At 41.2% G+C, this 57,671-nt stretch carries 60 protein-coding genes (1 of these 60 running past the window's edge); 3 read left to right on the top strand and 57 right to left on the bottom strand.

Annotated elements, in window-relative coordinates; genetic code table 11:
- On the bottom strand, positions 1 to 177 hold the beginning of the coding sequence (gene ltrA, locus AOT11_RS14220) for a group II intron reverse transcriptase/maturase (protein ID WP_237342674.1). 1,068 nt of this gene lie to the left of the window's left edge; only the first 177 of its 1,245 coding nucleotides appear in the window; its start codon is at positions 175 to 177; the stop codon falls past the left edge of the window.
- A gap of 947 nt (positions 178 to 1,124) precedes the next feature.
- Here ltrA (AOT11_RS14220) and AOT11_RS14215 point away from each other — a divergent pair.
- Entirely contained in the window at positions 1,125 to 1,589 is a 465-nt protein-coding gene (locus AOT11_RS14215; protein WP_017420537.1) for a hypothetical protein, read from the top strand.
- Positions 1,590 to 1,661: 72 nt separating this feature from the next.
- Here the strand turns inward: AOT11_RS14215 and AOT11_RS14210 are convergent, their stop codons facing one another.
- Positions 1,662 to 1,943 (bottom strand): hypothetical protein, encoded by a 282-nt coding sequence (locus AOT11_RS14210; protein ID WP_017420536.1) that lies wholly within the window; start codon positions 1,941 to 1,943, stop codon positions 1,662 to 1,664.
- A 635-nt stretch (positions 1,944 to 2,578) separates the two neighbouring features.
- A complete protein-coding gene (locus tag AOT11_RS14195) occupies positions 2,579 to 2,992 on the bottom strand; it encodes a hypothetical protein (RefSeq protein WP_017420535.1) in 414 nt (137 codons plus the stop codon).
- Positions 2,993 to 3,668: 676 nt separating this feature from the next.
- On the opposite strand from AOT11_RS14195, the gene AOT11_RS14185 reads away from it, so the two are divergent.
- A complete protein-coding gene (locus tag AOT11_RS14185) occupies positions 3,669 to 3,941 on the top strand; it encodes a type II toxin-antitoxin system TacA family antitoxin (protein WP_017420534.1) in 273 nt (90 codons plus the stop codon).
- Positions 3,938 to 4,435 carry a GNAT family N-acetyltransferase gene (locus AOT11_RS14180; RefSeq protein ID WP_017420533.1) on the top strand — a complete coding sequence of 166 codons (498 nt, stop codon included), beginning with the start codon at positions 3,938 to 3,940 and terminating at the stop codon, positions 4,433 to 4,435. The genes AOT11_RS14185 and AOT11_RS14180 overlap by 4 nt, the downstream gene beginning before the upstream one ends.
- Before the next feature lie 163 nt (positions 4,436 to 4,598).
- Here the strand turns inward: AOT11_RS14180 and AOT11_RS14170 are convergent, their stop codons facing one another.
- The 54 genes from AOT11_RS14170 to AOT11_RS13590 form a co-directional block, all read right to left on the bottom strand.
- The gene (locus AOT11_RS14170) at positions 4,599 to 5,111 is read right to left on the bottom strand and encodes a GNAT family N-acetyltransferase (RefSeq protein ID WP_017420532.1); all 513 of its coding nucleotides are present in this window, start codon (positions 5,109 to 5,111) and stop codon (positions 4,599 to 4,601) included.
- A 554-nt stretch (positions 5,112 to 5,665) separates the two neighbouring features.
- Positions 5,666 to 6,910, bottom strand: a complete 1,245-nt coding sequence (gene ltrA, locus AOT11_RS14155) for a group II intron reverse transcriptase/maturase (RefSeq protein WP_237342674.1) — start codon at positions 6,908 to 6,910, stop codon at positions 5,666 to 5,668.
- Between the two features lie 761 nt (positions 6,911 to 7,671).
- Positions 7,672 to 8,115 carry a hypothetical protein gene (locus AOT11_RS14145; protein ID WP_026050386.1) on the bottom strand — a complete coding sequence of 148 codons (444 nt, stop codon included), beginning with the start codon at positions 8,113 to 8,115 and terminating at the stop codon, positions 7,672 to 7,674.
- 148 nt (positions 8,116 to 8,263) lie between these two features.
- Complete coding sequence (locus AOT11_RS23405) at positions 8,264 to 9,007, bottom strand: hypothetical protein (RefSeq protein ID WP_026050387.1); 744 nt, start codon at positions 9,005 to 9,007, stop codon at positions 8,264 to 8,266.
- A gap of 611 nt (positions 9,008 to 9,618) precedes the next feature.
- The gene (locus tag AOT11_RS14125; protein ID WP_017428770.1) at positions 9,619 to 9,927 is read right to left on the bottom strand and encodes a hypothetical protein; all 309 of its coding nucleotides are present in this window, start codon (positions 9,925 to 9,927) and stop codon (positions 9,619 to 9,621) included.
- A gap of 171 nt (positions 9,928 to 10,098) precedes the next feature.
- Complete coding sequence (locus AOT11_RS14115; protein WP_017428771.1) at positions 10,099 to 10,413, bottom strand: DUF4144 domain-containing protein; 315 nt, start codon at positions 10,411 to 10,413, stop codon at positions 10,099 to 10,101.
- A 151-nt stretch (positions 10,414 to 10,564) separates the two neighbouring features.
- Entirely contained in the window at positions 10,565 to 11,383 is an 819-nt protein-coding gene (locus AOT11_RS14110) for a hypothetical protein (RefSeq protein ID WP_017420767.1), read from the bottom strand.
- 144 nt (positions 11,384 to 11,527) lie between these two features.
- Complete coding sequence (locus tag AOT11_RS14100) at positions 11,528 to 12,043, bottom strand: GNAT family N-acetyltransferase (protein ID WP_061778617.1); 516 nt, start codon at positions 12,041 to 12,043, stop codon at positions 11,528 to 11,530.
- Positions 12,044 to 12,178: 135 nt separating this feature from the next.
- Positions 12,179 to 12,499 carry a hypothetical protein gene (locus tag AOT11_RS14090; protein WP_017420765.1) on the bottom strand — a complete coding sequence of 107 codons (321 nt, stop codon included), beginning with the start codon at positions 12,497 to 12,499 and terminating at the stop codon, positions 12,179 to 12,181.
- Between the two features lie 1,050 nt (positions 12,500 to 13,549).
- Positions 13,550 to 14,089, bottom strand: a complete 540-nt coding sequence (locus AOT11_RS14075) for a hypothetical protein (RefSeq protein ID WP_017420773.1) — start codon at positions 14,087 to 14,089, stop codon at positions 13,550 to 13,552.
- Between the two features lie 1,090 nt (positions 14,090 to 15,179).
- A complete protein-coding gene (locus tag AOT11_RS14055) occupies positions 15,180 to 15,593 on the bottom strand; it encodes a hypothetical protein (protein ID WP_017420778.1) in 414 nt (137 codons plus the stop codon).
- Positions 15,594 to 17,557: 1,964 nt separating this feature from the next.
- Positions 17,558 to 17,887: a hypothetical protein gene (locus AOT11_RS14025; protein ID WP_026050567.1), complete on the bottom strand. Its 330-nt coding sequence runs from the start codon at positions 17,885 to 17,887 to the stop codon at positions 17,558 to 17,560.
- Between the two features lie 411 nt (positions 17,888 to 18,298).
- Positions 18,299 to 18,493 (bottom strand): hypothetical protein, encoded by a 195-nt coding sequence (locus AOT11_RS14020; protein WP_061778619.1) that lies wholly within the window; start codon positions 18,491 to 18,493, stop codon positions 18,299 to 18,301.
- A 134-nt stretch (positions 18,494 to 18,627) separates the two neighbouring features.
- Positions 18,628 to 18,936, bottom strand: coding sequence for a hypothetical protein (locus AOT11_RS14010; protein WP_017420768.1), 309 nt, complete (start codon positions 18,934 to 18,936; stop codon positions 18,628 to 18,630).
- 1,250 nt (positions 18,937 to 20,186) lie between these two features.
- Positions 20,187 to 21,721 (bottom strand): IS3 family transposase gene (locus AOT11_RS13990; RefSeq protein WP_392396600.1). Its coding sequence is split into 2 segments (ribosomal slippage): positions 20,187 to 21,259 and positions 21,259 to 21,721, totalling 1,536 coding nucleotides; the frame shifts between segments, so codons are not numbered across the junction.
- A gap of 922 nt (positions 21,722 to 22,643) precedes the next feature.
- Entirely contained in the window at positions 22,644 to 23,024 is a 381-nt protein-coding gene (locus tag AOT11_RS13975; RefSeq protein WP_017420612.1) for a GFA family protein, read from the bottom strand.
- Between the two features lie 135 nt (positions 23,025 to 23,159).
- Positions 23,160 to 23,756, bottom strand: coding sequence for a class I SAM-dependent methyltransferase (locus AOT11_RS13965; protein WP_017420611.1), 597 nt, complete (start codon positions 23,754 to 23,756; stop codon positions 23,160 to 23,162).
- Between the two features lie 634 nt (positions 23,757 to 24,390).
- Positions 24,391 to 25,128, bottom strand: a complete 738-nt coding sequence (locus tag AOT11_RS13950; RefSeq protein WP_017420609.1) for an HNH endonuclease signature motif containing protein — start codon at positions 25,126 to 25,128, stop codon at positions 24,391 to 24,393.
- A gap of 136 nt (positions 25,129 to 25,264) precedes the next feature.
- Positions 25,265 to 25,804: a histidine phosphatase family protein gene (locus tag AOT11_RS13940; protein WP_017420608.1), complete on the bottom strand. Its 540-nt coding sequence runs from the start codon at positions 25,802 to 25,804 to the stop codon at positions 25,265 to 25,267.
- A 636-nt stretch (positions 25,805 to 26,440) separates the two neighbouring features.
- Entirely contained in the window at positions 26,441 to 26,701 is a 261-nt protein-coding gene (locus tag AOT11_RS13930) for a hypothetical protein (protein ID WP_017420606.1), read from the bottom strand.
- A gap of 231 nt (positions 26,702 to 26,932) precedes the next feature.
- Complete coding sequence (locus tag AOT11_RS13920) at positions 26,933 to 27,379, bottom strand: GNAT family N-acetyltransferase (RefSeq protein WP_017420605.1); 447 nt, start codon at positions 27,377 to 27,379, stop codon at positions 26,933 to 26,935.
- A gap of 138 nt (positions 27,380 to 27,517) precedes the next feature.
- Positions 27,518 to 28,075 (bottom strand): hypothetical protein, encoded by a 558-nt coding sequence (locus AOT11_RS13915; protein WP_017420604.1) that lies wholly within the window; start codon positions 28,073 to 28,075, stop codon positions 27,518 to 27,520.
- 1,051 nt (positions 28,076 to 29,126) lie between these two features.
- The gene (locus tag AOT11_RS13890) at positions 29,127 to 29,531 is read right to left on the bottom strand and encodes a hypothetical protein (RefSeq protein ID WP_017420751.1); all 405 of its coding nucleotides are present in this window, start codon (positions 29,529 to 29,531) and stop codon (positions 29,127 to 29,129) included.
- Between the two features lie 1,074 nt (positions 29,532 to 30,605).
- Positions 30,606 to 31,403: a DUF2971 domain-containing protein gene (locus AOT11_RS13875; RefSeq protein WP_017420753.1), complete on the bottom strand. Its 798-nt coding sequence runs from the start codon at positions 31,401 to 31,403 to the stop codon at positions 30,606 to 30,608.
- A 159-nt stretch (positions 31,404 to 31,562) separates the two neighbouring features.
- On the bottom strand, positions 31,563 to 31,853 hold the full coding sequence (locus AOT11_RS13870; RefSeq protein WP_000509889.1) for a hypothetical protein: 291 nt from the start codon (positions 31,851 to 31,853) through the stop codon (positions 31,563 to 31,565).
- A 1,114-nt stretch (positions 31,854 to 32,967) separates the two neighbouring features.
- The gene (locus tag AOT11_RS13855; protein ID WP_039470395.1) at positions 32,968 to 33,399 is read right to left on the bottom strand and encodes an NUDIX hydrolase; all 432 of its coding nucleotides are present in this window, start codon (positions 33,397 to 33,399) and stop codon (positions 32,968 to 32,970) included.
- Positions 33,400 to 33,535: 136 nt separating this feature from the next.
- Complete coding sequence (locus AOT11_RS13845) at positions 33,536 to 34,276, bottom strand: PhzF family phenazine biosynthesis protein (RefSeq protein WP_061778612.1); 741 nt, start codon at positions 34,274 to 34,276, stop codon at positions 33,536 to 33,538.
- 641 nt (positions 34,277 to 34,917) lie between these two features.
- The gene (locus AOT11_RS13825) at positions 34,918 to 35,451 is read right to left on the bottom strand and encodes a shikimate kinase (protein WP_026050410.1); all 534 of its coding nucleotides are present in this window, start codon (positions 35,449 to 35,451) and stop codon (positions 34,918 to 34,920) included.
- A 147-nt stretch (positions 35,452 to 35,598) separates the two neighbouring features.
- Positions 35,599 to 35,985 carry a tautomerase family protein gene (locus tag AOT11_RS13815; protein WP_000260420.1) on the bottom strand — a complete coding sequence of 129 codons (387 nt, stop codon included), beginning with the start codon at positions 35,983 to 35,985 and terminating at the stop codon, positions 35,599 to 35,601.
- A 136-nt stretch (positions 35,986 to 36,121) separates the two neighbouring features.
- The gene (locus AOT11_RS13805) at positions 36,122 to 36,577 is read right to left on the bottom strand and encodes a GNAT family N-acetyltransferase (protein WP_026050390.1); all 456 of its coding nucleotides are present in this window, start codon (positions 36,575 to 36,577) and stop codon (positions 36,122 to 36,124) included.
- Between the two features lie 153 nt (positions 36,578 to 36,730).
- Positions 36,731 to 37,099, bottom strand: a complete 369-nt coding sequence (locus AOT11_RS13800; RefSeq protein ID WP_026050325.1) for a VOC family protein — start codon at positions 37,097 to 37,099, stop codon at positions 36,731 to 36,733.
- Positions 37,100 to 37,268: 169 nt separating this feature from the next.
- Positions 37,269 to 37,673, bottom strand: coding sequence for a DUF7674 family protein (locus tag AOT11_RS13790; RefSeq protein WP_017420790.1), 405 nt, complete (start codon positions 37,671 to 37,673; stop codon positions 37,269 to 37,271).
- A gap of 163 nt (positions 37,674 to 37,836) precedes the next feature.
- The gene (locus AOT11_RS13780; protein ID WP_017420788.1) at positions 37,837 to 38,133 is read right to left on the bottom strand and encodes a hypothetical protein; all 297 of its coding nucleotides are present in this window, start codon (positions 38,131 to 38,133) and stop codon (positions 37,837 to 37,839) included.
- 1,097 nt (positions 38,134 to 39,230) lie between these two features.
- Complete coding sequence (locus tag AOT11_RS13765) at positions 39,231 to 39,728, bottom strand: hypothetical protein (RefSeq protein WP_017420662.1); 498 nt, start codon at positions 39,726 to 39,728, stop codon at positions 39,231 to 39,233.
- Between the two features lie 144 nt (positions 39,729 to 39,872).
- A complete protein-coding gene (locus AOT11_RS13755; protein ID WP_017420661.1) occupies positions 39,873 to 40,361 on the bottom strand; it encodes an SLATT domain-containing protein in 489 nt (162 codons plus the stop codon).
- Positions 40,362 to 41,000: 639 nt separating this feature from the next.
- Complete coding sequence (locus AOT11_RS13740) at positions 41,001 to 41,351, bottom strand: hypothetical protein (protein WP_017420659.1); 351 nt, start codon at positions 41,349 to 41,351, stop codon at positions 41,001 to 41,003.
- Between the two features lie 633 nt (positions 41,352 to 41,984).
- The gene (locus AOT11_RS13730) at positions 41,985 to 42,617 is read right to left on the bottom strand and encodes a hypothetical protein (protein WP_017420658.1); all 633 of its coding nucleotides are present in this window, start codon (positions 42,615 to 42,617) and stop codon (positions 41,985 to 41,987) included.
- Between the two features lie 141 nt (positions 42,618 to 42,758).
- Complete coding sequence (locus tag AOT11_RS13725) at positions 42,759 to 43,166, bottom strand: hypothetical protein (RefSeq protein ID WP_017420657.1); 408 nt, start codon at positions 43,164 to 43,166, stop codon at positions 42,759 to 42,761.
- Positions 43,167 to 43,401: 235 nt separating this feature from the next.
- Complete coding sequence (locus tag AOT11_RS13720) at positions 43,402 to 44,154, bottom strand: hypothetical protein (protein ID WP_017420656.1); 753 nt, start codon at positions 44,152 to 44,154, stop codon at positions 43,402 to 43,404.
- A 145-nt stretch (positions 44,155 to 44,299) separates the two neighbouring features.
- On the bottom strand, positions 44,300 to 44,863 hold the full coding sequence (locus AOT11_RS13715) for a hypothetical protein (RefSeq protein ID WP_017420655.1): 564 nt from the start codon (positions 44,861 to 44,863) through the stop codon (positions 44,300 to 44,302).
- Positions 44,864 to 45,018: 155 nt separating this feature from the next.
- Positions 45,019 to 45,504 (bottom strand): hypothetical protein, encoded by a 486-nt coding sequence (locus tag AOT11_RS13710; protein ID WP_017420654.1) that lies wholly within the window; start codon positions 45,502 to 45,504, stop codon positions 45,019 to 45,021.
- A 150-nt stretch (positions 45,505 to 45,654) separates the two neighbouring features.
- Positions 45,655 to 46,797, bottom strand: coding sequence for an MFS transporter (locus AOT11_RS13705; protein WP_017420653.1), 1,143 nt, complete (start codon positions 46,795 to 46,797; stop codon positions 45,655 to 45,657).
- A 238-nt stretch (positions 46,798 to 47,035) separates the two neighbouring features.
- A complete protein-coding gene (locus AOT11_RS13695) occupies positions 47,036 to 47,347 on the bottom strand; it encodes an antibiotic biosynthesis monooxygenase family protein (RefSeq protein ID WP_017420651.1) in 312 nt (103 codons plus the stop codon).
- 144 nt (positions 47,348 to 47,491) lie between these two features.
- Positions 47,492 to 48,226, bottom strand: coding sequence for a TIM44-like domain-containing protein (locus tag AOT11_RS13685; RefSeq protein WP_017420650.1), 735 nt, complete (start codon positions 48,224 to 48,226; stop codon positions 47,492 to 47,494).
- Between the two features lie 151 nt (positions 48,227 to 48,377).
- On the bottom strand, positions 48,378 to 49,130 hold the full coding sequence (locus tag AOT11_RS13680; protein WP_017420656.1) for a hypothetical protein: 753 nt from the start codon (positions 49,128 to 49,130) through the stop codon (positions 48,378 to 48,380).
- Between the two features lie 151 nt (positions 49,131 to 49,281).
- Positions 49,282 to 50,076, bottom strand: a complete 795-nt coding sequence (locus tag AOT11_RS13670; protein ID WP_237342675.1) for a CBS domain-containing protein — start codon at positions 50,074 to 50,076, stop codon at positions 49,282 to 49,284.
- A gap of 518 nt (positions 50,077 to 50,594) precedes the next feature.
- A complete protein-coding gene (locus AOT11_RS13660; protein WP_017420655.1) occupies positions 50,595 to 51,158 on the bottom strand; it encodes a hypothetical protein in 564 nt (187 codons plus the stop codon).
- Positions 51,159 to 52,263: 1,105 nt separating this feature from the next.
- Positions 52,264 to 52,608, bottom strand: a complete 345-nt coding sequence (locus AOT11_RS13645; protein WP_017420631.1) for a hypothetical protein — start codon at positions 52,606 to 52,608, stop codon at positions 52,264 to 52,266.
- A 151-nt stretch (positions 52,609 to 52,759) separates the two neighbouring features.
- Positions 52,760 to 53,152, bottom strand: a complete 393-nt coding sequence (locus tag AOT11_RS13640; RefSeq protein ID WP_017420630.1) for a hypothetical protein — start codon at positions 53,150 to 53,152, stop codon at positions 52,760 to 52,762.
- 593 nt (positions 53,153 to 53,745) lie between these two features.
- Entirely contained in the window at positions 53,746 to 54,138 is a 393-nt protein-coding gene (locus tag AOT11_RS13630; RefSeq protein ID WP_017420628.1) for an SMI1/KNR4 family protein, read from the bottom strand.
- A 136-nt stretch (positions 54,139 to 54,274) separates the two neighbouring features.
- Complete coding sequence (locus AOT11_RS13625) at positions 54,275 to 55,099, bottom strand: alpha/beta fold hydrolase (RefSeq protein ID WP_017420627.1); 825 nt, start codon at positions 55,097 to 55,099, stop codon at positions 54,275 to 54,277.
- An 813-nt stretch (positions 55,100 to 55,912) separates the two neighbouring features.
- Complete coding sequence (locus AOT11_RS13610; RefSeq protein WP_242603891.1) at positions 55,913 to 56,290, bottom strand: GNAT family N-acetyltransferase; 378 nt, start codon at positions 56,288 to 56,290, stop codon at positions 55,913 to 55,915.
- Between the two features lie 203 nt (positions 56,291 to 56,493).
- Positions 56,494 to 56,967 (bottom strand): hypothetical protein, encoded by a 474-nt coding sequence (locus AOT11_RS13600; RefSeq protein WP_017420624.1) that lies wholly within the window; start codon positions 56,965 to 56,967, stop codon positions 56,494 to 56,496.
- Between the two features lie 70 nt (positions 56,968 to 57,037).
- Positions 57,038 to 57,598 carry a hypothetical protein gene (locus tag AOT11_RS13590; RefSeq protein WP_017420622.1) on the bottom strand — a complete coding sequence of 187 codons (561 nt, stop codon included), beginning with the start codon at positions 57,596 to 57,598 and terminating at the stop codon, positions 57,038 to 57,040.
- Positions 57,599 to 57,671 lie beyond the last annotated feature (73 nt).

Here is a 57,671-nt window from a genome sequence, read left to right as displayed (position 1 = left end):
ACCAGACTTTTTCGGTATACTTACCGCTGCGACCGGTGTGGGAAAGTAGGACCCCGATGACATTCTGTTCCATATCTTGTAAAGGTTGTTTTTAAGGTCTTTTTCAAAGTCCTCTATCGTTACTCCATCCACTCCGGCTCCGCCTTTGTTGGCTTTTACCTTCTCGAACGCAGTCATTACATCCCATTTGGATATTGCAAAAGGTTTTGGTTGTCCGTGCGACCTCCTCCTGCCTGTCGGCAGTTGAGTCATCGTTCCAACCGACTTGACGCAATCCCTTCGCTCCACGCTCATTACAAGCCCTTCATCACTACTACGAATTGCTCCGCCCCAGTATCACGCATCGGTACTCTCATACTCATGAATTTAGTCATTTATATTTCTTCCTTTACATCGTGATGACTGGTTCCCGTGGTTCCCACAAAGAGCCTAGTGCAAAGTCATGCCCACTTTACGCCGAGCACCGCACACCCAGCATTCGGAATTTACCGGTGTACTCGTCCTGAGATAATAAAACGACCTCAGTTTTGATGCTGGTTCTAATTAACGACGCGTCCACATGGGTTCGGGATTACTCATCTCCTTGCACTCTACCTTGCCAGAATTCTATTCTGACTTTCCTTCAACGCTTCTGACCATTACTCTTAATAACAGCCACTTGAAAGTGGTTTAGAGCCGACTTCCGACAGCAGACTCTGGAGGGCCTACCTCCATCTCTTCATGAGCTTATGCTCATTCTCCTGTTTACCTTCCTTAGATAACAGGATCCTGTGCCCACGGCACACTTTTACTTGATTAAGCATAACGCCGCATTAAGGGGTGAACAACGCCCAAACTAACTCAATGCAAACTACGCTCACCAAGATAGCTACTACATGCTAAAAATGCCATGCGTTGTGAATCCCACTTAAATGCTTTGTTAGGTTACGATGTCTCATTTTGAGTGTGATTTTCACCGCACTACTATCCGATTTTCGTAATTATCAGTCGTCAACTCGACCAATATCACAATTGCATAATACCAATAAATCAATAACTTATGCACCATTAAACATACGATAAAACTCACATTCTCTGGAAGCAATATAAGGATATAGAGAAATATGATTATTGGTGTATAAACTATGACTGAATCATCTCAAGATAAGACTAAGCGTAAGCTGATTAATCACATTAAAACCATCAAGCCCACGCATCAGACAGCGATATTTTTTAATAACTTTGATGATGCATTTCTGTTCAACAATTTGATGCAGGAAATTAAAAAACCTGTCAGTGCTGCATTCAAAAGTATCACTATGATTTGGGTGTTGAGATTAAAAAATCAGTTCAGATATGGCACTGTCGGATACATTCAAATTCTCACCTCTGCCGAACTTGATTTGAACTTGCTTAGCAAAGTGCTCTCTCGATACACCTATGACAGCCAAGTTAGAGTCGCACAACGTCCATTTGACCGAGAAAAATATACAGACACGGTATCAAAGCAAAGGCTTGCCAATTTAGCCGCCTATTTAGGCTCTGAGACAAGCCCAAGACGTTATGCCATAACCAACAAGCCTAGAATGAATAGACACGCTCAGAATTGATTCTAGCGATAATGAGAAGCACTATCACCGAAACAAACTGGTATCATATGTTAGTCCATGTTTATATGAGAACTATTCTTCTGCAATTACCGAATCAGGCATAATCTCGCCATTTTCATTATAAATTACATGACTACCAGCTTTGATTAAATCGAAATCCCGCTGAAGCCAATGACCAATCTTTTGCTCCAAAGGCTTACTGCCAACAGAATCTAATAAGCATGCAGGAAACGAAAAGTCATAATCTGCACTTCTAAAGTTCAGATGTCGATGTGATGGAACAGGTTCAAACTCACAACCAAACTTTGTGGTCAGTACGTCTGCAATCAATTTTTCAGCTAAATTTACGTCCATTAGGTACTCCCTTTTGTGAAGCAACCTAACGCTGCGTTAAGGGGTGAATGCCGCATAAGCCAAGCTTCCGCAGACCACTTTCACCACCAAAACCAACCGCAAACCAAAAATGCCACGCGGCATGAATCCCTCTTAAACGCCTTGTTATGTTTAAGACTCAAAGGGTTAAGTTTTACGATACCAAGAGCTTAACTCGACTTACCTTTGAAAACCAAAACTAGACGCTAAAAAGCTTAATTAACTCATAAATTTAGTTGTAATGACTTTGAATTTTAGCGTAAGAAACCGAAAACTTGAGCTCAAACTTTGAAACTAAGATCGCTTCATTCGACTCACAAACGCACTGAACTTAAATGAGGCAACACTCTGAATTTTTAGCGCCCACGAATTGGAGTCCAGAAAACAGCGACCACTGAAGTTAACCTGCCGACATGACCAAAATTGGAAATACGAAGGAACAAAGAAAAGATGCAACCAACTGATTTTACGTGACTAAACATAACGCTCTGTTAAGGGGTGAGCAACGCAATACATAAGCCGCCGCATACCACCTTAATCACTAAAACCAACGCATAGTAAAAATGCCACGCGTTGCGAATCCCTCTTGAACAGTTTGTTAGCTATTGATTGCACACTTAAAGTTTTGATATCTCGTCAGAGCAAAACTCAGCTAGCAGACCATCCTCAAGCCAAACCTCATACAAAGGACCACCAAAGTGTTTTCTAAAACGATGAACTAATTGATGTTTCTCTGCTATTGCGACTAACTCATCTACCGTTTTGTTTGCTTCGAGCATAAAGTGAGAAGCATGAAAATTTTGGTTTTTACCTTGCTCTTCATAAATTGCAGCTAAGTCACCGAACGTCAATTTATACTGCACTGGAATGAACTCTATTAGTTCATTATCACTCTCACTCCAAACACACATCCATGCACCAATCATTGTCTTTGACGGAAATGCTTTAGCCTCACCATTTGTAAGCTCAGCTAAAATCTCCGAGCTACGCTTCGGTTGGTATGAGTTAATAGATAAATGCTTAATTTTCATTTAATTTCTCGATCTTCCCTGAGATAGCTAACGCCCAATTAAGGGGTGAGCAACGCTACAACCCAACCTAAAGCATTGTGCCGTAACCACTAAAATTGAAGTAGAAGCAAAAATGCCAAGCGTTGGGAATCCCTCTTAAATTGTTTGTTAGTTTGCTTGCCCCATGCTACCCAATTTTTCCACAACGCGCTGAAATGGTTACAAAACTACTGACTTTGAACCCAAATGTAAAACTTATAGCCAGAGTTTCAAATCCAACCGACAAAACGGACTTGGCTAGAATTGGGAGCGAAATAGCCGCAAAGAAACCGCGCGAAAGAACTATCACAAAAAAGTTAGAACCAGTAAACGACTACACCACCGCGAACACTTCTTTTATAGTGCCACCGGAAAGTTCGTGATGTTGGCAAACCAACAGGTGTAAAGCCCAGTAACCGAACTAGCCTTTTTTTAACTTTGCAAACTAACGCCCAATTAAGGTGTGAGGCACGCAATACCGATGCCACCACATACCACCTTAATCACTAAAATTAACGCATAGTAAAAATGCCAAGCGTGCCGAATCACTCTTAAATTGTTTGTTAGTTTGCGTGCCAAAGTGACACAGATATTGCTTATTACACACTTTAAGACCATAATACACATGTGACATTTTGACACAACAGGAGATAACATTATGGCTACTACTTTGCCTCGCATCACCGCTAGAGTTGATGTCGATACACAAGACTTACTTACTAAGGCTGCCGCGATCGCCGGCATGTCTAGCATCAACTCGTTTGTTCTAAGCGCTGCAATCGAAAAAGCTAAACAAGTCATCGAACGTGAACAGGCTTTAAAACTAAGCCAAGCAGATGCGATGTTGCTCATGGAAGCTTTAGATCGTCCTGCAACACAGAACTCAAAACTAAAAGCTGCTGCTGATCGATACGAGAGCAAAACTCAATGATGAATACGGTACTTCTAGATAAAGCTAAACACGATAGAAACCGATTCAACTGTGGCATCGAAGCTCTCAATAATTACTTAAAAGTAATGGCGAGTCAGCAAGCAAAGAAGGACAACACCAGAACTTTTGTTTTGGAAGATGATAGCGACAATTCACATGTTATCGGCTTTTATACGCTAACAATGACACCAATTGACTTAAAGGCATTGCCTGATAAGTTACAAAAAAAGCACCAATCATCCACCTCTGGTGGTCTGATTGCCCGCCTTGCTGTCGATGACCGATACAAAGGGAAAGGATTTGGTGAGTGGCTGCTTATCGACGCACTCAGAAAACTATTAGCCGCTAGTGATAGCGTTGCATTTCCAGTTGTTATCGTTGATGCCAAAGACGGTGCGAAACATTTCTATGAACGCTATGGTTTTCAAGCATTTCATGATGCCGAAAACAAACTCTTCATCACCATTGCAGATGTGAGAGCAAGCTTAGGCTAGTTAACCGCTAGCCTTTAGCAAACTAACGCTGCGTTAAGGGGTGAGTGCCGCCTAAACCAACTTCCCGCAGACCACTTTCACCACAAAACTCACCGCAAACCAAAAATGCCACGCGGCATGAATCCCTCTTAAACGCCTTGTTATGTGAATTTTTCCAGCACGCTCAATATACACAACCATTAAACTCAATGACTTGATTGCTTAGAGCGTCACCAACATTGTAAGTCTTAACCATGCCTCCACGGTAGACAAACTCGTTCCAATTTTTCTGCTGTATATCGTAGTAATGAATAGGACAAATTAACTCTGAATACCCTGAACTTCGATATACATCTGGCTCATAAGCGAAAAGAAAAGAATGAGTTACACCAAAAGACACCAAGTATTTATCCAGTTCTTTTACGACAAGTTTGGCCAAACCCAAACCACGCTTATTTGGTGCAACTGCTATACCGCCAACTATGCCCGCTTTGAAATTGACAGAGCCCTGTGACATTAACCGGCTATAAGCAAAGCCTGTAGCAACAATCTGACTGTCGTCCTCAATGAGAACTACACAAACTAATTCGTGGTTAAAATTGACTACAGAATCTTGAACAAAAACTGAGTTTAGATGTGCATTAATTGAAGCTTCATACGCCTCAATTTCACCACTTTTGACTAGTGATATTTTCAAGATTAGCTCCATTCACATAACGCTGCGTTAAGGGGTGAATGCCGCATAAACCAAGCTTCCGCAGACCACTTTCACCACCAAAACTCACTGCAAACCAAAAATGCCACGCGGCATGAATCCCGCTTAAACGCCTTGTTATGCTTAAGCTTCAATAGGTTACGTTTTTCTGGAAACAAGATTAACTCGACTTTGATTCAGAAACAAAAGCCAAAACTTAGAAAACCGAAATGAATCATAGTTTTGATAATCAGGCTCGGAATTCTGGCAAATCTTGTTTGGAGTTTAAAAAATCAAAATGGATTTCTGATTGAGTCAACCGCTCTAACCTCGCGCTTACCCGAAAATTGATTGAGGCAACTCTCTGAATTTTCAGCGCCAAAGAATAAGTGTCCGAAAAACAGCGCTCAAAAAAACCGGCTTGCCGACAAACACCAAACTGAAAAGCCAAGGGAACAAAGAAAAACCATAACCAACTGAGGTGAGTAGGCCACCGGAACCACCCCAGCAGCCTCTCGCAGAACCGTACGTGAACCTCTCAGCTCATACGGCTCCCATCAAGTAAAACTTCTTGCTGAACCAAATTTCCAGTGAGGAAACAATCTAGGACATTGAGCCGATAGCTTATCAAAGAACGCTACGGTTCGACTTTTGTGACATTTTAGCGATTTGAATTTCCTTCTCGCCCAACGTACTAAAGTCTTGTTGAAGTGTCTGAATACCGAGTCTAATTCGCTTCGCCTGAACTTTCCGTAGTAGTTTATCCAACCATTCAGCATTGGACTTAACCATCTGCTTAATTGCTCTAAGCTGTACTGCGTTTCCTGGCGAACTCTTAGCTCTCTGATTTGCCTTCGCATGACTTTCTTTGCTGCCATACTGACCGCAGGCAGGAATCGATTATAGAGTTGACCTGTACGTTTACACTTATTTGTTCTGGCCCTGAAGGTATACCCTAGAAAATCAAATTGTTTATGCTCTATATGCTTACCTGACCCTCGTCTAATATCATCTTTGCAGTAAACAATCTTCGTCTTAATTGGGTGCATCTCCAGTCCGCACTCCTTGAAGCGCTTCGCTAGCTCATCCCTCAACTTCTCCGCTTTCGGCTTTGTCCTTGCATGGACAAGTCCATCATCTGCGTATCGACACCATGGGTTGTCTGGATAATTCTTCTCCAGCCATTTATCAAAAACATAGTGAAGAAATAGGTTGGCAAGCACTGGGCTTACCACGCCACCTTGTGGCGTTCCTAACTCTCTTTCTGTTTGCGTCCCATCTGCTTTCTGTAACGGAGCAACTAACCACCTTTCGATGTACAGTGTTATCCATTGATAATCCCGGCTCTGACTCTCTTCAGCGAGCTGAACATGTTTCTTTACCGCTTTCATCAACAAGTCATGACGAATATTGTCAAAGAGACCTTTGATATCAAACTCTAGTACCCAATCATACTGCCAACATCGTCTTCTAGTGACTTCTATCGCATCATGAGCAGATTTACCCACTCGATAGCCGTAAGAGTCATCTAGGAAGTGATGCTCGAGCATGATTTCAAGCTTGTCTCTTACCACAGTTTGCGCCACTCGGTCGCTGACCGTTGGGATACCCAATACCCTCTCTCCACCAGACTTTTTCGGTATACTTACCGCTGCGACCGGTGTGGGAAAGTAGGACCCCGATGACATTCTGTTCCATATCTTGTAAAGGTTGTTTTTAAGGTCTTTTTCAAAGTCCTCTATCGTTACTCCATCCACTCCGGCTCCGCCTTTGTTGGCTTTTACCTTCTCGAACGCAGTCATTACATCCCATTTGGATATTGCAAAAGGTTTTGGTTGTCCGTGCGACCTCCTCCTGCCTGTCGGCAGTTGAGTCATCGTTCCAACCGACTTGACGCAATCCCTTCGCTCCACGCTCATTACAAGCCCTTCATCACTACTACGAATTGCTCCGCCCCAGTATCACGCATCGGTACTCTCATACTCATGAATTTAGTCATTTATATTTCTTCCTTTACATCGTGATGACTGGTTCCCGTGGTTCCCACAAAGAGCCTAGTGCAAAGTCATGCCCACTTTACGCCGAGCACCGCACACCCAGCATTCGGAATTTACCGGTGTACTCGTCCTGAGATAATAAAACGACCTCAGTTTTGATGCTGGTTCTAATTAACGACGCGTCCACATGGGTTCGGGATTACTCATCTCCTTGCACTCTACCTTGCCAGAATTCTATTCTGACTTTCCTTCAACGCTTCTGACCATTACTCTTAATAACAGCCACTTGAAAGTGGTTTAGAGCCGACTTCCGACAGCAGACTCTGGAGGGCCTACCTCCATCTCTTCATGAGCTTATGCTCATTCTCCTGTTTACCTTCCTTAGATAACAGGATCCTGTGCCCACGGCACACTTTTACTTGATTAAGCATAACGCTGCGTTAAGGGGTGAATGCCGCATAAACCAACCTTCCGCAAGCCACATTCACCGCCAAAATCACCGCAAACTAAAAATGCCACGCGGCATGAATCCCTCTTAAACGCCTTGTTATGAGAATGAGCTTACGTTAGAACTCTACTAACCCCATTATCTCTGCCGTTGCTAGACCATTGAAAGGCCCTTCAATGGAACTCGCGAGATTCTCTAGAGCATCTCTGTCCAAGTGCTTGATGCGTTCATCGCTTGGTGGCTCAAAATAAATAAAGCCACTCAGAACTTCGTTTAATGTCGTAATTTCTACATCATCTAAAACAGATTTGAGTTTTTCGGCTTCAACTTGAGCGCACTCGAACTCTTTCAGATTGTAAATGTATATAAAAACTTCTTTTTTATCACCAAGACTCAAACTATCAAACCAGACAGATTTGGGGAAACTTAAGACCGTTTGCTTTCCTAGTTCATCGCATTGTTGCCACTTATCATTCCAGCTTTTTAAGTAGCTAAACTTATCAACATGTGTAGAACAGCCACTTAGAAGTAAAAATAACAAACATGCTATAGACTTTTTCATCATATCCCTATGAGTTAAAAGTGAAATCTCATAACGCCCTGTTAAGGTGTGAGCAACGCAATACCGAAGCTCCTGCACACCACCTTAAACACTAAAATCAACGCATGGTGAAAATGCCACGCGTTGCGAATCACTCTTAAACAGTTTGTTAGCTGTTTTTTGCCACGTCTTTCATCAACGCAGCTTTCGACGCCGGTATTAGGACAGGCGGACACCCTTTTCGAACAGGTAGATATAGATCTTGCGCGTTGCGCAAAACAAAATTCCCTAGTCGATACCCACGTCCAACCCAAACAGAGTCTTCGGGAGAACCAACCACAACTATCGAATGGCATCCATTAGTGCAGGTATATATCGTATCGGTTTTATCTCTAGTTAATGTTGCTTCAGACAGTGTTTGCTTCGTTCCACAGGTTGAACACGATGTATAGATTTCATGATCGGTAGGCAATCTAGCCCCATCTGGAGCATTTAAGTTCCCGACTAAAACATCTTCTACACGAACTAATTCAGGAATAAGAGCTAGCCCCATATACGCTATGCCAATTCCTGCAAGCACTCGCCCATAAGATTCATCTGAGTTTGATACACCAGCATGAGAGCCAGCACCACCTGCAACTGACATAAACTCCATTACTAGCTTTGCTTCTCTGGTACGCAATAAGCCATTCGCTTCAAGCTGCTTTCTCGCAGCCCCACCAGTTTTGTTTGTATTTAGAGTTAGTTTGGCAACATGATCGAACAATGATTCTAATGCCGTCCTAACTTGCGCATTAGCAGATTCCCATTCTGACCTCTGAAAAGCTGAGAATGCATGAGAAAAATGCAATTCAGACTCTTGCAACCCCTGACGGCGTAAGCGCTCAGTCAGCTTATTAAATATATCTTCCATCGTACCCACTTATTCAAAACAGCTAACGCTGCGTTAAGGGGTGAGTGCCGCCTAAACCAAGTTTCCGCACACCACTTTAACCACAAAAATCACCGCAAACCAAAAATGCCACGCGGCATGAATCCCGCTTAAACGCCTTGTTATGTTTAAGACTCGAACGGTTAAGTTTTACGATACCAAGAGCTTAACTCGACTTATCTTTGAAAACCAAAGTTAGAAGCTAAAAAGCTGAATTAACTCATAAATTTGATTCTAATGATTTTGAGTTTTAGTGTGAGAAGCCGAAAACTGGAGTTCAAACTTTGAAACTAAGACGCTTTATTCGACTCACAAATGCACTGAGCTTTAATGAGGCAACTCTCAGAATTTTTCGCGCCCACGAATTGGTGTCCAGAAAACAGCGCCCAATGAGGTTAACTTGCCGACAAGACCAAAATTAGAAAGCCGAGAATGCAAAGAAGAGATGCAACCAACTGATTTTACGCGATTAAACATAACGCTGCGTTAAGGGGTGAGTGCCGCCTAAACCAACTTTCCGCACACCACTTTCACCACAAAAATCACCGCAAACCAAAAATGCCACGCGGCATGAATCCCGCTTAAACGCCTTGTTAGCTGGTAATTTCACTGAAAATTTCGACCCACTGTTTCGGATTAGCCGTGATAAAAACAAACGTTGAATCATTTGATAAAGTGATTCGAATTGCCTCAGTTGTAATCGGAATGATTCCACCACCCTTACCCACATCTTGAATCACTGACTTTATTTCATCACGCTTGATATGGTAGGGACCGAGGCCAAGCTGCTCGTTAAATGGGACAAAAACAACCTCTGTATCCGTCAACGACAGCTTACCGTCCGCCTTTGCCACACCTATTTGTACCGTTGCAAATGATGACTTTATCGGTTCTTTAAACATAGACAATCCTTTTTCTGATGAATATTCCACTTACCAGCTAACGCCGCGTTAAGGGGCGCAGGCACGCACTACAAAAGTGGCTGCATAACACCTTAACCACTAAACAAACTGCAAACCGAAAATGCCACGCGTGCCAAGTCCCTCTTTAACGCTTTGTTATGTTTATTTGGCCTAAGATTTCAAACAGTTAAATGCTTCAGCGACTGTTTCAAACTGAATTTTTGTCAAACAGACTTCCGCTAAACAGAACTCATGACGTTGAATCAATCTAGACGCTTCCTCTGCTGAAATCTGGATTGAGTTTCCAATCAAGTTAACTACTGAGCCATCTGAAACAATTGAATGGACAAAACCTTCAGAATCAATGACTCGATCGCTTGGACTAACGATCAAATCCAAACACTCGCAATTCAAATCAGCTTCAGAACCCAAATAAACAAGCTCATCGTCACCATCTAATTTCAGAATACCAGGCCAATTGACCATGAACTTCTCCGATAAACATAACGCCCAATTAAGGGGTGAACAACGCTACCACCCATACCTAAAGCATTGTGCCATAAACACTAAATTTGAAGTAGAAGCAAAAATGCCAAGCGTTGTGAATCCCTCTTAAATTGCTTGTTAGAACTATTTATCACCGATGGACGCTTCGTACTTTTCTAAATTCGCTAGGTGTTGCAATATCCAACACGTCCAATAGCTTATAGATCGTAGTGACCAGTTTTTCTCTATCATGATCAGCAACAAACATTGCTCGAAGTAAGTAGAAGTACTCTGTTTCGTTAGCATTGAACTCATACTCTACTTCTAGTCCACATTTTCCGGTTCCCGATAATTTGAAACCACCAGTTTTGTAGTCTTGTTCAAAGTACACTCCAGTAATATAGCCCTCACCAGCCTTTTCGTGCCGTTTAACATCGCTTATATCAATAGTTGATGAAAAAATTTCTTTAGCTTTAACGTTGTTTATTAGTAGTTCAGATACCTCAAGAGCTCTAACTACCTCCAACTCTTCCGGAATATGGAATTCGTGCTCAACTTTATTTCGGAGGTTTCTAACCTCAGAAATCATGAAGCTTGGTGCAAAGCCTAAAGCACAGAACAACCTAAGACTCATAGGTTTGATGTCTTGTTCTTTTTCGGATAGTACGTGAGCACAGAAATCCAAAGCACTCTTCTCTATATTATTTGGATCTATAGATAAACTTCTTAAAACGACTTCAATTAGACAATCGATACTTCGCTTCGCATTGGATAAAGCATTGATTAAACCTTTAGGACTTATTTCGGACATGTCTTTTTGAGCATAACTTAGATAATCAAAAGGCATCACCTGAAATTTAAAGCCAAATTTAATATTGTCATGAGCCCCTACACTGATATTCGTATAGTCAAGCTTCACGTGCTCGAACACCTGTTTAGGTGAAGATACTTTTTCTATTTCTTTACTCATAATCCCAAGATAGTTCTAACGCCGCGTTAAGGGGTGAATGCCGCCTAAACCAAGTTTCCGCAGACCACTTTCACCACCAAAACCAACCGCATACCAAAAATGCCACGCGGCATGAATCCCACTTAAACGCTTTGTTAGGTGAATTTATACCGCTGAAATATAAACGCAAACTTCTCTCTCACCACCTTGCATACGAAGTGTTTGATTTTCTACGTAAGTAACACCAAGTTTATCGATAACTGACTTTGAACGGTCATTACCAACAAGATGCATGACCTTTAACTCTCGCAATCCATGACTTTCTTTTGCGTATTCAATCAATGCCTTTGAAGCTTCAGTCGCATAACCTTGCCCCCAAAAATCAACGCCCAACCAATAACCCAAGATACCTTGGCCATCTTTTGAGCTCCTCAAACTCACGGCTCCAATAAGCTCTAACGATTCTTTACGGACAATCGCATAAACAATACTCTCTCCGCTGGCAAAGCCAATTTCATGCGTTTCGATCCATGAAATTGCATCTGAAACTTTATATGGATGCGGTATGTTTGCCGTCATTTCTGCGATTCGTTTATCACCGGCCAACACAGATACTTGCTCTGCATCAGAGTGTTCAAATGGCCTAAGAATTAAACGTTCCGTTTCTAAAACTTGCTGCATTATTCCCCCAATTCACCTAACGCCGCGTTAAGGGGTGAATGCCGCATAAACCAACCTTCCGCAGAGCACTTTCACCACCAAAACTCACCGCATACCAAAAATGCCATGCGGCATGAATCCCACTTAAACGCATTGTTATGTGTTTGAGCCTATTGATTCAGCAATAAGCCTGTTCATGCGATCCTTAACCGATTTATTAGGCCATGGCTCAGCCAAAACCCAAATTGGAACGGATAAGCCAGCTTTTGTATGCGAGTAGACTATATACAACAACACTGTAGTATCTGTTGGTTCTAAATTATTGAGTTTTAGCGATGTATCAACAGCATCTAGATATAGACCATTTTCCATCTGTCTTGCATACATTTCATTGAGTTCATTCCACTCTTTTGTCGACTCAGCAGCAAGACAGTTTAGAGAAAATAGACACAAGAAAAGATTGATAAATTTTGTCATATATTCCTTTACACATAACGCCGCGTTAAGGGGTGAATGCCGCATAAACCAAGCTTGCGCAGACCACTTTCACCACCAAAACCAACCGCATACCAAAAATGCCACGCGGCATGAATCCCGCTTAAACGCCTTGTTATGCTTAAGCTTCAATGGGTTACGTTTTCTGGAAACAAGATTAACTCGACTTTGATTTACAAACAAAAACCAAAACGTAGAAAACCGAAATGAATCATAGTTTTGACAATCAGGCTCAGAATTTTGGCAAATCTAGTTTGAAGTTTGAAAACCTAGAAATGGATTTCTGATTGAGCCACCCGCCCTAACCTCGCGCTTACCCTAAAATTGATTGAGGCAACTCTCTGAATTTTTAGCGCCCAAGAATGGATGTCCAGAAAATAACGCCCACAAAAGCCAACTTGCCGACAAACACCAAACTGACAAGCTGAGGGAACAAAGAAAAACCATAAACCACTGATTTTACCTGATTAAGCATAACGCCCAATTAAGTGGTGAGCAACGCACAAACCAACCTGCCGCACACCACCTTAAACACCCAAAATCACCGCAAACCAAAAATGCCACGCGTTGGGAATCCGCTTGAATTGTTTGTTATACGAGCGTACGCATACAGCCAAACTGGGCAAAAACAGATTACCCAAAACTCAAAAAACCACAATTAAACCAAACACTTTTTGTGATTCAACAAACAACCAAAGTAACTATGTGCAGAAGGAAGTTCAACAACAAATGAACAGGAACATTCAGCCAACACCGAAGCCTTTGTACAACTAAACTCAACGCTGCTGACTTTCAGCAAAAAACAGACTGCCGATTAACTTGCCCTACCCACATTTTGCGCGAGAAAAGGCCGATTCAAAATACACTGCCAAAGGCAACAAGAACGAGAAACAACGGAAATTTTGGACACTTCGTATAACGCCCTGTTAAGGTGTGAGCAACGCAATACCGAAGCTCCCGCATACCCCTAAACCACTAAAACTAACGCATAGTAAAAATGCCACGCGTTGCGAATCACTCTTAAACAGTTTGTTAGGCGATTTTTTCAACAGGTGCAGACTCATGCATTACACCACGTTTTATATTCGCAAGTGTTTCATCGACAAGAGGTCTGAAAGCAGGGTCTTTATACATGTTAGTTAACACTGATATTGTAGTACTTGCAGAACCTCCAAAAGTAAATTTCGGAGCATGAAAACTATTTCGTTCTAAGTTAAAGCCATACTCTCCATTGAAAATGAGCTCTGAACCATCAAATTCACAACGCTTAAATGTCCTTCCGTCTAATACAACTTGCTGAACACCAAAAGTCTTTCCTTCAATGTTTTCAAACTCTTTTAGCTCTTTTTTAGCATTAACAGTTGGCTTAAATATCAGCCACAAAGAAGCACCAACAATCGGGACAAGAATAAGAAACCAAACAGGGATAGTGATCGATTTAGATAGATAGTCACCGTAAAACTGGTTCCACCCGAGAGCGATCGTTACGACTGCACTAAAAACTGAAACTATAAACATGGATATAACAATCAATGGATTGTTCTGTAGATTTTTGGATACACGTTCTATCATTTAATTCTCCTATCGCCTAACGCTGCGTTAAGGGGTGAATGCCGCATAAACCAACCTTCCGCACACCACTTTCACCACCAAAACTCACTGCAAACCAAAAATGCCACGCGGCATGAATCCCGCTTAAACGCCTTGTTATGCTGAAGCTTCAATGGCTTACGTTTTACTAAAAACAAGATTAACTCGACTTTGATTCACAAACAAAAGCCAAAAACCAAAAAACTGAAATGACTCATGATTTTGAAAATCAGACTTTGAAATTTGGCAGCTAAAACGAAAAAACCTAAGATCAAATCTCTGATTGAGCCAACAGCCCTAACCTCGCGCTTGCCCAAGAATTGAATGAGGCAATTCTCTGAATTTCTAGCGCCAAAGAATAAGTGTCCGAAAAACAGCGCTCAAAAAAGCCAGCTTGCCGACAAACACAAAACTGAAAAGCCTAGGGAACAAAGAAAAACCATAAACCACTGATTTTAGGTGATTAAGCATAACGCTGCGTTAAGGGGTGAATGCCGCCTAAACCAAGTTTCCGCACACCACTTTCACCACAAAAACCAACCGCATACCAAAAATGCCACGCGGCATGAATCCCTCTTAAACGCCTTGTTATGCTTAAGCTTCAATGGGTTACGTTTGACCAGAACCAAGATTAACTCGACTTTGATTTACAAGCAAAAACAAAACGTAGAAAACCGAAATGAATTATAGTTTTGACAATCAAGCTCGGAACTTTGGCAAATCTAGTTTGAAGTTTGAAAACTTAGAAATGGATTTCTGATTGAGCCAACCTCCCTAACCTCGCACTTGCCCGAGAATTGATTGAGGCAACTCTCTGAATTTCTAGCGCCAAAGAATAAGAGTCCGAAAAACAGCGCTCAAAAAAGCCAACTTGCCGACAAACACAAAACTGAAAAGCCGAGGGAACAGAGAAAAAACCACAAACCACTGATTTTAGGTGATTAAGCATAACGCCCAATTAAGGTGTGAACCACGCGACCACTACACTCAAATTGAACACCGTAAACACTGAATTAAACCCAAACCAAAAATGCCAAGCGTGGTGAATCACTCTTAAATTGTTTGTTATGTATCACCGACGATACCAGACTTTCTCTGGCTTCTGGGCTAATTGCCAATCAACATAGTCTTGCGGTGGTCGTTCTATATCGATGATATGTTCTAGGCCAAAAGGAATTTCCACACCAAACCCCAGATATACATTTTCATCATTCGGTTCAACGCAACAAGGTTGGAAATCCAGTATGCCGATAAACTTATCGCCGACAATTTCAGATACGATTAAGTACCCTCGCTCAGATTCAATGTGAATTTCACCAGCTTCATCTTCACACTCGATTTCCAAAATTACTTTAGCTGCATCCCCAACTTTCAAGGCTTTCCTATCGTTTAAGGAAGGAATCCAAAAAGTATCAGGATGCTCTCTATGGCACGCTTCTCCGTTTCGAAGCTGCCAGAAATCGTCTTTAAAGTTGGCTAATTCCATAAATCCTCATGTGATACATAACGCTGCGTTAAGGGGTGAGTGCCGCTCAAACCAACCTTCAGCAGACCACTTTCACCACCAAAACTCGCCGCATACCAAAAATGCCACGCGGCATGAATCCCTCTTGAACGCCTTGTTATGCTTAAGCTTCAATGGGTTACGTTTTGCTAGAACCAAGATTAACTCGACTTTGATTTACAAACAAAAGACAAAACGTAGAAAACCGAAATGACTCATTGTTTTAAAAATCGGACTTTGAAATTTGGCGACTAAAACTCAAAAAGCCAAGTTCAAATATCTGATTAAGCCAACTGCCCTAACCTCGCGCTTACGCGAAAACTGATTTAGGCAATTCTCTGAACTTCCAGCGCCAAAGAATAAGTGTCCAGAAAACAGCGCCCACTGAAACCAACTTGCCGACGAGCTCAAAGTCAAAAAGCTGAGGGAACAAAGAAAAGCCATAAACCACTGATTTTACGTGATTAAGCATAACGCCGCGTTAAGGGGTGAATGCCGCATAAACCAAGCTTCCGCAGACCACTTTCACCACCAAAACTCACTGCAAACCAAAAATGCCACGCGGCATGAATCCCGCTTAAACGCCTTGTTATGCACGATCCCGATCAACCAAGAAGCCATTAAGAATCTTAGCTATTAGCCAAATAACGGGCATAGAAACTAAGGTCACACTAATACACCAGAACAACCACAACCCAGCTAAATATCCAAAGTCAATATGACTTCCCGAATGATATTGATGCTGCGGATTGTGTTGCCATGCAGCGTATAAAATCACAAAACCTACAAAGCATCCAAGACAAAAGCTAAGTAAGCTAGCTATTTTGAAAGGTCTCATTTTTCACCTGGTGCATAACGCTGCGTTAAGGGGTGAATGCCGCCTAAACCAGCTTTCCGCAGACCACTTTCACCACAAAACTCACTGCAAACCAAAAATGCCACGCGGCATGAATCCCACTTAAACGCCTTGTTATGTTTAAGACTCGAACGGTTAAGTTTTACGACACCAAGAGCTTAACTCGACTTAACTTTGAAAACCAAAACCAGACGCTAAAAAGCTGAATTAACTCATAAATTTGATTCTAATGATTTTGAGTTTTAGCGTGAGAAGCCGAAAACTGGAGTTGAAACTTTGAAACTTTGAAACTTTGAAACAAAGACGCTTTATTCGACTCCCAAATGCACTGAGCTTTAATGAGGCAACTCTCAGAATTTTTCGCGCCCAAGAATTGGAGTCCAGAAAACAGCGCCCAATGAGGTTAACTTGCCGACAAGACCAAAATTAGAAAGCCGAGAATGAAAAGAAGAGATGCAACCAACTGATTTTACGTGATTAAACATAACGCCGCGTTAAGGGGTGAATGCCGCATAAACCAAGCTTCCGCAGACCACCTTCACCACCAAAACTCACCGCATACCAAAAATGCCACGCGGCATGAATCCCTCTTAAACGCCTTGTTATGTTTAAGGCTCAAAGGGTTAAGTTTGCGATACCAATAGCTTAACTCGACTTACCTTTGCAAACCAAAACCAGACGCTAAAAAGCTGAATTAAATCATAATTTTGATTGTGCCGACTTTGACTTATAACGTGAGAAATCGAAAAGATGGGGCTCTAACTTTGAAATCAAAATCACTTCACTCACCTCGCCTACATTCTGGAATTCAATGAGGCAACTCTCTGAATTTTTAGCGCCCACGAATTGGAGTCCAGAAAACAGCGACCACTAAACGTAACTTGCCGACAAGACCAAAATTAGAAATACGAAGAAACAAAGAATAGATGCAACCCACTGTTTTTACGTGACTAAACATAACGCTGCGTTAAGGGGTGAATGCCGCATAAACCAAGCTTCCGCAGACCACTTTCACCACCAAAACTCAACGCAAACCAAAAATGCCACGCGGCATGAATCCCTCTTAAACGCCTTGTTATGTTCACATTGCTCAAATAGTATGCCCACATTTTTGACATTCGATTTTTTTATCTTTTAACGATTGCGTAAAGTTTGATTTCCCACAGTTGTCGCAAAACTTAGCACCGCGTATGTTCATAAAAGTTATTAGCGCAACAATGGGGACAATTACAATCCAGAATTGATGTTTAAAAAACCCCATCAAGTTAACGATGAACAAAAATAAAGCGCCCGTCACGACAGAGAATGCTGGATAATATTTCCTCTTAAACTGTGTATTTTTATTCGCATAGAACAACACATAACCGAGGAGTGAAACACCCGCCCAAACACCAAAAGCTATTTGTACTTTTTCATCCATATCTACAATCCATCTTGTGAACATAACGCCGCGTTAAGGGGCGCAGGCACGCAATACTAAAGCTACCGCACAGTGCCGTAACCACTGAACCCAACGCAAACCGAAAATGCCACGCGTGCCAAGTCCCTCTTGAACGCTTTGTTATGTGTAATTTAAGGGCAATCTTGTGCTACTTTGGGTAACTCAACTTTATCTAAACCAACTCTAGCACCACAATAAAAGACGTACTCAGAACAATGATGATTAGAGTCCTTTATTGTCAATGAGTTATCTTTAAAGGAGAATTCTAGCTCACAATTAATGTTGTATTCGGCCTCACTGTAGCTATAGACGAGTTTATTGTCGACATAGTTCATTTGCAGTGGCCCACCAACGCCTTCAATCGGAGAAGCAATATGGCAAACATGAAAATTAGCCCCCCCAAATAAGACCCTCGACCGAGTAGTTTCCAGCGGGCCTTGAAATTTTTACGTAAGTAGACTGAATCTCTGACTCTTCAGATGAAAAACTGGTTATCTCATCAGCAACCAAATAACACCCTTCAATTGATTCAGCATACACATAAGGCACACACAGCAAACCTAAAACAGCTGCGAATTTTTGCATAGTATCCTCATTACACATAACGCCGCGTTAAGGGGCGCCGGCACGCACTACAACGTGACCGCATCACACCTTAACCACTAAACCAACTGCAAACCGAAAATGCCACGCGTGCCAAGTCCCTCTTAAACGCTTTGTTAGCTGGTAATTTCACTGAAAATTTCGACCCACTGTTTCGGATTAGCCGTGATAAAAACAAACGTTGAATCATTTGATAAAGTGATTCGAATTGCATCAGTTGTGATCGGAATGATTCCACCACCCTTACCCACATCTTGAATCACTGACTTTATTTCATCACGCTTGATATGGTAGGGACCGAGGCCAAGCTGCTCGTTAAATGGGACAAAAACAACCTCTGTATCCGTCAACGACAGCTTACCGTCCGCCTTTGCCACACCTATTTGTACCGTTGCAAATGATGACTTTATCGGTTCTTTAAACATAGACAATCCTTTTTCTGATGAATATTCCACTTACCAGCTAACGCTGCGTTAAGGGGTGAGTGCCGCCTAAACCAAGTTTCCGCAGACCTCTTTCACCACCAAAACTCAACGCAAACCAAAAATGCCACGCGGCATGAATCCCGCTTAAACGCCTTGTTATGTTTAAGGCTCAAAGGGTTAAGTTTTACGATACCAAGAGCTTAACTCGACTTAACTTTGAAAACCAAAGTTAGAAGCTAAAAAGCTGAATTAACTCATAATTTTGATTGTACTGATATTGAAGTTTTAGCGTGAGAAACCGAAAACTGGTGCTCAAACGTTGAAACTAACATCGCTTCATTCGACTCACAAACGCACTGAACTTAAATGAGGCAACACTCTGAATTTTTAGCGCCCACGAATTGGAGTCCAGAAAACAGCGACCACTGAATTTAACTTGCCGACAAGACCAAAATTAGAAATACGAAGGAACAAAGAAAAGATGCAACCAACTGATTTTACGTGACTAAACATAACGCCGCGTTAAGGGGTGAATGCCGCATAAACCAAGCTTCTGCAGACCACTTTCACCACCAAAACTCACCGCAAACCCAAAATGCCACGCGGCATGAATCCCGCTTAAACGCCTTGTTATGCTTAAGCTTCAATGGGTTACGTTTGACCAAAACCAAGATTAACTCGACTTTGATTTACACACAAAAACCAAAACGTAGAAAACCGAAATGAATCATAGTTTTGATAATCAGACTTCGGATTTTGGCAAAACTGGCTTGGAGTTGAAAACCTAAAAATGGATTTCTGATTGAGCCAACCGCCCTAACCTCGCGCTTGCCCGAGAATTGAATGAGGTAATTCTCTGAATTTCCAGCGCCAAAGAATAAGTGTCCGAAAAACAGTGCTCAAAAAAGCTGGCTTGCCGACAAACACAAAACTGAAAAGCCTAGGGAACAAAGAAAAACCATAAACCACTGATTTTACGTGATTAAGCATAACGCTGCGTTAAGGGGTGAATGCCGCCTAAACCAAGCTTCCGCAGACCACTTTCACCACCAAAACTCACCGCATACCAAAAATGCCACGCGGCATGAATCCCGCTTAAACGCCTTGTTATGCTTAAGCTTCAATGGCTTACGTTTTACTAAAAACAAGATTAACTCGACTTTGATTCACAAACAAAAGCCAAAAACCAAAAAACTGAAATGACTCATGATCGGCGTTTTTCAAGGTAGTTGTCATCATTCGCTTAGTTATTAAGCGGCTTTTCTTTCTGGATTTAGATGAACCTCACCAACGGGTTCACAGTTCCTTATCTTGCCTGACCAACGCTCTGGGTGTCGCTCTCTTGCTACCGACAACACATCCGAACGACGTCTTAAAATCTCGCTATCTTTACCACTGTGACGCTCTGATGGCGTAACGTAATTTAACTTACTGTGCTTGTGCTCGGTGTTGTACCAACGTACGAACGCCTCAACCCAACTACGACTTGCATCGAGTTGTTCAAAGCCTTTTGTTGGCCAGCTAGGCATGTACTTCACTGTGCGGAACAGCGACTCAACATACGGGTTATCATCACTGACTCTCGGGCGACTGTATGATGAAGTAATACCAAGCTCATCCATTTTCGCTCTGAACGTCAGTGACTTCATTGGCGCACCATTGTCCGAGTGAAGTACCAGTGGCTGATTAAAGCATTGCTCGCGCATCAGCGTCCGCTGCAATAACTGTGACGCTAACTCACCGCATTCACATTCGTAGACATCATAGCCAACGATTTTTCGGCTATAGATATCTTCAATCACGTAGAGGTAATAGTGCTGTCCCTTAACCACAGATGGCAAGTACGTAATGTCCCATGTGTACACCTGATTGGGACCTGTTGCCGTATAACTTGTTGGCTTGGCCTGCCTTTGTCGACTTCGCTGACGACCTCGGGTATGAAGCTGACCTTCTGCTTTCAAAACCCGATAGTAGCTCGACTCTGAAGCAATATACTCACCGTTATCAAGCAACGTCGGGACAATTTGAGTTGGTGGTAAACTTGCGTATTCAGGGCGGTTGCACACCTCAATAATCGCATTGCGCTCTTGCGGTGATAGCTTGTTAGCAGGCACAGGTCTAACGCAGGTCGGTCTTTTGTCTGTCCGTATTTCACCTCGCTGATACCAGCGTCGATACGTTCTCAAGTCGATTTGAACTTCATTGCAGGCGTACTCTAGACGGCAGCCACTTCGCTTGGCATCGTGGATAAGAGTGAGCAAGTATTGCCTTTCATCGGTTGAGGTTAATCTTCCTCTGGCTCTTCCCCGTAAAAGGCTCTCAGCTTTTTTCGAAGCACCAATAGCGCCGCCGTTTCCGCTAACGCTTTTTCTTTAAAGCGTAACTCTTTTTTCAGCTCTTTAATTTCAAGTTTGTCAGCTTTAGCTTGTTTCTTGGCTTCAGCCTCACGCTCTTTGGCAGACATAAACCCTTGCATACACTCACTTCGCCAACCTTGCACTTGTTCAGGGAACAAGCCTTTCTCGCGACAATACTGACTGAGTTCATTCTCCGTCATCGAGTAAGTTTCAGCGACAATGGCGAGTTTAGTTTGAGCAGACCACTGCTCTGATGAAGTATGACTATTTGGCACAGCGGCTCCTGAACGTCTAAGTTGCTGCCGCCAATGATACAGGGTGGCTGTGCTAATACCTTCCTCTTTTGCTACTTGGCTTACAGACATTGAATAAGGAGGCAGTAGCTTCTTCAATATGGCTTCTTTTCTTTCTGTTGGAATGCGATTCAAAACTCACTCATTACCACCCAAACTGGTTAAATTTTAACAGTGACAACTATCCTGCCAGAGGGGGTGATTTTGAAAATCAGACTTTGAAATTTGGCAGCTAAAACGAAAAAACCTAAGATCAAATCTCTGATTGAGCCAACCGCCCTAACCTCGCGCTTGCCCGAAAATTGAATGAGGCAACTCTCTGATTTTCTAGCGCCAAAGAATAAGTGTCCGAAAAACAGCGCTCAAAAAAGCCAGCTTGCCGACAAACACAAAACTGAAAAGCCTAAGGAACAAAGAAAAACCATAAACCACTGATTTTAGGTGATTAAGCATAACGCCGCGTTAAGGGGTGAATGCCGCATAAACCAAGCTTCTGCAGACAACTTTCACCACCAAAACTCACTGCATACCAAAAATGCCAGGCGGCATGAATCCCGCTTAAACGCCTTGTTATGTTTAAGACTCAATGGGTTAAGTTTTACGAAACCAAGAGCTTAACTCGACTTACCTTTGAAAACCAAAACCAGACGCTAAAAAAGCTGAATTAACTCATAAATTTAGTCGTAATGACTTTGAATTTTAGCGTGAGAAACCGAAAACTTGAGCTCAAACTTTGAAACTAAGATCGCTTCATTCGACTCACAAACGCACTGAACTTAAATGAGGCAACTCTCTGAACTTTTAGCGCCCACGAATTGGAGTCCAGAAAACAGCGAACACTGAAGTTAACTTGCCGACAAGACCAAAATTAGAAAGCCGAAAATGCAAAGAAAAGATGCAACCAACTCATTTTACGTGATTAAACATAACGCCCAATTAAGGGGTGAGCAACGCCACCACCCAACCTAACGCATTGTACCGTAAACACTAAATTTGAAGTAGAAGCAAAAGTGCCAAGCGTTGAGAATCCCTCTTAAATTGCTTGTTATGTACGTGCTCAAAGGGATGCTCCATCTATTTTAACGATTGGAATTTCACTGATATTTAACCCACTAAAACAACGAGCATTTACAGCCCAACCAGTAAATGGGATTTTGCCTGCCTCGATTTCAGCTTTGGTCAATTGGCTAGGTTTACGAAACGGCAGAATACCGCATTTAGGGCAAAAGTAGTCTTCTGCGGTCTCACTACCCCATTGGTATAAAACTGCATTTTCTAGGGGAGTTAGAACCGTCAAATTCTCTGCTGGCACTCTAAAATTTAGCGCACCTCTACGGATACAGATGGAACAATTACACTCTCGAAGATGGTCAATATCGGCTAAAACTTCGAATTTAATGAGACCACAGTGACATGAACCGGAATACGTTTTTGGCATCCTGCCTCCTTAGTACATAACGCTGCGTTAAGGGGTGAATGCCGCCCAAACCAACCTTCCGCAAACCAGTTTCACCACAAAAACTCACCGCATACCAAAAATGCCACGCGGCATGAATCCCTCTTAAACGCTTTGTTATGTACGTTTTACGGCAATCACTGAAAAAATATGCCAATGCTTAGGATATCCAATCCTTGTTGCACCAGGCTCATCACGCTCATTGAAACTGACTATTTCAAACTCTTTAAACAAGAGCTCAACTTGTTTTTTACTCAACGGCGCCGTAGGTAAACGATAATTCGTTGCCCAACTATCTCTAGGCCCCATAAAATCGCCGACGAAGACACCACCAACCGCAATAGAAGAGGCAATTTTACTCCATGTATTTTTAAACTCTAGCGGGTCAGCAAAGAACAAACTTGAGTTTGCTATCACTATACCAGCAGAAGGATATTTGAAAGACTCAAATGAACACTCTGAAAGTTTAACCAGTGGTTTTGAACTAAACCTTTCAGAACATATCGCAACAGAGTCTGGGTTAATATCAAAGCCATGCACCTGATAACCTTGCTGCTCTAGATATGCTATCTCACTTCCCGTTCCACAACCGCAATCGACAGCGGTTTTCAGTCCGGACTGATTCAACTCAATTGCGATTTCAGTGCGCGAATTGTGGGGACGTAACAATGATTTTTCGTAGTATTGACGCCAAGTCGCTGAGCTATCATCCATAAAGTTCAATATTCCAATAAAGTACATAACGCCGCGTTAAGGGGCGCAGGCACGCAATACAAAAGCTACCGCACAGTGCCGTAACCACAAAACCCAACGCAAACTGAAAATGCCACGCGTGCCAAGTCCCTCTTTAACGCTTTGTTATGTTTAAGCTTCAAGGGCTTACGTTTTACAAAAACCAAGATTAACTCAGCTTTGATTCGCAAACAAAAGCCAAGAACTAAAAAACTGAAACGACTCATAGATTTGAAAAACAGACTTTGAATTTCGGCAATCAAGCCCAAAAACCTGTGATCAAAATATTGATTGAGCCAGTCGAACCAACCTCGCGCTTACTCGAAAATCGACTGAGGCAATTCTCTGAATTTCCAGCGCCAAAGAATAGATGTCCAGAAAGCAGCGCCAAACGAAGCCAACTTGCCGACAAACACAAAACTCACAAGCCAAGGGAGCAAAGAAAAGATGCAACCAACTGATTTTACGTGACTAAACATAACGCCCAATTAAGGGGTGAACAACGCCACCGCCCAAACCTAAAGCATTGTGCCATAAACACTAAATTTGAAGTAGAAGCAAAAGTGCCGAGCGTTGTGAATCCCTCTTAAATTGCTTGTTATGCATATTTTTCCGACTAACTCGAAACTACATTAGGATCACTTGCCTTACTGACGGTCAGGTGCAAAACAGGGAAAGGTAACTCACCACTTATGCCACCGACCATTTTCTGTATTTCTACTGCAGTAAAAGCGAATAGGTTACAATCACGAAGAGCTGCTAGCTCCAAGCCGATATCTTTACTGGCATTAATTTTTTGAATTGGTTCTAATTCTTGCGCGATTTCAGACCAATCCTTTACATTCTGTAGAAAGTTACCAACGAGCTCAAGTTCATCGTCTGAAAGGTTATCTGTGTAATCCATATAAAATGCTTGGCAACCAGTGATGATTTCAAACATTTCTTTGCCAGTATGGACAACATTTAACTTACTTGGAATCTGAGACTTATCACGAACGACTCTGACATTTCGAATGCTAGGAGCGTCTTTTAATTTTTCTTCTACCCACGTTTCGTGGTTCGTTTTGATAATTCGCAATAACTCTGCGGTATATGTCTCAACCTGATCATCTATTTGTTTGTGATGAAGCCTACAAAGCAAGATTAAGTTTGATACATCATCTATTTTGTCTCTTGGGAAGTCTACGTCACTTCTAGGACCATTTTTTGCGCCAGAAATAATATGGCATTCTTCCCCAACAACCGACTCAGAATCATGATCAGTTTTTTCGAAAACCAAGGTGTGCCTGCACATTGCACATTTGTTTCCAGATTTACCCCAAAGAATTTTCCGATTCTTATCCGAAATAGCCATGATTTCCTCTTATATGCATAACGCCGCGTTAAGGGGTGCAGGCACGCACTACAAAAGTTACCGCACAGCGACTTAATCACTGAACCCAAAGCAAATCGAAAATGCCACGCGTGCCAAATCCCTCTTAAACGCTTTGTTAGCCCAATTTGCACAACGTTAGCGAACAATAGCTTCCGCAACCAATACCGTTCTCTTGGTAGCCAGCCAAACTTTCAAACACATTGAAATGAGATACGACTATTATCTTAGAATAATGCCTGTATCGCGATAACACATTTTCAGCGCGGTTTCTAAGTACTATCCAAGACTCATACGGGACATTATTAGGCTCTGCATTATTTTTCAGTGAAGCGCGATACTCATGCCAACGGCGATCTCTTTCTTGAAGATCTACATAGCCACCGTCCAAGTCCGCTCGCCACTCACGTAGGTCATGTTCAACAAAGAGTTCTAAACCGAGTTTACGGTTTATAATTTCTGCAGTTTGAAGAGCTCTTGTATACGGTGAAGATATGATCACTTCTGCTTTCTCGAGTTGAATTTCTTGAGCAACAGCGTGCAATTCATGTATGTGGTCTCGATGTAAAGGAGCATAATCTTTTTCAAGTTGGCTCATTTTTCGCTCGTCAGATAACGAGTAGTCAGGCACGCCATGCCTTACAAATACGACTTCCATTCGTCTCTAAATCTCCATTTTTACCGGATTGGGCTAACGCCGCGTTAAGGGGTGAATGCCGCATAAACCAAGTTTCCGCACACCACTTTCACCACAAAAATCACCGCAAACCAAAAATGCCACGCGGCATGAATCCCGCTTAAACGCCTTGTTATGCTTAAGCTTCAATGGGTTACGTTTTCTGGAAACAAGATTAACTCAACTTTGATTTACAAACAAAAACCAAAACGTAGAAAACCGAAAAAACTCATGATTTTGAAAATCAGACTTTGAAATTTAGCTGCTGATACTCAAAAACCTAAGATCAAATTGCTGATTGAGCCAACCGCCCTAACCTCGCGCTTACCCGAAAATCGATTGAGGCAATTACCTGAATTTCCAGCGCCAAAGAATTGATGTCCGAAAAACAGCGCTCAAAAAAGCCGACTTGCCGACAAACACAAAACTGAAAAGCTAAGGGAACAAAGAAAAACCATAAACCACTGATTTTACGTGATTAAGCATAACGCCGCATTAAGGTGTGAGCAACGCCACCACGAAGCTAAAACATACCACCTTAAACACAAAACCCAACGATTAGCACCAAAACTGCCAAGCGTTGGGAATCACTCTTAAATGCTTTGTTATGTTGTTGATTTAACGCAAATGCTCGTCAACTTGTGAATGTAAAGCTCCAAAGTCTTCCAACGACATTTCTTTAGACATACAAACTTCGTAAAGACCAGGTTTAACTCGAGATAAAACTAAGTCTTTCCATTTTTTATTGAAGTAGGTAGATACCGTACTTTCTTTCCAGCCAGCTGCTTCGGCTACTTGTTGAAGCTTTATTTGGTTTCCTTCATTTTCACGAAAAAACGAATAAGCGGCGCGAACGTTGTGGTAGTTTTCTGTTGGCATTTGCTAGATCCTCTTTGCAACTAAAGCATTACTTATATATGGGATCTTTGTTTAAAAAGCCAACCACTCCAATGAAATTAATTGCACTTGAACAACATAACGCTGCGTTAAGGGGTGAATGCCGCATAAACCAAGTTTCCGCAGACCATTTTCACCACCAAAACCAACCGCATACCAAAAATGCCACGCGGCATGAATCCCTCTTAAACGCCTTGTTATGAACGTGGTTATCTAGCACAACTTTCTGTACAAATACGAGCTACCTGACGGATATTGAATTCTTTGTACCTTTTGAAAGCCACTCTTTTCATAGAACCTTTGAGCTTCTACACTAAAGGTCGGTGTCTCTAACTCAATATACATACCAGTTCTAACCTGATTTATCAGGAAATTGAGTGCATTCCCCCCAAAACCTTGACGTTGAAAGTTCGGATCTACAAATAGCCTAATCAGGCTTAAATTTTCTTCCGAAAGCGAATAGTAAAATCCGCCAACAACGTTACTTGAACTTTTAATGACAAAGTAAGAATAACGTTCCAGACATCGAGTTTGATACTCGTGGCTATCGAAACCTGGAGGACCAGAACCGCATTGTTTGCGATCGTTCGCAAAAGCTGAAACTTGAATCTCCACTAACTTTTCAATGTCGTCTATGGTCGCTCTTTCGATCATATACATAGATTAACCTTGTAGTTCATAACGCCGCATTAAGGTGTGAGCAACGCTGCCACCAAACCTGAACCATTGCGCCATAAACACGAAACCCAACCTTGAACTGAAATCGCCAAGCGTTGGGAATCACTCTTAAATGCTTTGTTATGCCTTTAACCAGCCAAGTACAAAAAAGATAATTGTTGTCATGGCACCTAATGCGAGCAGTCCCGCAAACACTTTGACAATGACTGGGTTACAAACTTTTCCCTTGCTCTTATCAACCGAGCTTATCCAGCCATATGTACCAACATCGCTCTTGTTAAAAACAACCAAGTATATGTGATTTAAGCACGTCGAAAGTACAAGGGATGAAATTATCAATACGGCTGGAAGCCAGTAAACTGAGTCCAACAAGAAATAGGCAGAAGAAAACCCAGCAACCCCCATTGCAAGGTCAGCAAACTGCCTAGAGCTTGAATAGATGAAGTTTAGAAACTTGCTATCATTGGACTTATCCTCCCATAGAAACGAAAGGAACATTGCTAACATAGTCAAAATGAAAGCCAATACCAAACCAAACTGTAAAGTTGTTACTGAAACATTGTCAGAATTCAACTTTGTCAGAGGGTAAATTTTCTGAGCAATCAAACCAACAGCCAACCACCAAAATACCGGCAAAGGACTAATCATCTGATAATTTTTATAAATTTTGCTAAACATTCCTAAATTAGACTCCAAATTATTAAGGGCATAACGCCGCATTAAGGTGTGAGTAACGCTACCACGAAACCCAACCATACCACCGTAAACACTGAACTCAACGATAGAATGAAAAATGCCAAGCGTTAGGAATCACTCTTAAATGCTTTGTTAGTGCGAAACCGTCGCATACTGCGCAAGTAAAATTTGAAAAAGAATTCTCCAGCCCTTCCCAGTCGACCATTTCTCGAGATGCTATATTTTGCCAATGAAACGCCCATAACAAGAAGCAATGAGCATCCTACGAAATAGAAGGAATCATAATTCATATATGCACGCGAACCATTGCTAAAACCTTTTAATAATCCAATTAAGAAGTTCGCAGTCACTAATGCTAACAAACATATTCCAATACACAGTGGGGTCTTCCTGATGACCATTATTTCCTCTGAACACGTAAAAAGTTGTTTCGTACTAACGCTGCGTTAAGGGGTGATTGCCGCATAAACCAACCTTCCGCAAGCCACTTTCACCACCAAAACTCACTGCAAACCAAAAATGCCACGCGGCATGAATCCCGCTTAAACGCCTTGTTATGCTTAAGCTTCAATGGCTTACGTTTTACTAAAAACAAAATTAACTCGACTTTGATTCACAAACAAAAGCCAAAAACCAAAAAACTGAAATGACTCATGATTTTGAAAATCAGACTTTGAAATTTGGCAGCTAAAACGAAAAAACCTAAGATCAAATCTCTGATTGAGCCAACCGCCCTAACCTCGCGCTTGCCCAAGAATTGAATGAGGCAATTCTCTGAATTTCTAGCGCCAAAGAATAAGTGTCCGAAAAACAGCGCTCAAAAAAGCCAGCTTGCCGACAAACACAAAACTGAAAAGCCTAGGGAACAAAGAAAAACCATAAACCACTGATTTTAGGTGATTAAGCATAACGCCGCGTTAAGGGGTGAATGCCGCCTAAACCAACTTTCCGCAGACCACTTTCACCACCAAAACCACCGCATACCAAAAATGCCACGCGGCATGAATCCCTCTTGAACGCCTTGTTATAAGTATTACATTTCGGTGTTATTCGGTTGGTTCATACCTACATCACATGACCAAACTAATTTTTGTGACATGTCTTTTGTCGAATAATTCATTGTTACCTTACCGGTCGTTTTATCAAACTTCGTAAGTCCAATATAATCCTTGATAAAAAGACTTTTTTTCGTGTTAGATATATTTACGCCATCATTTGAACCATAACTCATCATGACCCAACCACCAATTTCGATAGAATAATACATATCGTTTTGAATTCGAAGCCAACCATCTCTAATATCCCCTTTTTGCAAATCACTTAGCAGTGGAGTCATTGACGTCAACTCACAGAAAAGGCGTCTTTTTTCATCATATTTAGCGCTGTCTGCTGCATGTAAACTAAATGCCAATGGCAACAAAAATAGAACTTTTTTCACTCATTTATCCTTGAAGTCTAAGACCAATACTTATAACGCCCAATTAAGTGGTGAGCAACGCACAAACCAACCTGCCGCACACCACCTTAAACACCTAAAATCACCGCAAACCAAAAATGCCACGCGTTGGGAATCCGCTTGAATTGTTTGTTATGCTTGAGCTCCAAAGCGGACAATTTTACCAAAACCAAGAGTAACTCGACTTAGATTTACGCACAAAAACTTAAACCTAAAAACCAGAAATCACACAGATTTTTGCAATTAGAACTCACAAAACCAACGAACAAATTGCAGAGTAAACCAAACACCCTAACCACGCACTTGCACAGAACTTAACTGAGGCAACTCACTGAATTTTTAGCGCCAAAGAATAGGTGTCCAGAAACAGCGCCCAATAAAGTCAACTTGCCGAAAAACACCAAACTGAAAAGTCGAGGGAACAAAGAAAAATTCACAAACCACTGGTTTACGTGATTAAGCATAACGCTGCGTTAAGGGGTGAGTGCCGCATAAATCAACTTCCCGAAGACCACTTTCAGCACAAAACGCACCGCAAACCAAAAATGCCACGCGGCATGAATCCCACTTAAACGCCTTGTTATGCTTAAACTTAAATGGCTTACGTTTTACTAAAAACAAGATTAACTCGACTTTGATTTACAAACAAAAACCAAAATGTAGAAAACCGAAATAACTCATGATTTTGAAAATCAGACTTTGAAATTTGGCTGCTGAAACTCAAAAACCTAAGATCAAATTGCTGATTGAGCCAACCAGCCTAATCTCTCGCTTACCCGAAAATTGAATGAGGCAACTCTCTGAATTTCCAGCGCCAAAGAATAAGTGTCCGAAAAACAGCGCTCAAAAAATCCAACTTGCCGACAAACACAAAACTGAAAAGCCGAGGGAACAAAGAAAAACCATAACCCACTGATTTTAGGTGATTAAGCATAACGCCCGCTTAAGGGGCAGCCAACGCTACTACTGACTTTCCGCATAACACCATAATCACAAAAACCAACGCATAGTAAAAATGCCGCGCGTTGGCTGTCCCTCTTGAAGCGTTTGTTAGGCTTATGTCCAATTCATGTCACCATATACTGGATGTTGAGGTATATATAATTTAAATTTATCCTTAATTAGCCTAGCCTTATATAACGCTATTGGCTTTTTTCTAACTTTGTTAAGTCTAGAAATAATAAGTTTTATTTCTTTTTCGTCCTTTTCAGAAATCTTTGCACCCAAGATTACAGACTCGAGAAGCTCCGGGAGATACTTATAAATACCAGCACCATCTAGGTTCAAACAGCGAATCTCATCTTCGTACTGCCAATCTTGTCCTTTAACAAGAAAACTATGCACATAGTTTGCATCGAGCATATCAATTACAGGTTTACACTCCATATAATCAACATGCATTGCGCACAAATATTTTGATTGTTCTTGCATATCTTTGGGAATTGTATTGCTAAATTCAAATACAAGACCAGTATGATTCTTAGCATAATGCGCCCACATCAGCAGGTTACATGCTTTAGTTGTCAATGAGCATATTCCAACTTGTTTTTGTAATGTCCTCTGAATGGAACTATCTATTTCATCAACCCTAAATTTTGCTTCGACTTCTTTCCATTTCATCATTCTCTTAGCAGGAGAAACACCAGATTGAACGCATAAGTTTTTAAATAGACTCCTATGCACTTCAATTATTTTTTCTTCATCGTACGATGGATAGCAGTCAAATGGATCGTTAAATTCGAGTGGATCGGTAAATTTTATAGTTGACTGTTCTAATATTGCTTTTGCACCGTCGCCATAAGAGACATATTTATATTTGTACTTGCCTTGGTACAATAATCCGTGTTGTTTCATATTCCTCCAGATAAGCCTAACGCCCAATTAAGGGGTGAGCAACGCTACCACCCAACCTAACGCATTGTGCCATAAACACTAAATTTGAAGTAGAAGCAAAAATGCCAAGCGTTGGGAATCCCTCTTAAATTGCTTGTTATGAGTTTAGATACGCTGGATTCACTCAATATCTAACGAATCCTTAACTTCAAGGATTAACTTAGCAATAGCTAAATCATGATCCCTCGATAGTTGTAGACCCATATACTGAGTTGACTCTGTTAGATACTTGCAGATTTCTTGTGGTGATTGACTTTTCATCACCAAGCTAAATAGTTGCGGTAAATAAGACTGGTATTCATCTCGTGCCCAACCACTATCTGATACTCCGATTGGGTCCCACTTGTAATAAAGAATCTCATCAATTCTTTTATATAATTCTAGCTGTTCTGGAGGTAATTTATGCCCCATGATTCTTTTTACCTATAACTTATAGCAGCACGACTGGATACTTTTTTAACTCATAACGCCGCGTTAAGGGGCGCGGGCACGCAATACAAAAGCTACCGCACAGTGCCGTAACCACTAAACCCAACGCAAACTGAAAATGCCACGCGTGCCAAGTCCCTCTTTAACGCTTTGTTATGCTTAAGCTTCAATGACTTACGCTTTACCAGAACCAAGATTAACTCGACTTTGATCCACAAACAAAAACCAAAACGTAGAAAACAGAAATGACTCATAATTTTGAGAATCAGACTTTGAACTCTGGCTGTCAAAGCTCAAAAACCTAAGATCAAATTTCTGATTGAGCCAACCGCCCTAACCTCACGCTTGCCCGAAAATTGACTGAGGCAACTCTCAGAATTTTTAGCGCCAAAGAATAAGTGTCCAGAAAACAGTGCCCACTGAAACCAACTTGCCGACAAGCACAAAACTGAAAAGCCAAAGGAGCAAAGAAGAACACTAAACCACTGCTTTAAAATGATTAAGCATAACGCTGCGTTAAGGGGTGAGTGCCGCCTAAACCAAGTTTCCGCACACCACTTTCACCACAAAAATCACCGCAAACCAAAAATGCCACGCGGCATGAATCCCGCTTAAACGCCTTGTTATGTTTAAGGCTCAAAGGGTTAAGTTTTGCGATACCAAAGCTTAACTCAACTTATCTTTAAAAACCAAAACCAGACGCTAAAAAACTGAATTTACTAATAAATTTGAATTTACTGATATTGAGTTTTAGCGTAAAAAACCGAAAACTGGAGCTCAAACTTTGAAACTAAGATCGCGTCATTCGACTCAAAAACGCACTGAACTTAAATGAGGCGACTCTCTGAATTTTTAGCGCCCACGAATTGGAGTCCAGAAAACAGCGACCACTAAACGTAACTTGCCGACAAGACCAAAATTAGAAAGCTGAGAAAGCAAAAAAAAGATGCAACCAACTGATTTTACGTGACTAAACATAACGCCCAATTAAGGGGTGAGCAACGCTACCACCCAACCTAAAGCATTGTGCCATAAACACTAAACTTGAAGTAGAAGCAAAAATGCCAAGCGTTGGGAATCCCTCTTAAATTGTTTGTTATATGCACAGAATTTCGACTTGCTTTATGGCGTCAAAGAATACTTTATGACACTTAAAATCGGGCTTACTTCCTACTTTATGCCAGAAGAAACTAAACTCATGCCCACCGTCATCTTGAGTAAAGAAACTCCAGCTATTCGGTAGTTCTTGGTCTATTTCGCAAAGCACAAAATGCCACAGTTGATTTTGAAAACCGCTTTCCCAGCAGCCGAGATAGTGAGCGCTCGATACACTAGATAACCCAGATTCTTCTTCCAGCTCTCTCAAAGCGGCACTTACGATAGAAATGTCCGACGATTCTAGTGTTCCTTTAACAAGTTGAACATCAGCTAATGGATGTTCAAACAACAGTAACTCACGATAGTTTCCTGACTTTCTGAGCACTACAGGGCAGACTTTTACTTCCCGTTTTCGGACTCTTTCTTCCACTGAACTCTCCCGTGCATATAACGCTGCGTTAAGGGGTGAGTGCCGCCTAAACCAAGCTTCCGCAGACCACTTTCACCACCAAAACTCACCGCATACCAAAAATGCCACGCGGCATGAATCCCGCTTAAACGCCTTGTTAAATTGCAATTTCCCTTAGCTTTGCTTGTGCGAACACTGTGATTAAACTATTTGTATTGCGCTCTACCTCAAAATAACCACCCGAAGTTGAAAGTTGGCGAACCGTTAATGAGTCCGTGCTCAGTTTCTTAAACCAATATGGTGCAAGAGAGCATTGTGCTGAACCTGTCGCCAAGTCTTCAGATATGCCGATTTTTGGGGCGAAGTATCTTAGGACATAACCACTCTTACCATTAGCTGCTGTCACGATCAGAGCATGATACTCATTGAGTTTTCTCAAGCGTTCATCGTCTGGCTGGAAACTAATTACCCTTTCTACAGTGGGGAAAACTAAGACTAAGTCTCGTGTAGAAAAAATATCAATAGAACCAGCAGCTACATCCGATATTTCTTCTGGAACAGGACAAGCTATACCTTCCCAACTTGGTAATACGAGGGTATACAGGCCATTTCTCTTAGTGATCACCACCTCACCGTGTTTACTATTGAAAACAACATTATCCAATTGGTACTTTGAAATAATGGCAGCTCCTGCACCCAAACTTCCGTGACCACAAAGATTGATTTCACCATCCAATGCAAACCAGCGAATATGAAATTGCCCGTCAATTTTAGTTATAAAGGACGTAACAGGCTGCCCAACGTTACGTGTTATTTGAGATAACTCGCTATCAGGAAGCCAGTCATTCAGCTCTAACACTGCACAAGGATTGCCAAAGGCCGATTCTCCAATAAACACATCATAAATATCAACTTTGATAACCCACCATCCTCGATTGCAATTTAACGCCGCGTTAAGGGGTGCAGGCACGCAATACAAAAGCTACCGCACAGCGACTTAATCACTGAACCCAACGCAAACCGAAAATGCCACGCGTGCCAAATCCCGCTTAAACGCCTTGTTATGCTTAAGCTTCAATGGCTTACGATTAACTAGAACCAAGATTAACTCGAATTTGATTCACAAACAAAAGACAAAGATTAGAAAACCGAAATGACTCATAGTTTTGATATTCAGGCTCGGAACTTTGGCAGATCTAGTTTGAAGTTTGAAAGCCTAGAAATGGATTTCTGATTGAGCCAACCGCCATAGCCTCGCGCTTACCCGAAAATTGACTGAGGCAACTCTCAGAGTTTTTAGCGCCAAAGAATAAGTGTCCAGAAAACAGCGCTCAAAAAAGCCAACTTGCCGACAAACACCGAACTGCAAAGCCAAGGGAACAAAGAAAAACCATAAACCACTGATTTTATTTAATTAAGCATAACGCCGCGTTAAGGGGTGAATGCCGCATAAACCAAGCTGCCGCGGACCACTTTTACCACCAAAACTCACTGCAAACCAAAAATGCCACGCGGCATGAATCCCTCTTAAACGCCTTGTTATGTGCGCAACCCATCGATGAACATCCTAGCCTTTTTCGGGCTAGTTACCCTAACGAACTTTATATGACTGTACCTTGAATCATTCAGTAACTCATTGTAGCCAATGCGATTTGTTTTATACGTTTTTAATGTCCAGAGAATAATCGAATCTTTGCTAAGAAACGATTTTTTGAATGACTCAACATTACCTGCTTTACCCCAAAGCTCCTGCTTAGTAACAATACGAATTAATGCTCGTTTCACCGCTTGGAATAGCGTCCTTGAAAATGAATAGTCCACCCAAATGATGGTGTCAGCCCTAGCCCACTTGATTTCGGCTGTCCTGTTATAGTTGCCATCAAGCACCCATTGCTCGCCGCTTAGACTCTCAGTTAAATTTGCGAAGAACTCTTCGTCTGTAGACTCTTGCCAATTTGGCTTCCAGAATATGGCATCCATTTCCAAATATGGGTATTTGAGCTTATCAGCAAGCTGGCGACTGAAAGTACTTTTACCACTGCCACTCGTACCTATTACATTAATTCTTTCCATCACCAAACCTGATTTCTTTCCCTAGCACATAACGCTGCGTTAAGGGGTGAATGCCGCCTAAACCAACTTTTCGCAGACCACTTTCACCACCAAAACCAACCGCATACCAAAAATGCCACGCGGCATGAATCCCACTTAAACGCCTTGTTATACGTGGATTTTGTAGGTTAAGTCGGCGACTTCGTCACCTGTAATGCCTCTGAAACCCCAACAATGGGAAGGCTGCTCTTTAATTGTGATTTCAATATCAACGGGGGAAATGCCTAATCGAGATTCAATGTTACTAAAAAGCGCTTTGATCAATGCCTTTTTCGTTTCTACTTTGCGACCTTCCATCATGTTTACTTCAATCACCGTGTAGGCATCAGTGCGACCACTAGGATAGTAGAAATCACTTTTATCAAGCGGAATAAACCTGTGCGCTCGTTTATCCTCGGGCAAGCCTAGAGCTTGAGTCATTGAGTTCTGAATCACATCGGACAACTCAGCTTTAATTGGATTCAAATGATCTTTTATTCCATATATGACGACCACGATTTCTCCTTAAACGTATAACGCCGCGTTAAGGGGCGCAGGCACGCAATACAAAAGTGACTGCATAACACCTTAACCACTAAACACAACGCAAATTGAAAATGCCACGCGTGCCAAGTCCCTCTTAAACGCTTTGTTATGCCGTTACTTTTTGTTTTAACTGAACTTCTACCGCTTTTGAACCGTCGGAAAGTATGAAAAAGTCTGAATCAAAACGTTGAACCACATTAAAGCCTAGTGCCTTAAAAACTGCGACATTACCTGTTTGCTCAACACACCAACCCGAGACTGAGTTAATAGACTTAAACTGTGTAACAACGAAATCTACGAGCTTTCTAGCTACACCTTTTTGGCGAAAACTTGGTGCGACTGCTAACGAGCTAAGCTGTAATTCTGAGCCAACCTGTTTAGCTTCAACTACTCCAACTAAAACCTCATCAACATGGAAACCAAAGCAACTCCGCTCACTTTTAGCACTGTTTTTATTGCTAACTGCGAGCTCAGTTGGCCTGTAAACTTGACGAAGTTCATCGAAGCAACGCTCTGACAGTTCAACCACCGATTTTTCATTAGCATCAAGCTGCCTTATCATCAATTTCATCTTAGGCATAACGCCGCGTTAAGGGGCGCAGGCACGCAATACAAAAGTGACCGCATGACAACTTAACCACTAAACCCAACGCAAATTGAAAATGCCACGCGTGCTAAGTCCCGCTTTAACGCTTTGTTATATGCGTTGTTTTAACTACATAAAGACTGCTTCAACTTTGTTTCCATCAGCATCGCGGACAAATGCCGCATAGTAAGTCTCACCGTACTCTGGACGTAAGCCAGGCTTACCTGCACACGAGCCTCCAAGCTCTAATGCAGTAGCATAAAACAGGTCAACAGCTTCTTTACTTGGCGCATTGAAAGCGATGTGAGTTCCGTTACCAGAAGAAGCTCCATTTTCACATGGACAACCTACCCAAAACTCAAAATTCTCACCGTAGGCAGCCGCCACATTTTCAATGTAATGCGAACGCTTTACCGATAATGCGGATAGAACTGAATCGTAAAAAGCCACAGCAGATGCCACATTTGAAACACCAACTGAGACGTGATTTAGAATCATTTTAAGCTCCTTTTTACTCACAGATTTTGAAAGCATATAACGCCGCGTTAAGGGGTGAATGCCGCCTAAACCAGCTTTCCGCAGACCACTTTCACCACAAAACTCTCTGCATACCCAAAATGCCATGCGGCATGAATCCCACTTGAACGCCTTGTTATGTTTCAAGTACTTATTGTGAAATACTCTGTTTCCCCAGCTCCTCGATATAACTCATTATTTCTTCATAGCCTTGATACAACTCCGGGGGCATAGCATTTTTAAACTCCTGTTTACTCAGGTACGGGGAATACAGAAAGCACTCTAGAAATGAAACATTTATGGCGTTTAACAGTTCATTTCTACTCCGGCAAAACAAAGAGTTAACCCAGAGAAAGCAACTTTCTAGTTCAGCTAACTTCCTCTCTTTGCACAGTTTTTCCGCCACTCTCTGCAAACTAGCCATATCAAGGTGCAACAAACCTTCATTAAACTCTATATCCTCTCGGACTTCTGGATATCGTTTCAGGAATTGGTCATAGAACTCACTAATAAGAACTCTATCACTTACAGACTCATCCCACTCTGGATAATTCAACTTTCCCTCCGGAAACATAACGCTGCGTTAAGGGGTGAATGCCGCATAAACCAACCTTCTGCAGAACACTTTCATCACCAAAAATCACCGCATACCAAAAATGCCACGCGGCATGAATCCCACTTAAACGCCTTGTTATATTGATGCAGGACAAGTCAACTTATTAGTTCAACTGAGATGAAAGCAGCAGTAACGAAAAAATCGCAAAACTGTATCTAAGGTCACTCCTAAGCTTTAGCAGCCTGTTATTATTCAATTGGTCTAAATCTTTACCAAAGAGCATCGGAACAAATAAGAACATACCAAAATGGAAAACTACAAACGGTGGAGCACCTCTAGATCGCCAGTGTTCATTCTCCATTTCACTCCATTCCTCATAAAAGCCCTTGCTAGATTTTATAAGCGGAAACAGTGATACCAACACTGCACAAACCATCAGAGTATTTAATAACTCATTCATATTAGCTCCAGAACTCAAAAAACAATATAACGCCCTGCTAAGGGGTGAGCAATGCACTGCAGAAGTTAACGCGCACCGCCTTAATCACAAAACTCACCGCATGCTAAAAATGCCACGCATTGCGAATCCCACTTAAGCAGTTTGTTAGCTTAAATTTCAGCACCTTAGATTTCCCAAGCCAGAGATTAAACCGATTTGGAAAACCAACAAACCGCTTGAACCTCAAAACCCGAAACAACTCAAATTTTGTAGCCTTTCATGTGCTTTGAAATGCAGCAAAACTTGATAGATCATTTTCTAAGAACTCAAAGCGAAAGCAAAACTTCCAAAGCAACTTTGCGCCAATCTGGCTAACCTCGAGTAACCCAAAAACTCAATTGAGGCAACTGCTCAAAACTCGCGTTGGCAAACAATGTTAATTTGCCGAGAAACCTGAACGAATGGCCAAAGGAAGAAAAAACAGGCTGCAAACAATTGATTTTTATTGTTTTAAGCTAACGCCGCGTTAAGGGGTGAATGCCGCCTAAACCAAGCTTCTGCAGACCACTTTCACCACAAAAATCACCGCAAACTAAAAATGCCACGCGGCATGAATCCCTCTTAAACGCCTTGTTATGTTTAAGGCTCAAAGGGTTAAGTTTGCGATACCAATAGCTTAACTCGACTTACCTTTGCAAACCAAAACCAGACGCTAAAAAGCTGAATTAAATCATAATTTTGATTGTGCCGACTTTGACTTATAACGTGAGAAATCGAAAAGATGGGGCTCTAACTTTGAAATCAAAATCACTTCACTCACCTCGCCTACATTCTGGAATTCAATGAGGCAACTCTCTGAATTTTTAGCGCCCACGAATTGGAGTCCAGAAAACAGCGACCACTGAATTTAACTTGCCGACAAGAACAAAATTAGAAATACGAAGGAACAAAGAAAAGATGCAACTAACTGATTTTACGTGACTAAACATAACGCCCAATTAAGGGGTGAGCAACGCGACCACCCAACCTAAAACATTGTGCCGTAACCACTAAATTTGAAGTAGAAGCAAAAATGCCAAGCGTTGGGAATCCCTCTTAAATTGTTTGTTATGTGATTTTTAATATACTTCGATATCTACACCGAAATGGACAGCATCAGCATACAAACTTTCGATCAAGTAAGACATTGACTCATCCAGAATTCCTTCGATACCGAACTCTTCTTTTTGAACTTCATAAGTAAAATCCAAATCGTCACCGTAATCCAACCCTACACTGTTCCATTTGATTAAGAAGTCATACATTGTATCAAAGCTAATATCATGTCCCAGTGAGTGACAAAAATCATTTCGTATATCGTTAATGTCTTTACTTACAACCACGCCAACATTGTCTATAACGCCTAACTCATAACATTTATCTACTTTTTGGGGAAAGCTCCAGCGCCAGATTTCCTCTCCATGACCACAGTGGTTAAGAATTTTGGCTAGCACCGCCTCGATGACAAGATGCCCTTTCAGCAACATAATTATAAAATCATTACTTTTACCACCACGTCCTAGAAAAATATCGTGGTGGATATGTATGCTAGGCTCAATTTTAGCTTTTCGGACCATGTTGTTACCAAACTCTGATTAAATCACATAACGCCCTGTTAAGGTGTGAGCAACGCAATACCGAAGTTGCCGCAGCCACCTTAAACACTGAATTCAACGCATAGTGAAAATGCCATGCGTTGCGAATCACTCTTAAACAGTTTGTTATGTGTTGTTTCGGATACTATATCCATCGTTTTCGCTAATTGTTTCTTTTTTCGCTCGTTTCCAGTTGTAAGAAATAGTATTCGGTGATTCTTGAGAAATCTCACTTTCCTTTTGTCTAATGGAGTCAACGCGACCTAATAGAGAATTTTCGTCAGAATCGAAGTTAATAATAAACTCTATTTCTTTTTTTATTTCTCCATAGCGACGAGCTGATACTTTATGAATATCAGCTCTCTCAGAGAACTTCATAAAGGTCTGAAATGCAGCAAAAATCGTAGCTGCAATGCTTACTGTAGCCGGTAACCACGGGTAATCAGGAAAATCTGCAAAGGTTAATACACTCGCAAAGGTAGTGAAAACAATAAGCATCACCCCAAGTGACATATGAAATCTACGAAAGCTGATCTCATTAAAGTTATGCGCCATCTGAGCTCTTTTGCAACGAGCCCTCCACTTAAGCAACATAGTTCTTTGATTTTCATTCATTATTTATACTCTAAATTGATAACTTGTGGGTAGACACATAACGCTGCGTTAAGGGGTGAGTGCCGCATAAACCAAGTTTCTGCAGACCATTTTCACCACCAAAACTCACTGCAAACCAAAAATGCCACGCGGCATGAATCCCGCTTAAACGCCTTGTTATGCTTAAGCTTCAATGGGTTATGTTTTCTGGAAACAAGATTAACTCGACTTTGATTCACAAACAAAAGCCAAAAACCAAAAAACTGAAATGACTCATGATTTTGAAAATCAGACTTTGAAATTTGGCAGCTAAAACGAAAAAACCTAAGTTCAAATCTCTGATTGAGCCAACCGCCCTAACCTCGCGCTTCTCCGAAAATTGATTGAGGCAATTCTCGGAATTTTTAGCGCCCAAGAATGGATGTCCAGAAAATAGCGCTCACAAAAGCCAACTTGCCGACAAACACCAAACTGAAAAGCCGAGGGAACAAAGAAAAAACATAAACCACTGATTTTACGTAATTAAGCATAACGCCCAATTAAGGGGTGAACAACGCCTCCACCCAACCTAACGCATTGTGCCATAAACACTAAATTTGAAGTAGAATCAAAAGTGCCAAGCGTTGTGAATCCCTCTTAAATTGCTTGTTATGCTCGTGCTCAAAGAAATTGAAGGACTAAACAAGCAACAAACGCTGGCAGTCCAGCTATAAAGAAAACTAAGCCCGTCTGGTAGTTCATTCGATAGTGCTCACGTTCGTCTTTGTCGAAATCATGCCCTTCTACCATTTTGTAGACTTTGTCTGCTCTAGGGTCATCTAACCGAGTCGTCTTACTATGAACTCCACCTTCCCACATTAGCTTCGCCAAAACCCATATGACGATGACAACAAAGAAAAGAAAGTCGACTAACTGAGTAGTAGCAAAGAATGGAACAAACTGGGCTAGAACGATAACAACAAGAGCCGCTGAGAGGTTAATTAGAACCACTTTTTTGAGTAAATCGAGCAAAATTACCTCCTAGAGCATAACGCCGCATTAAGGGGTGAACAACGCAAACCACCCTACCTAAACCATTGTGCCGTAAACACTTAAGCTAATTCAAACCAAAACTGCCAAGCGTTGTGAATCCCTCTTGAATGCTTTGTTAGTTGCCAAGCCCAAAACTAGGATTTGGAGTTTATTACAGCTTTGCCGACACTGTTTTTATGTGTTTTGAAAAACTAAAATCAGGCGTAGTTTCAAAGCGACTGTCACTGAAAGCACTTGGAACATGGAGCGCCGTAGAAATCGGATTAACAACTCCAGAAAGCTCTTTTAGGCAGACAGTGTTACCAAGCTGACTTTCAACAAGTAAATCGGTTTCTGAAACAGAAGATCCAAACCGCACAAGAAACCAAAGCACGATTTTCACAAACCCAAAAAACTAAAAATTAAAATACGAAAACAAGCCCAAAAACACACGAACATTAGCCCTAAACATTCTGCTTTAGCTACGTTTTCCTCGTTGGCAACTAACGCCCTGTTAAGGTGTGAGCAACGCAATACCAAAGCCACCGCATACCACCTTAAACACTTAAACCAACGCATAGTAAAAATGCCACGCGTTGCGAATCACTCTTAAACAGTTTGTTAGGGCGATTCTTACAGAATGTGACTTAAGTCTTTATTCCATTTATCTAGAACAACCACTTGAAGTCGTTGAGAAACCGCATCTATGGAACATCCAGTTCTCATCGCCAGCGCATTAAAGTGCGAGACGCTTGTAGCTAATTCAGTCTGCATAGACCCTTGACCACATGCATGAGATAGCCCATCAATAGGATTTGTGTAGCCCTTAACCAAACCACGAAACATCCCCTTAAAACCTGAGCTATTTTCAAGAACCTGTAAATGTATGATGGCTCCGGATTTTAGCTCGTCTAACTGTTGGATGGTTGAATTTATATCGTCTATCATTAATGCCTTTAGTGAACCGGGATAAAACCTTTGAGCAATAAATGAGTTAGCTTGCTCCTCTGGTATGTCGTATGCAGTTAAACATCGAAACACGTTACTTCTCAGCTCTCTTTCGATTTCATCAATAGCTCTTAAGGCACTGTTATTTATAGAAACTAAATCCATAACTGCCAAGGCTTTCATTGAATTCTTTCTATCGCCTCTTGGGTTATTTATTACACTATTAACTTCGCTTAGAAACAGCGAGTTGAAATGAAGAATTAAAGCACCTAAATCACTTTTAAATTGCTCAACTGACCAAATTGACGATTCTTGCATAGTTGATTCCTTCATATCGCCCTAACGCCCAATTAAGGTGTGAGCAACGCTACCACGGAACGAAACCATACCACCCTAAACACGAAACCCAACGATGGAATGAAAAAAACCAAGCGTTGGGAATCACTCTTAAATTGTTTGTTATACGACAGCTTGCAACAACTCTTGCTCTACTTTTTTAAACGCTGTCAGTTCTTGCTCTGCCCTACCACTTGCTACCGTTACCCATTGCAAACCAACCTCATCTTGATGTTCAAACTCAATTTGAAGCTGATACTTTGAGCGAAAAATAGAGAGCAAAAAAACTACTGGGAATGTGATGGCTAGAGCTACAACTCCAGCATTGATATCAAATCCCCAAGGTGTAGCAAATGGCTCGAATATCCATAAAATGCTTGAAGCTATAGCTGAAGTAACAAACGCCTTGACTAGATGCGACCTCAGTTTGTTTTTGACTACTTTGACGCTCTTAATTTTGGAAAGCTCATAGACATCTTCCCTGATAGACAGGCGACCATTAGCTATTGAAAAATCAGAAATATCATACATACCATTTCCTCGTTTGGGTTAAAAAGTTACAGAAAGCATTCCCACAAACGATTCAACGAATATTAACCATAAGGAAATGATATGCAACATATTTTAACGCCGTACGTCGTATAACGCCCAATTAAGGGGTGAGCAACGCTACCACCCAACCTAAGGCATTGTGCCATAAACACTAAATTTGAAGTAGAAGCAAAAATGCCGAGCGTTGTGAATCCCTCTTAAATTGCTTGTTATGTTACGGAGCTATCAGTGATTGCGCAAACTCTCGCATATGACGCGCATTATCAGCAGTTTCCGCATCACCACAAGCCTGTCCATAATATTTGATATCCGGTGATGAATAGACTGGCAACGGCTTCTCTGCATAAGTCATTACCGTACCTGCTTCATGACACAATGCCCCAAAGGCATAGGGCTTAATTTGCTTGTGATGCTCTTTTAGGAGTTGCCCTTTTAACCAATGTATTGCTGTGTTGTCGTGCCATGCCCAAGCCAGATGCCCCAACTCATGCTCAAGTACATGAAGTTCTGCATCAGAAGATAGAACTAAAAAACTGCGACTAAAATTTACATGAGCTGTTCCTACACTGTCTTTTGCAAAAGGAAAGTCTTTAGGAAGAACTAGAACATAATAGCTTCCAATTTTTTGCATTGGCTCAAGAGTCGAGTTACCAACATTTAGGAGTAACTGTTGATGTAACTTACCACTGTCTAGACTTTTAAAACTGGTCAAATCAAGTTTGGTGATTCCTGACAGAGTCCTTCTAATTGGAATGCAAGAGTTCTCTAGAACAAGGTTTGAATAGTCAATAAACTCTTCAATTCGTGCCTCACTAATGGAGCCATCTGTGAAAAAATGCACTGGCGTATCAATTTTAGGGACGGAATCACACACGGGGAGCGATAACTCCTCACCACTTCGTTTACCGACAAAAAATAGAGCGGTCACACCGAGTAAACAACCGCCAACTAACAACTTTTTATTCATTCAATTACTCGTAAAGTGCAGTAACATAACGCCGCATTAAGGTGTGAGCAACGCTACCACGAAACCTAACCATACCACCGTAAACACATAACCCAACGATGGAATGAAAAATGCCAAGCGTTGGGAATCACTCTTAAATGCTTTGTTATATGTGTGCGTAAGAAACTGGATTAGTCCTCTCTACAAAGTCAGAACCCACTAAGAGCGGTTTGTACTCGATAACATTACCATTGTCGTCACTATGTACATCGAAACAATACAATTCTGCTGCCATTTTTCCATCAGTCAGATCTCGAACAATTGTTGCATCAAAAAACTGTCCGTTTTCTAAAAGTAGCCAACTATGTATTTTTTGACCTTTATGTTCAATACCTTCTGCAAGCTGCTCCTTCAAATCGTCTAAGTTACAAGACATATATGGAGTACCATTAACAATTGCATCACCCAAGATTATTTCAGATTTGTAGCCATATCTGGCAAAGGCATTTTTAAGGTTCGAATGGACTAGCAAGCACGCACCAGCTAGATGATCGTAGCCCAACTGAGCCTGAAGCATGTCCACGATTTGAAATAGTTTGTTGAAGTCATTCTTGTCTAGCGCACGATATTCAAGCAATTCAGGGGATAAAGATAACTTTTTAGATTCCGAGTATGCCGCCTCTAAACTATACACATGATTTTTATGCTTATCTTTTAGTTCTTCAAACATTCTTTGTTTCCTTTTGTACACTAGCCAATTCAAACATATAACGCCCGCTTAAGTGGTGAGCAACGTTACCACGACACTCAACCATTACACCGTAAACACATAAGCTAACTCAAACCAAAACCGCCGAGCGTTGCGAATCCGTCTTAAAGCGTTTGTTATAAATCTGTATTCGTTGCGTTCAAACCTACTTTTTTCAGCACCACTTCTTTAATAGAATCCGCAAACTCAACTGCTGATTGAAATGAGCCAGTCGAATCTGTGTATTTAAACAAGACATCCCCTTGAAAAGCCTTTGCCTCAACTATTTCAATTATTCGCGAATGATCAAATTGAAAATTTACACAAAACATCAGTTCATTCTTTTCAGGAAAGCATTCAAAATCATCAATCAATTTGCTAACGTAAATTGGCTTTACTAGCTGTTTCTGTCCATTCACAAAAACTTCTACCCTCCCTCGAGTACCAAACAGGGAGTTTAGATGGTTTTCCAAAACTTGCAGCCGCTCTACAAAAAGCGCTGTCAAATTATCTTCCTGCTGCTTTTTGAGCTTTAACTCATGCTCAACACGTTCAAACAGAGAACCCTGTTCCCCGTCGGGTTTCCAGTCAGATGAAAACATAGCTTTAATCAATTTCCACATAACTGCTCCTTTAGATTTATAACGCCCAATTAAGGGGTGAACAACGCCTCCCCCTAAACCTAAAGTATTGTGCCATAAACACTAAATTCGAAGTAGAAGCAAAAGTGCCAAGCGTTGTGAATCCCTCTTAAATTGCTTGTTATGAATATGCTACGCACGCACTGTTTTATAGAACTTTTTATGTCTATTCATTAAGTACAAACCTAGCGAAGCAATCAATGCACATGCAATGACACTAATCCAAGTTGTATTAAATCCATATTTATCGATCATATATCCAATAAGCACAAAACTTGGCATAACAAATACACTTCGAAGGGTGACTAAAACACCCTGTATTCGTCCCCTATGGCTAGAAGGTGAGTTGTTTGCTAAATATACCCCTTCCTTTGTCAGCAAAAGTACTTCACCAGCTGCTAAGAAGAACCAAGCAAAAAAGTGAACCGGTATATTAGGAAATACCATCACTAAGCTGTAGCCAACAACAAATAGCAAACCAGCATAAGCCAAACTTACTACCTCTGTTTTTTCTGACGTTAGCTTCATCAATACTGGTGTGATGACGACTACCACGATACATGCATAAGTCATTAGTTGACCAAAAATCACTGCCCCTTTATCACCAAATATTGAACTCAAGTACAAGGGGCTAGCCATAGTCATTTGATTGAGTGCGTACCACAACAGACCACATAAAAAAGTGAAAACTATTAATCTGGGTCTTGAAGCAAGTACACTCCATACGCTGCCATCTACTGGTTTTTCTGATTCATTTTCACTAATGCTTTCTTTAGCTTGAGTCTGGTTCACCAAACCATAAATGATAAAGACACCAAATAGAGCCGCTAACCCATTTCCCCAGAATATCCATTCTGTATAACTCCAGAACAAATATCCAGCGATCACAGGACCAATCGCTGAGCCTAGGTTATACGTTAGGTAACTAAGAGACATTACAGCATCGCGGTTTTCTGACGTTGATAGGTCTGCCACTAGCGCATTACTTGCTGGTAATGCTAACCCTATGAAAAAGTAAGCACAAAATAATGAGCCAGGTACAAGCAACTGATTCTCGGGGAAGAAGCCACAAAACAATAGTAGAATGGCACCAAACAGTTCCCCACATATCATGGTGCGCTTGTGTCCAAACGAATCAGATAATTTGCCACCAAGAAACCCACCGACCAAGTAAGTGGCTGTTACAGTCATTGCCAGCATCCCAGCAATAGTGACGGAGTAACCCAGTTTATCCGTTAAAAGAAGTACTAAAAAAGGGATAATGAAGTTACCCATACCTAGAATCATCCTAGCTACAGCTAGATAGTATATATTTTTTGGCAATCCTTTATATATTGAGATTGAGGAAAGTAATTTATTGATGAGAGCTCCTTGCTATAGTTTTATAAATATTCATAACGCCGCGTTAAGGGGCGCAGGCACGCAATACAAAAGTGACCGCATAGCACCTTAACCACTAAACCCAACGCAAATTGGAAATGCCACGCGTGCCAAGTCCCTCTTAAACGCTTTGTTATAACCACATGTTCTCGCGGACTTCATAATGGCTCACGTGGAGATCAGGATTTAATTTGTACTTCTCGTCTTCTGGGTACAACTTAGCAATACTGATATCTTCACCTGCAAACGACTTAATACAATCTAGGTCTTCCCAGTAAGTCAGCAACGTGATTTCAGCATCATCTCCTAAATCTCGATTCAGAATTTGTGCCCCAAGAAAACCTTTGGTGGCTGATGTGTCTTTTATGCCTGTCTCGTAAAGGTACACAATAAACCCTTCTTCATGCTCCTTCGGACAGGTAGCTTTCCATTCCCTTGCTATCATAAATACTCCATTTTATGCCGTGGTTATAACGCCGCGTTAAGGGGCGCAGGCACGCAATACAAAAGTGACCGCATCACACTTTAACCACTAAACTTACCGCAAATTGAAAATGCCACGCGTGCCAAGTCCCTCTTAAACGCTTTGTTAGGCCCTCAAGTCGCTTACAACCGTAGTCTCAATCTTGGGTAAATGCTTAGCTTCATTGACATAATCTATAAACATCGTACAGCTTTCAATGTTAGAGACTTTCCAAACCCCATTAGTTAAGGTCAAAGTCCAAATTGTTTCGACATCTTTGAATTTTTTACTCCCTTCAACAATTTTTCCTGTCTCTTTAACCATTAGGTAATCTTGAGTTTCTCCCGTAATAGCAACCACAACCATAGAACCTTCGTGTTCTACAGATTGATTCCTATGAACAAATAGTAACGGCTTAATTTTGGACAAATGGGTTACCTTACATACATTAACCAACCCTTGTTTTTTCCAATTCTCAAGATGTACTTGCTGCTGATTTTGCCAATACCAATCTGTCATCCAGTCTGAAACACTCGATAGGTCTTCACTCTCCCAACCAGCATGCACTCGATAGAAACAATCCTTGACTCTTTCTTGTACTTTTAACCACTCAAACAGTTCACTATAGCCAGCCATAAACCTTAGATCTTTTCTAGCACGTTGCTCAGCTAGTTTCTCCTTACAAAAGGCGTACACTATAAATGGTGAAAAAAAGACTAATAAACATAGTATTATTACCTTTCCCCAGAATGTCTCAGATAATACGCTTGCAATTTTTCCTCCAGGGCCAGCAAATGCGGGCTCTGCCACCACTAAACATGCAACAACAATTGCCGACAAATAAACCACTAATTTACTCATTGAACCTCCTTGTATACTATTTGGGCCTAACGCCCAATTAAGGGGTGAGCAACGCTACCACCCAACCTAAGGCATTGTGCCATAAACACTAAATTTGAAGTAGAAGCAAAAATGCCGAGCGTTGTGAATCCCTCTTAAATTGCTTGTTATGTTACGGAGCTATCAGTGATTGCGCAAACTCTCGCATATGACGCGCATTATCAGCAGTTTCCGCATCACCACAAGCCTGTCCATAATATTTGATATCCGGTGATGAATAGACTGGCAACGGCTTCTCTGCATAAGTCATTACCGTACCTGCTTCATGACACAATGCCCCAAAGGCATAGGGCTTAATTTGCTTGTGATGCTCTTTTAGGAGTTGCCCTTTTAACCAATGTATTGCTGTGTTGTCGTGCCATGCCCAAGCCAGATGCCCCAACTCATGCTCAAGTACATGAAGTTCTGCATCAGAAGATAGAACTAAAAAACTGCGACTAAAATTTACATGAGCTGTTCCTACACTGTCTTTTGCAAAAGGAAAGTCTTTAGGAAGAACTAGAACATAATAGCTTCCAATTTTTTGCATTGGCTCAAGAGTCGAGTTACCAACATTTAGGAGTAACTGTTGATGTAACTTACCACTGTCTAGACTTTTAAAACTGGTCAAATCAAGTTTGGTGATTCCTGACAGAGTCCTTCTAATTGGAATGCAAGAGTTCTCTAGAACAAGGTTTGAATAGTCAATAAACTCTTCAATTCGTGCCTCACTAATGGAGCCATCTGTGAAAAAATGCACTGGCGTATCAATTTTAGGGACGGAATCACACACGGGGAGCGATAACTCCTCACCACTTCGTTTACCGACAAAAAATAGAGCGGTCACACCGAGTAAACAACCGCCAACTAACAACTTTTTATTCATTCAATTACTCGTAAAGTGCAGTAACATAACGCCCTGTTAAGGTGTGAGCAACGCAATACCGATGCTGCCGCATAACACCTTAAACACTAGACACAACGCATAGTAAAAATGCCACGCGTTGCGAATCACTCTTAAACAGTTTGTTATATTTTTAGTACAGCTCACTCATAATCTTAGGCATGTCAGCCATTGTAACTATACCGAGCAACTTTTGTTCTGGTTTGCCTGAGTGCGTGATCAGAATTGCATCCAGAGCCTTACCTTTTGATGTCGCTTTTTCAAACTTTGCCACTGCCTTACCATAAGTTTGATCTTGCGGTAAAATCTCGTAATTGTCAGAAAACTCTTGATGTGCCATAACTTCTTCAACCGTTGCTTCCGATGTACAGAAAAGACCTTCAAAAGCATCAGACCCAAGCCATCTAGAAATCGTATTTGACGACAACACACCAAACAAAGTGCCCCCCGATAGAATTGGGACCTGTGAAAAATCATTTTTCCTCATTTCGAGCAAAACTTTTTGAATAGTATCCGACTTGTCGAAAGTTAAGAGTTCAACTGAGCACAGTTTCAATAGCCGAGGCTGTGAAATTATTTTTGCTCTAAGTTCTTTTATACGTTCAACGACTTGTTCTGAGGGTGATGCTACATGTGCACCACTAAATCTTTCATGGCTTAGCAAGTTTCTTAAACTTGCAAACGTGCCCAGTTCACCAATATAGCGACTGACGACTCTATTTTTTGTTTTAGATTCTTGTAGCATTTTGCTAAATGACTTGTGTTCGTCGCTATTGGTTAGTACACGTAAGTACTTTTCGATTTCACAAAATTCACTTAGAAAATCTTCGACTAAACTCATATCTCCCCCGAAAATATAACGCTGCGTTAAGGGGTGAGTGCCGCATAAACCAAGTTTCTGCAGACCATTTTCACCACCAAAACTCACTGCAAACCAAAAATGCCACGCGGCATGAATCCCGCTTAAACGCCTTGTTATGCTTAAGCTTCAATGGGTTATGTTTTCTGGAAACAAGATTAACTCGACTTTGATTCACAAACAAAAGCCAAAAACCAAAAAACTGAAATGACTCATGATTTTGAAAATCAGACTTTGAAATTTGGCAGCTAAAACGAAAAAACCTAAGTTCAAATCTCTGATTGAGCCAACCGCCCTAACCTCGCGCTTCTCCGAAAATTGATTGAGGCAATTCTCGGAATTTTTAGCGCCCAAGAATGGATGTCCAGAAAATAGCGCTCACAAAAGCCAACTTGCCGACAAACACCAAACTGAAAAGCCGAGGGAACAAAGAAAAAACATAAACCACTGATTTTACGTAATTAAGCATAACGCCGCATTAAGGTGTGAGCAACGCTACCACGAAACCTAACCATACCACCGTAAACACATAACCCAACGATGGAATGAAAAATGCCAAGCGTTGGGAATCACTCTTAAATGCTTTGTTATATGTGTGCGTAAGAAACTGGATTAGTCCTCTCTACAAAGTCAGAACCCACTAAGAGCGGTTTGTACTCGATAACATTACCATTGTCGTCACTATGTACATCGAAACAATACAATTCTGCTGCCATTTTTCCATCAGTCAGATCTCGAACAATTGTTGCATCAAAAAACTGTCCGTTTTCTAAAAGTAGCCAACTATGTATTTTTTGACCTTTATGTTCAATACCTTCTGCAAGCTGCTCCTTCAAATCGTCTAAGTTACAAGACATATATGGAGTACCATTAACAATTGCATCACCCAAGATTATTTCAGATTTGTAGCCATATCTGGCAAAGGCATTTTTAAGGTTCGAATGGACTAGCAAGCACGCACCAGCTAGATGATCGTAGCCCAACTGAGCCTGAAGCATGTCCACGATTTGAAATAGTTTGTTGAAGTCATTCTTGTCTAGCGCACGATATTCAAGCAATTCAGGGGATAAAGATAACTTTTTAGATTCCGAGTATGCCGCCTCTAAACTATACACATGATTTTTATGCTTATCTTTTAGTTCTTCAAACATTCTTTGTTTCCTTTTGTACACTAGCCAATTCAAACATATAACGCTGCGTTAAGGGGTGAATGCCGCCTAAACCAACTTTCCGCAGACCACTTTCACCACCAAAACTCACTGCAAACCAAAAATGCCACGCGGCATGAATCCCGCTTAAACGCCTTGTTATGTTTAAGACTCGAACGGTTAAGTTTTACGATACCAATAGCTTAACTCGACTTAACTTTGAAAACCAAAACCAGACGCTAAAAAGCTGAATTAACTCATAAATTTGATTCTAATGATTTCAAGTTTTAGCGTGAGAAACCGAAAACTAGAGCTCAAACTTTGAAACCAAGACGCTTTATTCGACTCACAAACGTACTGAACTTTAATGAGGCAACTCTCTGAACTTTTAGCGCCCACGAATTGGAGTCCAGAAAACAGCGAACACTGAAGTTAACTTGCCGACAAGACCAAAATTAGAAAGCAAAAAAAATCTGCAACCAACTGATTTTACGTGACTAAACATAACGCTGCGTTAAGGGGTGAATGCCGCATAAACCAAGCTGCCGCAGACCACTTTCACCACCAAAACTCACTGCAAACCAAAAATGCCACGCGGCATGAATCCCTCTTAAACGCCTTGTTATGTTTAAGGCTCAAAGGGTTAAGTTTGCGATACCAATAGCTTAACTCGACTTACCTTTGCAAACCAAAACCAGACGCTAAAAAGCTGAATTAAATCATAATTTTGATTGTGCCGACTTTGAGTTTTAACGTGAGAAATCGAAAAGATGGGGCTCTAACTTTGAAATCAAAATCACTTCACTCACCTCGCCTACATTCTGGAATTCAATGAGGCAACTCTCTGAATTTTTAGCGCCCACGAATTGGAGTCCAGAAAACAGCGACCACTAAACGTAACTTGCCGACAAGACCAAAATTAGAAAGCTGAGAAAGCAAAGAAAAGATGCAACCAACTGATTTTACGTGACTAAACATAACGCCCAATTAAGGGGTGAGCAACGCTACCACCCAACCTAAGGCATTGTGCCATAAACACTAAATTTGAAGTAGAAGCAAAAATGCCGAGCGTTGTGAATCCCTCTTAAATTGCTTGTTATGTGCAAACTCAAAGCTCGGAGTAACGTAGCCTTGGTTTAGGGTTAAAATACACAAGAAAGTCATTATTTTCAGTGTCTTTAGTGAAATATACTCTTATAACCTTTTCTTCTCCCCATGTTTGGAAAGCAATCGAAGAAACATTTTCTTTAAATACATCAAAAACAACCACTTCATCTTGAACCAATTTCACGCTCACTGAACAGTTACAAAATGGTGAATGAGTAAAGATTAAGCTATCTCCATTATCGTACTGCATTATAAATGAGAATTGTCCTTCATCATGGCTGTACTCTTCAGACCAACCGAATCCTCTTTCAAAAAAATCCAATTCATCTGGGAATTCATAATTCAAGTGCGCGACCTCTTATTATTGAACTTGCACATAACGCCCAATTAAGGGGTGAGCAACGCTACCACCCAAACCTAAAGCATTGTACCGTAAACACTAAATTTGAAGTAGAAGCAAAAGTGCCAAGCGTTGTGAATCCCTCTTAAATTGCTTGTTAGCTGGTTGTCTCCACAACATCGGAGGCGACCAAATTGAAACTTGTAGCCTGAATAAACCACTCATGCCAAGGCATCGTTTCCTTAAAGCCATCAAAGTGGAATGTGCTTCCATCAAACTTCGCATTCATGATTTCATCAATTGGGTACTCTGGCGTTTTGTGGCTGATAGGCGCAACATTATTTAACCAGGTGAGACTTTTTTCATTGGATACGTTGTATAGAGTCATCACCCCATTTTGAACAATTAGATCGCTTCCATTTGAACTTGGGTGCTCTTTGCTGATGAAAATACCACTGAGAACGATGATAATTTTAGAGTCAGTTCTGGAGACATCTTCGATAGATACATCATGAAAGTTCATCTTCTCAAAGTCGGTATTAATTTCCATATAACCTCCTACCAGCTAACGCCGCGTTAAGGGGTGAATGCCGCCTAAACCAGCTTTCCGCACACCACCATCACCACCAAAACTAGCCGCATGAAAAAAATGCCACGCGGCATGAATCCCTCTTAAACGCCTTGTTATGTTTAAGACTCGAACGGTTAAGTTTTACGATACCAAGAGCTTAGCTCGACTTAACTTTGAAAACCAAAACCAGACGCTAAAAAGCTGAATTAAATCATAAATTTGATTCTAATGATTTTGAGTTTTAGCGTGAAAAACCGAAAACTTGAAACTAAGATGGCTTCATTCACTCGCAAATTCACTGAATTTCAATGAGGCAACTCTCTGGATTTTTCGCGCCCACGAATAGGAGTCCAGAAAACAGCGACCACCGAAAGCCTACTTGCCGACAAGACCAGAATTAGAAAGCAAAAAAATCTGCAACCAACTGATTTTACGTGACTAAACATAACGCCGCATTAAGGTGTGAGCAACGCTACCACGAAACCCCACCATACCACCGTAAACACAAAACCCAACGATGGAATGAAAAATGCCAAGCGTTGGGAATCACTCTTAAATGCTTTGTTAGGCATTTACTGTTTTTTCTTGAACTCATTTACTTTTACTAATAAGTCGGCGGATAACCATGAACTAACTAATTCGGGTTCAGTATTACATGCTATTTCTTCCTTTGATAACGAAGCGATGAATTTTTCTGTACTTGTCCAAGAACAAACCACCTCACGATCATCATTTATATAGACTACCTCTCCTGAATCTGTATCAAGGCATAAAAGCTCATGCCAATCACCTTGAAATGGAATTAAGTTATCAGGAACATCCCATTCCTGTCGAAGCTTAAGGCCTGATTCAATTTCTACCAGAGACCAAAAAGGTAGAACGATATTTTCGAAACACGTATTAATTTTGATTGAGCAATATTCCGTATTATATGCTTCAACATTTGAAAGAAACTCGCTGTTCAATTTTTCCTCCTGGAATGCCTAACGCCAAATTAAGGTGTGAACAACGCAGACACCTTAGCTTAAGCATTGTGCCATAAACACTAAACTGGCTTGAAGTGAAAGCGCCAAGCGTTGTGAATCACTCTTAAATTTATTGTTATATTTTGGGAACGTTAGTGATGAATTTGTCCACTTCTTTGTAAAACTTAGACGGTTCATTTTGAACCCAGTGATTGGCCCCTTCGAACGAAACATTGTTTAATGTAGAAATGAATTTAGTAGCTCGTTCACAACCACTTAAACTCTGTGTACCCCAAAAGTAAACTTTAGGTATCGATAAGCTTTCATAAACTTGGCCCCAACTAACAACCCCCCGCATATCTTGGGTTGCGTGCTGAGCATAAATTTCACTAGCTGTATTACCTAGAACGACTGGTTCACAACGCCTAACAGACGAAAGATACTTAATACCAGCTCCGTGGCTCCAAGACATAGAAAAACGTTGTGAAAAACCTGTACCTTTCACCCATTTGGAAAATTCATCACTACTTAACTCAGAGTATTGTTCAGCAATAATCTGGGACAAAATTATATTCTCTTCATGGACCCCACCTTCGGCATTAATAAAGCCACGTACAACACCTTTCGTATCGTATTTGCAAACCAAGGTAGACGTATCACCTCCCCAAGAGTGCCCAAGGAGAAAACAATCATGAACCTTTAATTGCTCAAGAGCTTTTAATATACGTTTTGCTTGAGTTTCCGTAGAGTGGGAGATAACTGAAGCAGGAGAATAACCGTAACCACACAAATCAAACATTATCAGGTTATAATTCGGCAACCAGTCGAATGCATCCGCAAAGCAGAGATGCGACTCGCCTAAACCGTGAATCAACACTAGCGTTTCTTGAGATTCTTTGAGTTCAGTAGACAAACAATAAAGCTGGTCACCATCGATATCTAACCATTTTTCTACTAACACATTACCCTCGCACTTCTAACAACTGAATTAAGATCTATCATAACTAATTCAGCCCGAAACGAAAGGTAGATTTGATGAAAAATATAACGCCCTGCTAAGGGGTGAGCAACGCAATACCTAAGCCGCCGCAAACCACCTTAATCACTAAATTCAACGCATAGTAAAAATGCCACGCGTTGCGAATCCCTCTTGAGCAGTTTGTTAGTTTGCAAACCCAAAGCGTTGATTTTACGTTATTTCAAACTTTGCAAACAATAAACTTTATGTGTTTTGATGCATCTAAGTCAGGCGTAGTCTCAAAGCGGCTACTCAATGAAACCACTTGGAACAAACAACGCCGCAGAAAACGAACTCACAACACCAAAAAGCGCTTTTGGAAAACCAATCTCACAGTGCGGACTTTCAACAAAGTCACTAAAACCACGTGAACTTTCCACACCAGAGAAAACGTCATTTCAGCGAATAAACCGGCTTTTGTACCAACAAACTCAACGAGCAGAGTTTCAGCAAAAAAGTTCAACCCAGTTAACCCAAAAATCGCCGCACCAAAGAACAAATCAACCGTAGAAACGCTGCCAATTTGGGTTTTTCACCACGCTAGTTAACACTGAAATTGAACGCCGATATGACGATTTCGACTTTGAGCTTTTACCACTAGACCTTGCGATATAGCTGCGTTTTTCCTCTTGCAAACTAACGCCCAATTAAGGGGTGACCAACGCTACCACCCAACCTAAAGCATTGCACCGTAACCACTAAAATTGAAGTAGAAGCAAAAATGCCAAGCGTTGGGAATCCCTCTTAAATTGTTTGTTAGGTGCTTTCTACCGCGCTTATGAAGTTATAAAAAAACGCATCCTCTGAGTCGATAACAAACTCCAACTGTTTGTACATGCGCGCAGCAGGTTCATTATTTTTAAAACAACTCAATGTTAAATCCAGTTGCTGTGAATTTGCCTGTTGTTTGAGTTTTTGAATGACCGTTGATGCGAAACCTTTCCTTTGACTATCCGTGTAGATAATGAGCAGGTGGATGTGGATACTACTCGATTTAAGGCGACTGCATACATAGCCAACTTTTTCACCATTGCACAAAATCCAACTAAACCACTCTGGTTTTAACTTAGATTCAAACGAAGTTCTTTGAAAATTTTCATCCCAACCAATTGCACTATCAACGATTGGCTTCATATATAATCTGAAATCATCGAATGCCGACGAGTGTTCGTGTTTTTTAAATTTTGAAAGAATAATTTCCATATGTCACCTAACGCTGCGTTAAGGGGTGAATGCCGCCTAAACCAACCTTCCGCAGACCACTTTCACCTCCAAAACTCACTGCAAACCAAAAATGCCACGCGGCATGAATCCCGCTTAAACGCCTTGTTATGTAGCTAGTCACCGCCACCAAAATCAAGAAAGTTTACTCCACCGGAACTATCTAAAGTCGTGTTCGTAACTTTACATTTTGGTGCCGAATTTACCTCTGCATATAACAGGTAACTTTCAAACGAAGGAACTTCCGACACGTTAAATAAGAGCTCACCAACAGACTTTTGAAACTCTAACAAGTCGCCTAAGTCTTCTTGTAACTCGATAGCCAACTCATTGCTGTATGGCAGCAACATGCCGTAAGAAACTGACTTATAAAACTGGTCATCACTGCGCTTAATCTCGCTCAATGCCCAACTAATTTCCTGAAAAGAATAAACGGGCTTTTTCCCAAACTTAGCACACAGTTTCGGAGCCATATCTTTAGCTACTGACTGAACATAAGACTTTTTATTCAAAAAGTTAAGCACACCGAATCTCCTTGCTACATAACGCCCTGTTAAGGTGTGAGCAACGCAATACCGATGCCGCCGCATACCACCTTAGACACTAAACGCAACGCATAGTAAAAATGCCACGCGTTGCGAATCACTCTTAAACAGATTGTTATGTGTTTTTTATGCCTGCCATTTTTCGAATAAACACATTGAGTTCTTGATGTAATTCTATGTATTTTGAAAGCATATCTTCATGGGCAGAAATGTTGTCTAAATCTTCTTCAAAAACCTGACGTGTGATCTCTTTGTCTAATGCATGCAATGATTCAACACACTGCATAAACTTTTTTGGCAATAGCGGTTTTTGAACATTAATTAGAACAAACAACCTTTCGTCCAGAACCTTATAAGCCTTGGGGTTGCTAGGCGCTTTCGTTTGATGTTCAGGGTCACTAGAAGAATACTCATAATCTATAGCTTGCTTTGTTTCGTGAATTACTTCAGACAACTCTTTGGACAAATTAAGTAGTTCTGCTTTATTCAGCTCCCAAACCCTTTCTCGTTCTTGGCTTTTTACTGAGTCAAAGTGAATTGCGGCAGCTATCGCTGTTGCTATAGCAATGACAATGTTCACAGACAACGATGAGTCAAAGTCAAACCGAAGATCTAATGCTACGTACCAAATTGTTGCTGCGAACCCTAAGATCACACCAAATACTACTTTTATCAAAATAACTCCGAACTACTTCAAAACACATAACGCCGCGTTAAGGGGTGAATGCCGCATAAACCAACTTTCCGCA

It is taken from the genome of Vibrio vulnificus NBRC 15645 = ATCC 27562 (assembly GCF_002224265.1).
Taxonomy (GTDB): Bacteria; Pseudomonadota; Gammaproteobacteria; order Enterobacterales; family Vibrionaceae; genus Vibrio; species Vibrio vulnificus.
This window is presented reverse-complemented; position numbering and strand designations above follow the sequence as displayed.

What these genes read in the sequence shown, in the direction of transcription:
- AOT11_RS13715 (WP_017420655.1), bottom strand. Translation starts at nt 44,863, where the DNA reads ATGTTTGAAGAACTAAAAGATAAGCATAAAAATCATGTGTATAGTTTA.
- AOT11_RS13705 (WP_017420653.1), bottom strand. Translation starts at nt 46,797, where the DNA reads ATGGGTAACTTCATTATCCCTTTTTTAGTACTTCTTTTAACGGATAAA.
- AOT11_RS13920 (WP_017420605.1), bottom strand. Translation starts at nt 27,379, where the DNA reads ATGTATATGATCGAAAGAGCGACCATAGACGACATTGAAAAGTTAGTG.
- AOT11_RS13825 (WP_026050410.1), bottom strand. Translation starts at nt 35,451, where the DNA reads ATGGAAAGAATTAATGTAATAGGTACGAGTGGCAGTGGTAAAAGTACT.
- AOT11_RS14195 (WP_017420535.1), bottom strand. Translation starts at nt 2,992, where the DNA reads ATGAAAATTAAGCATTTATCTATTAACTCATACCAACCGAAGCGTAGC.
- AOT11_RS13875 (WP_017420753.1), bottom strand. Translation starts at nt 31,403, where the DNA reads ATGAAACAACACGGATTATTGTACCAAGGCAAGTACAAATATAAATAT.
- AOT11_RS13710 (WP_017420654.1), bottom strand. Translation starts at nt 45,504, where the DNA reads ATGTGGAAATTGATTAAAGCTATGTTTTCATCTGACTGGAAACCCGAC.
- AOT11_RS13695 (WP_017420651.1), bottom strand. Translation starts at nt 47,347, where the DNA reads ATGATAGCAAGGGAATGGAAAGCTACCTGTCCGAAGGAGCATGAAGAA.
- AOT11_RS13800 (WP_026050325.1), bottom strand. Translation starts at nt 37,099, where the DNA reads ATGATTCTAAATCACGTCTCAGTTGGTGTTTCAAATGTGGCATCTGCT.
- AOT11_RS14115 (WP_017428771.1), bottom strand. Translation starts at nt 10,413, where the DNA reads ATGGTCAATTGGCCTGGTATTCTGAAATTAGATGGTGACGATGAGCTT.
- AOT11_RS14025 (WP_026050567.1), bottom strand. Translation starts at nt 17,887, where the DNA reads ATGGATGAAAAAGTACAAATAGCTTTTGGTGTTTGGGCGGGTGTTTCA.
- AOT11_RS14215 (WP_017420537.1), top strand. Translation starts at nt 1,125, where the DNA reads ATGACTGAATCATCTCAAGATAAGACTAAGCGTAAGCTGATTAATCAC.
- AOT11_RS13780 (WP_017420788.1), bottom strand. Translation starts at nt 38,133, where the DNA reads ATGAATGAGTTATTAAATACTCTGATGGTTTGTGCAGTGTTGGTATCA.
- AOT11_RS13600 (WP_017420624.1), bottom strand. Translation starts at nt 56,967, where the DNA reads ATGCGGCGGCATCGGTATTGCGTTGCTCACACCTTAACAGGGCGTTAT.
- AOT11_RS13640 (WP_017420630.1), bottom strand. Translation starts at nt 53,152, where the DNA reads ATGGAAATTAATACCGACTTTGAGAAGATGAACTTTCATGATGTATCT.
- AOT11_RS13725 (WP_017420657.1), bottom strand. Translation starts at nt 43,166, where the DNA reads ATGTATGATATTTCTGATTTTTCAATAGCTAATGGTCGCCTGTCTATC.
- ltrA (WP_237342674.1), bottom strand. Translation starts at nt 6,910, where the DNA reads ATGACTGCGTTCGAGAAGGTAAAAGCCAACAAAGGCGGAGCCGGAGTG.
- AOT11_RS14110 (WP_017420767.1), bottom strand. Translation starts at nt 11,383, where the DNA reads ATGAGTAAAGAAATAGAAAAAGTATCTTCACCTAAACAGGTGTTCGAG.
- AOT11_RS23405 (WP_026050387.1), bottom strand. Translation starts at nt 9,007, where the DNA reads ATGGAAGATATATTTAATAAGCTGACTGAGCGCTTACGCCGTCAGGGG.
- AOT11_RS13930 (WP_017420606.1), bottom strand. Translation starts at nt 26,701, where the DNA reads ATGCCAACAGAAAACTACCACAACGTTCGCGCCGCTTATTCGTTTTTT.
- AOT11_RS13940 (WP_017420608.1), bottom strand. Translation starts at nt 25,804, where the DNA reads ATGGAAGTCGTATTTGTAAGGCATGGCGTGCCTGACTACTCGTTATCT.
- AOT11_RS14100 (WP_061778617.1), bottom strand. Translation starts at nt 12,043, where the DNA reads ATGCAGCAAGTTTTAGAAACGGAACGTTTAATTCTTAGGCCATTTGAA.
- AOT11_RS13975 (WP_017420612.1), bottom strand. Translation starts at nt 23,024, where the DNA reads ATGCCAAAAACGTATTCCGGTTCATGTCACTGTGGTCTCATTAAATTC.
- AOT11_RS13660 (WP_017420655.1), bottom strand. Translation starts at nt 51,158, where the DNA reads ATGTTTGAAGAACTAAAAGATAAGCATAAAAATCATGTGTATAGTTTA.
- AOT11_RS13685 (WP_017420650.1), bottom strand. Translation starts at nt 48,226, where the DNA reads ATGAGTAAATTAGTGGTTTATTTGTCGGCAATTGTTGTTGCATGTTTA.
- AOT11_RS13805 (WP_026050390.1), bottom strand. Translation starts at nt 36,577, where the DNA reads ATGATAAGGCAGCTTGATGCTAATGAAAAATCGGTGGTTGAACTGTCA.
- AOT11_RS14125 (WP_017428770.1), bottom strand. Translation starts at nt 9,927, where the DNA reads ATGTTTAAAGAACCGATAAAGTCATCATTTGCAACGGTACAAATAGGT.
- AOT11_RS13950 (WP_017420609.1), bottom strand. Translation starts at nt 25,128, where the DNA reads ATGGCTATTTCGGATAAGAATCGGAAAATTCTTTGGGGTAAATCTGGA.
- AOT11_RS14090 (WP_017420765.1), bottom strand. Translation starts at nt 12,499, where the DNA reads ATGACAAAATTTATCAATCTTTTCTTGTGTCTATTTTCTCTAAACTGT.
- AOT11_RS13965 (WP_017420611.1), bottom strand. Translation starts at nt 23,756, where the DNA reads ATGGATGATAGCTCAGCGACTTGGCGTCAATACTACGAAAAATCATTG.
- AOT11_RS14210 (WP_017420536.1), bottom strand. Translation starts at nt 1,943, where the DNA reads ATGGACGTAAATTTAGCTGAAAAATTGATTGCAGACGTACTGACCACA.
- AOT11_RS13720 (WP_017420656.1), bottom strand. Translation starts at nt 44,154, where the DNA reads ATGAATAAAAAGTTGTTAGTTGGCGGTTGTTTACTCGGTGTGACCGCT.
- AOT11_RS13610 (WP_242603891.1), bottom strand. Translation starts at nt 56,290, where the DNA reads ATGAAGCCAATCGTTGATAGTGCAATTGGTTGGGATGAAAATTTTCAA.
- AOT11_RS14075 (WP_017420773.1), bottom strand. Translation starts at nt 14,089, where the DNA reads ATGATAGAACGTGTATCCAAAAATCTACAGAACAATCCATTGATTGTT.
- AOT11_RS14010 (WP_017420768.1), bottom strand. Translation starts at nt 18,936, where the DNA reads ATGTTTAAAGAACCGATAAAGTCATCATTTGCAACGGTACAAATAGGT.
- AOT11_RS13755 (WP_017420661.1), bottom strand. Translation starts at nt 40,361, where the DNA reads ATGAATGAAAATCAAAGAACTATGTTGCTTAAGTGGAGGGCTCGTTGC.
- AOT11_RS13680 (WP_017420656.1), bottom strand. Translation starts at nt 49,130, where the DNA reads ATGAATAAAAAGTTGTTAGTTGGCGGTTGTTTACTCGGTGTGACCGCT.
- AOT11_RS14020 (WP_061778619.1), bottom strand. Translation starts at nt 18,493, where the DNA reads ATGCAAAAATTCGCAGCTGTTTTAGGTTTGCTGTGTGTGCCTTATGTG.
- AOT11_RS14185 (WP_017420534.1), top strand. Translation starts at nt 3,669, where the DNA reads ATGGCTACTACTTTGCCTCGCATCACCGCTAGAGTTGATGTCGATACA.
- AOT11_RS14180 (WP_017420533.1), top strand. Translation starts at nt 3,938, where the DNA reads ATGATGAATACGGTACTTCTAGATAAAGCTAAACACGATAGAAACCGA.
- AOT11_RS14055 (WP_017420778.1), bottom strand. Translation starts at nt 15,593, where the DNA reads ATGGAATTAGCCAACTTTAAAGACGATTTCTGGCAGCTTCGAAACGGA.
- AOT11_RS13765 (WP_017420662.1), bottom strand. Translation starts at nt 39,728, where the DNA reads ATGGTCCGAAAAGCTAAAATTGAGCCTAGCATACATATCCACCACGAT.
- AOT11_RS13730 (WP_017420658.1), bottom strand. Translation starts at nt 42,617, where the DNA reads ATGCAAGAATCGTCAATTTGGTCAGTTGAGCAATTTAAAAGTGATTTA.
- AOT11_RS13870 (WP_000509889.1), bottom strand. Translation starts at nt 31,853, where the DNA reads ATGGGGCATAAATTACCTCCAGAACAGCTAGAATTATATAAAAGAATT.
- AOT11_RS14145 (WP_026050386.1), bottom strand. Translation starts at nt 8,115, where the DNA reads ATGAAAAAGTCTATAGCATGTTTGTTATTTTTACTTCTAAGTGGCTGT.
- AOT11_RS13915 (WP_017420604.1), bottom strand. Translation starts at nt 28,075, where the DNA reads ATGTTTAGCAAAATTTATAAAAATTATCAGATGATTAGTCCTTTGCCG.